The following is a 43344-nucleotide window of genomic DNA, read 5'->3' on the forward strand; positions in this document are numbered from 1 at the left end:
GCATATACTTTCCGGAAACCTACAGGTCAATCCGTGAAAATCCGCGATTCCGGACACACTTTTTGACCCTTAACCCGCCGTTTACCTCAATGATTGGTAATCCGTATGGCTGTAGCAACTTTGTCTGAACGGTGGAATACTGGGGGTATGGCACACAACGACTCCGTTATTCAGAAACTTTCCACCGAAGAATCCCTTGAGCTGCTGGCTACGCAGACTTTTGGGCGCCTGGTTGTTCGTCGTAAAGATGACATGGATCTTTTCCCGCTGAACTACGTCGTTCATGAGGGGAGCATTTACTTCCGCACTGCCGAGGGGTCGAAGCTCTTTACTGTTTCTCTGAACCACGATGTTCTTTTTGAGGCCGACTTTGTTGACAAGGATGCTCAGAAGGCCTGGTCGGTCGTCGTTAAGGGTGACGCAGAGGTTCTCACCTCCCGTGCGGATATTAACGCTGCAGATGAGCTACCGCTGAAGCCCTGGCTGCCGACGTTGAAGTACAACTACGTGCGCATTACCCCGAACGATGTTTCGGGTCGCCATTTCCACCTCGGGGAGGAGCCGAATCGCTACGAAGTGTAGCGGCGGCATATGGCGCTTTTGCTTGACGACGGTGGGGGCTCCGTCGTAAAGCAAAGCTTGTAGCGTTAAAAGGCAGCTTTTAGTTACTGAGCACCGCCGTTAGCTGTTTTTTTAAAAAATTGTTGGGTTAAATTACCCAAAAGCGCCCTAAGTGAGATTCAACGCGTTACAGTCGCAAATGTGACGTGCACCATAGAATCGACCGATGGGGTGCCAGCGCAGCCCGATGTGCGCAGGCAGTCCCCACGTATGCAGAAGATCGTAGATGAAGCGCGCGCGATGCTGCGCGAATCGGGCTGGAGTGCTATCAGCATGCGCCGCCTAGCGGCGCGGCTCGATGTGAAGGCGCCATCGCTGTACAAGCACATCAGCGGCAAAGAAGAGCTCCTTCAGCTGCTGCTGACCGAGAGCCTCGAGAATCTGGGCAAGCGTATTCACGCTGCCATTGATGAGGAATGCACTTCGGCGTCTCTGCTGCAGGCGTACCGCCAGGCAGTTCTCGACGATCCGCATGGTTACCGGCTGATGAGTCGCACTAATTTCGTGAATGTCGTCTCGCCTTCGTCGTTGGATGCCTGGATTCGTGATGCATTCATTAAGGTTGCCGGCGATGAGCCTAAGGGGTTGGCCATGTGGGCGTTCGCCCATGGTTTGGTAACCGCCGAGCTTGTCCAGGATGGTTCACCTGCGCTGGAATCCAGCGCTGAAGCCGGTGCGGCAGACAGCTTGGCTGCAGTTGGAGCTATTTGGGACGCTGGCGCGGAGGCCTTCTCTTAAGGGTTTGATCTTAAGAGGTTTCTCTTAAGGGGTTTGCTGCTCTGTCCGGGACGCTAGATCGGTGGCCCGGGGCAGTAGCCTAGCGCCACCAGGAATCGGCCGGTCCGGGCGGGACGGCTCGCTTGTGCCGGGAAATGGAGTAGAGGTGCTCGATTCGCGCGGCATCCTCATCTGAGACAGCCTTGCCTTCGAGGTAGTCGTCGATGGCGGTATAGGTCACCCCGAGCGCAACTTCGTCGGGAAGCGCAGGTCGATCTTCTTCCAGGTCGGCCGTCGGCACCTTCTCCCACGTACTGGCTGGTGCGCCGAGGTGGCGGAGTAAGGCCGCGCCCTGGCGCTTGCTCAGCCCCTGCAGCGGGACGAGGTCGCAGGCGCCGTCGCCGTGCTTGGTGTAGAAGCCGGTGACCGCCTCCGCGGCGTGATCTGTGCCGATGACCAAAGCGCCGTCAACACCCGCCACTGCGTACTGGGCAATCATTCGCATGCGGGCCTTAATATTTCCCTTGTTGAAGTCGCTGATAGCGCTGCCGGCCAGGGCATCGGTGACCTGGGTGGTTATCGCGGCAGTGGCCGGTGCGATATCGATAGTTAGCCTTTGGTCAGGCTGAATGAATTGCAGTGCCACCTGTGCGTCGTCCTCATCGGCCTGGACGCCGTGGGGGAGGCGAATGGCAATGAAAGTGGCATCCTCACCGCCGTCGCGAAGCTTTTCGACGGCCAACTGCGCTAGACGCCCGGCCAGCGTGGAGTCTTGGCCGCCAGAAATTCCGAGCACGAATCCCTTGGCGTGCGCGGTGCGGAAATAATCGCAGAGAAAATCGACTCGGCGGCTGATTTCCTCGGCGGCATTGATGGTGGGCTGGACGTGGAGGTCGTTAATAATCTCCGACTGGAGGGGATGCGGGAAATCCTGTGTGCCTACTGGTGTCATGAGCCTCACTCTACCGCTAGTTCCGGACGGGAAAAGGGATGATTTTCCTGCCAGAAGAGTGCCAAAACTCTCATCTTTATCGAGTAAGTGCTGTTCGAATAGGGGGTCTTTGCCTGGACGGTGGCAAGATTTCCAGCGTGAGTACAACCGAACAGAATAAGACTGGACCGAACCGGGAAACCACCACAACTCGGTCGATAGCCGTGGCTATCATCGCCGCTCTGGGCGGCCTCCTCTTTGGTTACGACACCGGTGTCATCTCGGGCGCGCTGCTGTATATCCAGCGCTCTTTTGAGCTGACTCCAGGACAGGAGTCCACTGTCACCGCCATGCTCTTGGTCGGTGCGGCTATCGGCGCGTTCCTGGGCGGTCGCGTAGCGGACTCCCTGGGGCGCCGTGGCACCATCCTGCTCGGAGCGGTCGGCTTCATCATCGGCAGTATCTGGTGCGCTTTCGCTACCAGTGCGTTTTCGCTGGGTGCTGCGCGTACTTTGCTCGGCGTCTGTATCGGTGGTGTTTCCATCGTCGTACCGATGTACATCTCCGAAATGGCACCACCGCATGTGCGTGGACGCCTGGTCAGCCTGAACTCGCTGATGATCGTGATTGGTCAGCTGGTGGCGTTCCTCACCAACTCGGCCCTAGCCTCCTCCGGTAACTGGCGACTCATGCTTGGATTCGGTGCCGTCCCCGGCATCGTGCTGCTCATCGGCATGCTGGTTCTGCCGGACACACCGGCTTACCTCGTCCGTCGAGGACAGGAGGGCAAGGCGCTGGCCGTGCTGCGTCAGATGCAGGGAGATGAGGCGACGTTGGCTGAGGTTGCCGTTGGTGAGGCGTCGTCAAGCGCCGATCAGCGTGCAGCAGAGCGTCTGGCCGTGAAAACCCCGTGGGTGCGACGCACCGTCATCATTGCGATGCTGATTGGCGTGACGCAGCAGGTCACGGGTGCGAACGCGATTATGTATTTCGCGCCGACGATGATGAACAAGGTTGGCTTGTCGACGGAAAGCTCTGTCTATACCTCCATCATCATCGGTATCGCCTCGGTGATCTCGTGTGCAATCGGTATGAGCATTATTGACCGCGTTGGTCGCCGGCGAATGCTGATTATCGGTTTGGTGGGCTGTGCAAGCTCGCTGCTCGTGCTGGCGCCCGTCTATGGTCTGTCGAGTAACTCTTCGACGGGTGCCATGATGTCGCTTCTTCTGATGACTGTATTTATCGTGTTTCAGCAGGCGGCTGTGTCGGTGGCGACCTGGCTCCTGATTTCCGAGATTGTCCCGACAGAAGCCCGCGGCCTGGGCATGGGGTTGGCAGGGCTCGCGCTCTGGGGTGCGAACTGGTTTGTGGCGCAGGCATTTCTCCCGATGGTGGATGCTGTCGGTGGTGCGTGGTCGTTCTTCTTCTTTGCCATCACGGGCGCGATTGCGCTGGTATTCACCATCAAGGCGGTGCCGGAGACTTCGGGCAAGACACTTGCCGAGGTCCGCGAGTACATGATTGCCGCTGTCAAATAGAGAAGCGGAGGCAGTTGCAACGTGGGGAGTCGCAATCTTGGGGTTGACCGTCAAAGGACATGTTTCCCCCGGATTTTTGGAGTTATTCCGCTTATTAGGTAGTATGGCAACTCGTGTCGTAACGCATACTCTTTGATATTTCTTCGGATTATCAGGAAGGGTGCGTTGCCAGGCAGTCACTGGGGTGATTGTCCGGGGAGAGTGCAGTGTGCACATTCCCGTTTCGGAGCCGAGTAGAAAGGAGCGCCCGAATGAAGGTCCGCAAGTCCCTTCGGTCGCTGAAGAACAAGCCGGGCGCTCAGGTCGTGCGCCGTCGTGGCAAGGTCTACGTGATCAACAAGAAGGAGCCGCGCTTCAAGGCCCGCCAGGGCTAAGCCTTATTTAGGCTAGCGCGAAGCAAATAGCTTCCTCATTTATTGCCAAAACCGCAATCTGAAGTCGCAGTTTTACTGTGGCTAAAGGTTGCGGTTTTTGGTTTTTAGGGAGGGGAGGTTCAGGCGGTTACTGCGTTTATGGCTGGCGGCGGTGGGGCGATGGAAGTTACTGACTACGTTTATGACAGAAATGGCTCGAAAAATGGCTTGAAAGTGTCATAAACTTACACAGTTTCACATGTGCAGCCCGTGTTCACATGTGCAGCCCGTGATTTTTTGAGATCGCTGCTGAGTCCGAAGTTGGGCAGGGGAGGGACAGGGAAGGGGAGGGGCGGTGCGGCGCCTGGTATTGGTGTGATTGGCCTCGAGCCGTCTTGCAGTAATTGGTTTAACCAAAATGCGCCGATAGTTGTTTTTCTACGATTTTCTAGAATTTTTAGCGTGAAATTACAAGGTTGTGGTGCGTCTGTGTACAACATCTTGTGCGCCAGAGATCTCCGAACAGGGAATACCATGGTTGTGAGTACTACATCTAGTATGACTAGAGTTTTCTAGGCACCAAGTGTAGTGTTTTCGATGTCGAGCCAAGGATAGCTAAAAGGATCTGTCGGCCACCCGTACTCGGTTTCTCATGGACCTCCGGGAGCTTTCAGTCATTCAATCAATCCGCTGATTCCTCGGCCGCTTCCGTTGTTTGTACGAAGTCGATCCGATTCATTGGTCTTACCCAAAGCCAGAAAGTTTGTGAGAGTCATGGTTACCGTTTACAGCAAGCCTGCATGTGTCCAGTGCCGCGCTACCACTCGCGCCCTCGATAAGGCTGGAATTGCCTACGATATCGTCGACATCACCATGGATGATGAGGCTCGGGATTACGTCATGGCTCTCGGTCATCTCCAGGCGCCGGTCGTTGACACTGGCACTGAGACCTGGTCGGGTTTCCGCCCGGACCGCATCAAGGCTCTCCAGGCAGCTTAAGAATCACACACCTCCCCGCAGATTTCGTTGACCACCCGGGAAACGAAGATTGCGGGGGTTTTGCGATGTAAAGGGTGAAGCTCTCATGCTGGTGGTGTATTTCTCCTCGGCGACGGGGAATACACACAAGTTTGTTGAAAAGCTAGATATCAAAAATGCCCGCATTCCCATCCGTCGTAATGAGCCGGAGCTTATCGTCGATGAGCCCTACGTCCTCATTTGCCCGACTTATGGTGGCGGCGCTTCCATCAGCGGCGGTAACTCAAGGCCAGTTCCTCCGCAGGTCATCAAATTTCTTAATAATGAGCACAACCGCTCTTTCATCCGAGGTGTGATTGCTGCCGGCAATCTCAACTTCGGTGAGGACTTCTGTAAAGCAGGGGATGTCATCTCCTACAAGTGCAAGGTTCCATATCTATATCGCTTCGAGCTGATGGGAACCGACCATGATGTGCAGCGAGTCCGAGAAGGGCTAGAGGAGTTCTTCCACGGTAAAGCCAGCGCTTAAGTTGGCTAGCCTCAGTGTCGAGGGAAGGGGCACTGGGACAACCGAATGGGTGCGCTCGCGGAAGCCGTCGTAAAGCGGTGCGCGAGGAAAATAGCTAGATTGGATTGCTCTGGGCAGTGATTGAACAGACCCTGCGCAGGCAAATGAATATTAAAGGAGTCAACGTGTCGGAAATGGGCAAGCAGGTCGCGGAGCCGGTGGGCGAGGACAAGCTGGATTACCACGCGCTCAATGCGCTGCTGAATCTGTACGGTGAAGACGGCAAGATTCAGTTCGATAAGGACCGCATGGCTGCGCGACAGTTCTTCTTGCAGCATGTCAATCAGAACACTGTGTTCTTCCATAACTTGCGGGAGAAGCTCGATTACCTGGTAGAGAACCATTACTACGAGGCTGAGGTTCTGGAGAAGTACGAATTTGAGGACGTCAAGGCACTGTTCAAGCAGGCCTACGCCCACAAGTTCCGTTTTCAGACTTTCCTGGGTGCTTACAAGTACTACACCTCGTACACGCTGAAGACTTTCGACGGCAAGCGTTACTTGGAGCGCTACGAAGACCGTGTGTGCATGGTTGCACTCACGCTTGCCGACGGCGACTTGGGGCTCGCGCAGCACCTGGTTGATGAGATCATCGCCGGACGTTTCCAGCCCGCTACTCCTACATTCCTCAACTCCGGTAAGGCCCAGCGCGGCGAGCCGGTGAGCTGCTTCCTGCTGCGTATCGAGGACAACATGGAGTCCATTGGCCGCGCCATCAACTCCTCGCTGCAGCTGTCCAAGCGCGGCGGTGGTGTTGCGCTGCTGCTGAGCAATCTGCGTGAACAGGGCGCTCCGATTAAGCACATCGAGAATCAGTCTTCCGGTGTCATCCCGGTTATGAAGCTGCTGGAGGACTCTTTCTCCTACGCTAACCAGCTGGGTGCTCGCCAGGGTGCAGGCGCTGTCTACCTGCACGCGCACCACCCGGACATCATGCGCTTCCTGGATACCAAGCGTGAGAACGCGGACGAGAAGATTCGCATCAAGTCGCTGTCGCTCGGCGTTGTCATTCCGGACATCACGTTCGAGCTGGCCAAGCGTAACGACGACATGTACCTCTTCAGCCCGTACGATGTCGAGCGTGTCTACGGTAAGCCGTTCGCGGACATTAGCATCACCGAGAATTACGCGGATATGGTCGAGGACCCGCGTATTCGTAAGCAGAAGATCAACGCGCGTCAGTTCTTCCAGACCATCGCTGAGATTCAGTTTGAGTCCGGCTACCCGTACATCATGTTCGAGGACACGGTTAACCGCGCGAACCCGATTGAGGGCCGCATTAACATGTCGAACCTCTGCTCGGAGATTCTGCAGGTCAACACCCCGTCGACCTACAATGCGGACCTGTCCTACGAGCACGTGGGTGAGGACATTTCCTGTAACCTCGGTTCGCTGAATATTGCGATGACCATGGACTCGCCGGACTTTGGTCGCACTGTCGAGACTGCCATCCGTGGCCTGACTGCGGTCAGTGAGCAGACTTCTATTGACTCGGTGCCATCGATTCGCAAGGGTAACGACGGATCCCATGCGATCGGCCTGGGGCAGATGAACCTGCACGGCTACCTTGGCCGCGAGAAGATTATGTACGGCTCGGAAGAGGGGCTGGACTTCACCAACGCCTACTTTGCAGCAGTGCTCTACGCAGTCCTGCGCGCATCCAACAAGATTGCTCGCGAGCGCGGTCAGAAGTTCGTCAACTTTGAGAACTCTGACTACGCCAGCGGCAAGTACTTCGATAACTTCGATCCGGCAGAGTTCCAGCCGAAGACTCAGCACGTCAAGGAGATTTTCGCGAACTCCACCGCGCACATTCCGGACGCTGAGGACTGGGCGCAACTGAAGGCCGACGTCATGGAGTACGGCCTGTTCAACCGCAACCTGCAGGCAGTGCCGCCGACCGGTTCGATTTCCTACATCAACAACTCGACTTCGTCGATTCACCCGATTGCATCTCAGATTGAGATCCGCAAGGAGGGCAAGATTGGTCGCGTTTACTACCCGGCTCCGCACTTGGACAATGACAACCGTGAGTACTTCCAGGATGCCTACGAAATCGGCTACGAGAAGATCATTGACACTTACGCGGTCGCTACCAAGTATGTTGACCAGGGACTGTCGCTGACCTTGTTCTTCAAGGACACGGTGAGCACTCGTGACCTCAACCGTGCGCAGATTTACGCATGGCGCAAGGGTATTAAGACTCTGTACTACATCCGCCTGCGTCAGGTTGCGCTGGAGGGTACTGAGGTCGAGGGTTGCGTATCCTGCATGCTTTAAGCAAGCGTGCTTGAGGGCTAGGCATCTAATGCTTCCGCTGTAGCGCATTGAAGGCGCGAGAATTTCCCCGAATTTTGTCGGGAGATTCTCGCGCTTTTTCGTCACTCCACCCAATTGGGAACAAATGTAAATATCACTATTGACGGTTGTAATGCAGGTAATTAACCTGGGCAGTGGTACACCAATGTTCGCATAATTTTCACCCACGGCTAGTGGGGGAAGGGGCTGGAAGCCATGTCCGATACCACTGGTAAGAGCACTCCACACATCAACCCAAAGGGTGCGCCGATTGCAGAAACCATTTTGTTGCCCGGTGACCCGCTGCGTGCCAAGTTCATTGCGGAGACCTATTTGGATGATGTCGTTCAGTTCAACGAAGTTCGCAACATGTTGGGCTTTACCGGCACCTACCAGGGGCAGGAAGTTTCCGTCATGGGATCCGGTATGGGCATTCCGTCTATCTCGCTGTACTCCTGGGAACTTATCCATGTTTTCGGCTGCAAGAAGCTGATTCGCGTCGGTTCCTGCGGCGCGTTGCAGCCGGAGCTGGACCTGTATGACGTGGTTATCGGCCAGACGGCGTCGACGGACTCCAATTTTCTATCGCAGTACAACTTGCCGGGGACATTCGCCCCGTCCGCATCTTTCCGTCTGATCGAAGATGTTCGCGATCGCGCCCGTGAGCAGGGCATCACTACGCACGTCGGCAACATCTTGTCCAGCGATATTTTCTACAACTTCCAGGATGATGTGAACGACCGTTGGGCACGCATGGGTGTGCTGGCGGTGGAGATGGAATCAGCTGGCCTTTATGCCACTGCCGCCGAGGCCGGTGTGGAGGCCATGGGAATCTTCACTGTGTCGGACAACATCGTCACCGGTGGAAAGACCACTCCGGAAGAGCGTGAGAAGGCCTTCACGACGATGATGGAGCTGGCATTGCCGCTGGCTCGACTCTAATGTCCTGGTCCGCAATCAATTGGCTTGAAGTGTGAAATAGGTACAGTGCGATGAGCAATCCCGCCAGCAATACCAGCTTGAACCTGAATACCCGTGAAAGCGCAGCATCCAAGGCTGCCGCGCCAAACCCTAAGGCCGCAGTCCCGGTCTTGCTGTTTTCCTTTGTATTCTGTTTGGTCTTGGACAATGGCTTTAAGTTCATGACCAAGCCGATTGCGGAATCTCTGGACCTCAGTGTCTCCACGGCCAGTCTGCAGGCGACACTCGCCGGTATCTTGATTGGCATTGGAGCGGTGGTGTACGCCGCATTGGCGGACAGCATCAGTATCCGCAAATTGATGATTGTCGGTATCGGCTTTGTCGCCGTGGGCTCTCTACTGGGTTATTTCTTCCAGGGAGTATGGCCAATCGTGCTTACTGCCCGCATTATTCAAACTGCCGGCCTGGCGGCGGCTGAGACACTCTACGTCATCTATGTCACCAAGTACCTAAGCCCAGAAGATCAGAAAACCTACCTCGGCTTTTCCACCGCGGCCTTCCAAGCTGCGCTGCTGATTGGAACGTTGACCTCGGGAATCGTGGCTACCTACATTTCCTGGCCAGCTATGTTCCTGATTTCGCTCATTCTGATAGTTGCCATTCCGTTCCTGATCAAGACAGTTCCGGAAGAGCAGCAGCAGAAGAGTCACCTGGATATCTTTGGCCTGTTCCTCATCGCGGCCATCGCCACTGCGGTGATGCTGTTCATGCAGCAGTTCCAATGGTGGTGGCTGGTGGCCGCTGCGCTGGGTGTCGCGCTCTTTGTCTGGCATATCCGGGCGCACGACAACGCCGTGGTCAGCCCGTCGTTCTTTACCAATGCTCGCTACGTTTGCGCGCTGATTGTTGTGCTCGTGGTTTACATGGTCCAGTTGGGGTATTCGGCCATTCTGTTGCCGTATATGGTCGACGAGCTCTATGGCATCAACCTCGACGGTGCTGCCTATATCCTCGCGCCGGGCTACCTCTGCGCTGTCATCGTCGGTGTAATGTCTGGCAAGGTTGCCAAGTTCCTGCCCTCGAAGCAGGCCATTGTCGCGGCTATCAGCATCATCATCGTGGCGTTGCTCATCCCCGCAGTGCTGCCGGGGGCCGGTGTTGCCACGGTTATCGTCTCCATGATTCTGTTCCCATCAGGGTTCGCGCTCATGTATGCGCCGTTGGTCGCGACCGCACTGCAGAACATTCCTGCCGCCAAGTCCGGTGTTGCAATCGGTTTCTACAATCTGACGATCAACATTGCCGTACCGGTTGGCATCGCGTTAACGGCCATGCTTGTTGATTCTCGACCGGCCTTCTTCAGCACCCTCTCCATCGCGCAGTCTGAAGCAGAAGGGGTCTCCGCTACCATCGCTTGGTTGCTCGCGCTCATGGCTGTCGTAGGTTTGCTGGTGTACGTCATCTCCGACCGCATCATCAACGACACGGCGGAAAACCGAGAGAAGGTTCACGCCTAGGTTCGCGCAACATCTTGCGCTTGGTGCTTGACGACGGACATTGCGTCGTCAAGCACCTTGTTCTTTGTGTGACGTGGGGTTAGGGGAGGGGCACCGGGAACAAGACTCGGCAAGTGGGGCGATTTCTTCTAGGCCGCGTGCTTAATAATGCGGGTGTGGGTAAGCTGCTAAGGGTAGTGGCTCCTTTCATCGGGAGCCTGACGTTTTGTAGTGGGACAAGGCTGGAATAGCCACCGCTGCAGTCGCTGTTTGAACTCGTAAAGAGTGAAGGACGTTCCTTATATATAAGGTGTGTTCGAAAAACGGCAATATCAATGAAAAAGGGAGAGGTTTCCACGTGAGTTTCGATGATTGCCCACCCTCGACTCCGGCCCACCGTGAGAAGAATCCAGAGTCGCGTGCATGCCCAGTTGCGGCTATTGACTGGAACACGATTCCTGATGATAAGGATCTCGAGGTTTGGGATCGTCTGACCGGTAACTTCTGGTTGCCGGAAAAGGTGCCGCTGTCGAATGACATCAAGAGCTGGAATACGCTCAACGCACTGGAGCAGCGCACCACGATGCGCGTGTTCACTGGTCTGACCATGCTGGACACCATCCAGGGCACGGTAGGTGCAGTATCACTCATTCCAGATGCGCTGACTCCGCACGAGGAAGCTGTGTACACCAATATCGCCTTCATGGAATCGGTGCACGCAAAGAGCTACTCGTCGATTTTCCAGACGCTGGCGTCGACTCCTGAGATTCAGGATGCGTTCCGTTGGGGCGAGGAGAATGAGTACCTGCAGAAGAAGGCCAAGATTATCCTCGACTACTACGAGGGCGATAATCCGCAGAAGAAGAAGGTTGCTTCCACTTTGCTGGAGTCCTTCCTGTTCTACTCGGGCTTCTACCTGCCGATGTACTGGTCCAGCCACGCCAAGCTGACCAACACCGCGGACATTATTCGCCTAATCATTCGTGATGAGGCAGTTCACGGTTACTACATCGGTTACAAGTACCAGCGCAACCTGGAGCGTCTGACCCAGGCCGAACGTGACGAGCTGAAGGATTACACCTTCGACCTCATGTTTGATCTCTACGACAACGAGATTCAGTACACCGAAGAGATGTACGACGAACTCGGTTGGACCGAGGATGTCAAGCGTTTCTTGCGTTACAACGGCAACAAGGCTCTGAACAACTTGGGCTATGAGGGTATGTTCCCGGCCGACGAGACTCGCGTTTCGCCGTCGATCCTGTCGGCCCTGTCGCCGAATGCTGACGAAAACCACGACTTCTTCTCGGGTTCCGGCTCTTCCTACGTCATGGGTAAGGCTGAAGTAACCGAGGATGAGGACTGGGACTTCTAAAAGCACAGGTGTAGGGAACATTCCGCATCGAGCCTCACTCTGGTGACAGCACACACACGGGGGTAGTAGTCCTAGCCTCGACGGTTCCTGCTAAATAGGCGTTAGCCCAGGTTAAGACAATTCTCAGGAAACTAATAGTGTGCTTAGCTGAGTGGGGAAGTGAGCCGGAAAATCCCTTAGCCTTAACTTTTTCCAAGGTTCAGACTAGAATCTGGCACATAGCGGTAGGTGGGTTCGCCGTCGCGTACTCGCCTGCACTATTCTCACAAGGACAAAACTTAAAATCCCTGTAGTGAGTTACAGGAAATCTTCGCGTAGTAAGGAGGAAGAATGACTGCAGTAGCGCCTCGTCCAGATCATGGCGTTGTAGCGCCGGAACGGCCGCAGCCGTTCGGACATGAGCGTAAGGGCAGCTGGGCGTGGGAAATGCTGACCACGACCGACCACAAGAAGCTGGGCATCATGTACATCATTATGTCCTTCTCGTTCTTCTTTGTCGGCGGTCTGATGGCTCTGCTTATCCGTGCTGAGCTCTTCGCCCCAGGACTTCAGTTCCTTTCTAACGAGCAGTTCAACCAGATGTTCACCATGCACGGCACGGTGATGCTGCTTCTGTTCGGTACCCCGATTGTTTGGGGTTTTGCTAACTACATTCTGCCACTTCAGATTGGTGCTCCGGACGTGGCTTTCCCGCGTCTGAACGCTTTCGGCTTCTGGCTGACCACCATTGGTGGCATTCTGATGCTGTCGGGCTTCCTGACCCCGGGTGGTGCTGCTGACTTCGGTTGGACCATGTACTCCCCGCTGTCTGACCCGATTCACTCTCCGGGTGTCGGTTCTGACCTGTGGATTGTCGGTGTCGGTGTTGGTGGTGTCGGTACCATCGCTTCCGCCATTAACATGACCACCACTGTCCTGTGCCTCCGTGCACCAGGCATGACCATGTTCCGTATGCCAATCTTCACCTGGAACATCCTGGTTACCTCGATCCTGGCTCTGCTGATCTTCCCGATTCTGACTGCAGCTGCTCTTGGTGTTTTGTACGACCGTAAGCTGGGCGGTCACATTTACGACCCGGCAAACGGTGGCGCAATGCTGTGGCAGCACCTGTTCTGGTTCTTCGGTCACCCAGAGGTCTACGTCCTGCTGTTGCCGTTCGTGGGCATCATCACCGAGGTCGTTCCGGTCTTTTCCCGTAAGCCGCTGTTCGGCTACGCAGGTATGGTCTTCGCAACCCTGTCTATTGCAGGTCTGTCCATGGCTGTGTGGGCACACCACATGTTCGTGACCGGTGGCGTTCTGCTTCCGTTCTTCTCGTTCATGACCTTCCTGATTTCGGTCCCGACCGGTGTTAAGTTCATCAACTGGATGGGCACCATGTGGCGTGGCCACATGACCTTCGAGGCTCCGATGACTTTCGCTCTCGGCTTCATCGTGACCTTCCTGTTCGGTGGTTTGACCGGTATTATGCTGGCTTCCCCACCGCTGGACTTCCACGTCTCTGATACTTACTTCGTCGTGGCGCACTTCCACTACACCCTGTTCGGTACCCTGGTCTTCGCTTCCTACTCGGGCGTTTACTTCTGGTTCCCGAAGATGACTGGTCGTATGCTCGACGAGAAGCTGGCAAAGGTTCACTTCTGGCTGACCTTCATCGGCTTCAACCTGACCTTCCTGGTCCAGCACTGGCTGGGTAACGAGGGTATGCCGCGTCGTTACGCCGACTACCTCGAGACTGACGGTTTCACCACCCTGAACATGATCTCCACCGTTGGTGCGTTCATCCTGGGTCTGTCTGTTATCCCGTTTGTCTGGAACGTCTTCAAGTCCTGGCGCTACGGTGAGGTCGTCACTGTTGATGACCCGTGGGGTTACGGTAACTCCCTCGAGTGGGCTACTTCTTGCCCGCCGCCGCGCCACAACTTCACCTCGATGCCGCGCATCCGCTCGGAGCGCCCGGCGTTCGAGCTGCACTACCCGCACATGGTTGAGCGTCAGCGCGCAGAGGCCCACGTTGGTCGTCAGCTCTAAGAGCTAGTGGCTACATGGCTGATGCAACTCTGAGTTAATAACTACGCGAAGCTAAGGCCCCATCACGGTTCTCCGTGATGGGGCCTTAGTCTTGTCTTTGAGAGTCTTTCCTAGGGAAGAGGCAGTAAGAGAGCGCAGGGAGAGCAGGGGGGCAGGGAGCGCCAGAAGGGCAAGAGAGCAGGGTGATGGCTAGCGCCTGTCACTGGCCACCCACTGAAGTGCGGAATCCCACTATGCGATGAGCACTCTGCCGGGGCTTCATGCGATACTGGATTGGTGAATGAACAGGTAATTATCTCTCCCAGTCAGTCTGTAGATACCGATGCTCTATCGGTTTCGTTGGCACCGGGACTAGCTCCGGTGCTTATTACCGCTGTTGGCCGAGACCGCCCGGGTGTCTCCGCAGCTTTCTTCCGCGTGCTCGCGGCCCACGGAGTTCAAATTTTGGATGTGGAACAGTCGGTGTTCCGCTCTAATCTGAGCCTCGGTGCGCTTGTTGGTGTCACAGAAGAAAAGGTCGGTGTTCTCCGTGAGGGACTCATTGAAACACTGAAGCCTCACGGCATGACTGTCAGTTTCCAGCTGGATGCCCCGATTGAGCGCAGCGATGGCTCCACCCACGCACTTGTCGTGTTGGGCAATCCGGTCAATGCTGAGGATATTTCCCGTATCGGCCGCACTCTTGCTGATTACGGTGCAAACATCGATTCCATTCGCGGTATTGCTGACTACCCAGTCACTGGCCTGGAATTGCTGGTCTCTATTCCGGACCCGAAGCCGGGTGCGGGCATTCCGCTGCGTAAGGCACTGGCCGAGCTTGCACAGGACCAGGACATTGATATCGCAATTGAACGCGCTGGTTTGCAGCGCCGCTCAAAGCGCTTGATTTGTTTCGATGTGGACTCGACCTTGATTACCGGTGAGGTCATTGAGATGCTGGCCGCCCATGCTGGTCGCGAGGCGGAGGTTGCAGCGGTTACAGAGCGCGCTATGCGCGGTGAGCTGGACTTCGCCGAGTCACTGCATGAGCGAGTTAAGGCTCTGGCTGGCCTGCCGGTCAGCGTCCTAGAGGAAGTCACTAACTCCATCGAGCTGACTCCAGGCGCCCGCACCACGATCCGCACGCTGAAGCGCCTCGGTTACAAGTGTGGTGCTGTCTCCGGTGGCTTTATCCAGATCTTGGAGCCGCTGGCAAAGGATCTCGGTCTGGACTTTTACAAGGCGAATACCCTCGAGGTCGAAGACGGAAAGCTGACTGGACGCGTGGTCGGCGATGTCGTCGATAGGCAGGAGAAGGCCCGCAGCCTCAAGACGTTCGCCGCAGAGTCGGGGCTTCAGATGCATCAGACCGTTGCGGTCGGCGATGGGGCCAATGACATCGATATGTTGTCGGTCGCAGGCCTTGGTATTGCTTTCAATGCCAAGCCGGCGCTGAAGGAAATCGCTGACACGTCCGTCAACGTTCCATTCATGGACTCGATTCTGTTCATGCTGGGCATTTCCCGCGATGAAATCGACGATGCCGACCGCGAAGATGGCACCTTCCGCCGCGTGCCGTTGGAGCAGTAGTGCAACGCGAGGATCACAAGAATCCAGCTGTCACGGACGCATCATCGGTACCGGAGTGGTTCCGTATCGCCCATAACCTCCTGCCGCAACCCGATAGGGAAGACCACGGTGAGGATGTGCCGTGGGCAATGGCTATTGTGCTTGAGGTTCCGAAGAAGGAACGCCCCTCGCGCACTGCGCTGCTCCGCGCTGCCGCGATGGCTGTTGTTGCTTGTTGCCTGGACGAACGCGCAGGCGATGACACTTCTGCCTATCAACAAGGTCTGGCGTCTTGGTACGGTGCGCGCATCCGCAAGCTCACACGTCGCGCTCGCAATATCGGCTGGCAACGCGCTCAGCTTGCACCGGGTGTCACCGTGGAGGTCGACGGCGCGCAAGCTCGCGCACTAGTGCCGACACCTGTCGACGAAACCTATCCAGAGGTTGCCAAACTGCAGATTTCCGGCACCGATTTGCCTTATGACGACCCGGAGAACACATCTCCCGGTGTCCCGGACGACCATGAGAGCGCTGACACCTTTGCTCTGCCAGTGATTTGGGTGGACAAAAACCTGAATATGTCCGTAGGAAAGGTGGCCGCGCAAGTTGGACACGGCTCAATGCTCTATGCGGCCAGCCTGTCGGTTGAGGATGCCTGGGCGTGGGCGCAAAGTGGCTACGCGCTGGATGTGAAAGAAGTACCGCGGGAGCAGTGGCCAGCGCCAGAGCTCCGCGCGGTTGAGGTTCAGGATGCCGGGTTTACCGAGATTGCTCCCGGTTCAGTCACCGTGGCGGTGACCCCTGGGGCAGTAACTCACGACTGAGAGCGTGCTGCCTCCATGGCCTTGAGATCCTTGCGCAGAATCTTGCCCGTCGCCGACTTCGGGATTTCATCCATGAACTCGACTGCTCGCACCTTCTTGTACGGTGCGACGCGGTCGGCGACGTAGTCCATAATCTCGTCTTCAGTCACCTGCTTGCCCGCCTTGAGGACGACGTAAGCCTTAGGAATCTCCTCGCCGTCGGAGCGAACGACACCACTGCAGGCGGCATCGGCAATATCCGGGTGGCTGAGCAGCACGGACTCGAGCTCGGCCGGTGGAACTTGGTAGCCCTTGTACTTAATCAGTTCCTTGAAGCGGTCGACGATGTACACATTCCCGTGTTCGTCGAGTTCCGCAACGTCGCCGGTACGCAGCCAACCGTCGACAAGCGTCTCTGCCGTCGCCTTCGGGTTGTTGAGGTAGCCCTTCATCACCTGTGGACCATGAATCCATAGCTCACCTGCCTCCGAGCGCCCCTCGGCGGGAACCGGGATTTCCTCAAAGCTGTCGGAGTCGAGGTTGACAATCTTGTACTGAGTGTTGGGGACTGCGCGACCGATCGAGTCCAGCGGACTATCGTGGCCGATGCGGATGTGGGCTGCTGGCGAGGACTCGGTCATGCCGAAGCCCTGTGCGACCACGCAGTCAAGGCGCTTTTCCACCTGTTCCGCGAGGTCAAGTTGGAGAGAAGCGGCACCCGAGAAGATTGTCTCCAGGCTGGACAGGTCAAAGGAATCGACAGCTGGGTGCTTGGCCAGGCCCACAGCTACAGGCGGTGCGATGAACGCGAACTTCACCTTGTGCTCGGCGATGATGGACAGGAAATCGACGAGGTCGAACTTGCCCATGGTGTACTGCGTCGTGCGGCGCCACAGGCACAGATTCAGCAGCGCAGTCAGGCCGTAGATGTGGAAAAACGGCAGGATAGTGACAGCCGGGGTGTCCTCGGTCAGCGCGTTGACTGTAGCTCCACCCGCCTGAGCGACGTTGGCCACCAAGTTGCGGTGAGTGAGCTGGACGCCCTTCGGTACACCGGTGGTTCCCGAGGAAAACGGAATCACGGCAACGTCATCGGGTGATACGTCGACGTCCGGGGCTGCGTGCCCCTCGGCAAGCAGCTCGCCCATGCCGTGGAGACCCGTCAGGCCGATAATCATCTCTTCCGGCAGACCAGCAGCCTCAGCGCCGTGGGCGCCAGCCCAACCGATTGAGGAGGTCGTCAGCATCATCTTCGCGTCAGACATCCGGAGTTGGTTTTCAATGTCCTCCGCAGTTGCCAGCGATGCGACCGTCGTGCAGACAGCCCCCGCGCGTAGGACACCGTGAAGAGCGACCGCGAAGGTTGTCGAGTTGGGGCAGTGGAGAGCCACAACGTCGCCCTTCTTAATCCCACGTGCTGCCAGCGCACCCGCAAACTTCTCAATGCTGGCCTTCAGATCACCGAAGGTGACCTCGGAGCCTGAGTCAACGATTGCAAGCTTGTCCTGGTGACGTGGCTCAATTTCTCCGAAGAGGAACTCAAAGAGTGAGGTCTCCGGGATGTCGATGTCGGGGAGGTTGCTGGAAAGGGGCATGCAGGAAATCGCCTTTCTAATCTCGTGCACGGCTGCCAAGTGTCCTGCTTCATTAGCTCGGGCACTGTAGCAGTGCTGTGTTTCACATCACAATAATGTATTGGATAGAAAAGCGTGGGATTTTTTCCAGAAACTATGCCTAATCCAGCGTCACCTCGTGAGCCCAGACAGCCCCCTCTGAATCAGCTTTGGGTCAGCCGCTGCAACGCTCCAGCCGCAATATCCAGGTTGGTCGTCCGCCAGAAGTCAGGCATCGACGCGGCGATCCAGGAACCATAGCGTGCAGTAGCCAACCGTGAATCCAGTACCGCAACAACCCCGCGGTCATCGACTTGGCGTAGCAGACGACCAGAACCCTGCGCCATCAGCAGCGCTGCATGTGTCGCTGAGACCTCCATAAAACCGTTTCGGCCAGCGGCATTAGCCGCATCGGAGCGCGCGGACAAAAGCGGGTCGTCGGGGCGGGGGAACGGGATGCGATCGATGATGACACACGATAGCGATGGGCCAGGAACATCGACGCCTTGCCACAGCGTCAGCGTGCCAAACAAGCATGTCTGCGGATTAGCTGCGAAGCGATCAACCAGAGCACCGATAGAGTCATCGCCTTGGCACAGCACGTCGTAAGGCAGGCGCTTGCGCATTTCCTCCGCCGCTGCCTCGGCGCCTCGGCGAGAAGAAAACAGCCCGAGCGTTCGCCCACCAGCGGCGCGGATGAGGCGCTCCATGATCGCGAACTGCTCTGGTGTGGCGCCGTCGCGTCCAGGTCGTGGCAGGTCGCGTGCGACGTAGAGGATGCCAGATTTCTGCGGGTCAAAGGGCGTGCCGACGTCCAAGCCATCCCACCCGCCGGAGGGAAGCCCCCAGGCGGCGGCCATGGCATCGAACTTGCCGCCAAGAGCAAGTGTTGCTGAGGTCAAAACGACGGTGGATTCGCCGAAGAGGCGTTCGCGAAGCAGTGCTGCGATGGACAGGGGAGCGACATAAACTGTCTTGTTCTCGCCAAGCCATACGACATCGTCGCTACTGAACTCTAGAATTCGCACGACTGTGTCGTGCATATTCTCCACGGCAGCGCGGACGGTCTGGCGCTCAGTGTTGTCAGAGTCAGAACCCGAACCACCGGAGCCCGACCCGCCAGAGCTGCCTGAACTAGAGGTACCTAGCGTGGTCTGTAGTTGCCACAGGCTATCGCGGAGCGAAGCTAGCGCCGCTCCAAGCTCACCGGGAATTTCTTCGAGTGCGCCGCTGTAGGCGTCGGCAAGCAATGCGACGGTCTCGCCGAGTAAATCCGTGGCATCGGTGACATCATCCACCTGCTCTGCGGCGCCGAATTTACGGGCGCGCCGGGCCATCATGGTGATACCGGCAGGGGAGAGCTCGTCGGTGGCAACAGAGGTGATTCGACCGTCGAGCTCGTGAGCCTCGTCAATGACAACGCAGTCGTGCTGCGGCAAAATCATGGCGTCGGAGAGCGCATCGATGGCCAACAGTGCGTGATTGGTGACAACGATGTCGACGTTGGAGGCCTCGCGGCGGGCTTGTTCGGCGAAACACTCCTCGCCGAAAGGGCAGGAAATGGCACCGACGCATTCGCGAGCCGTGACGGAGACCTGCCGCCAGGCTTCGTTGGAAACGCCCTTGTCCAGGCTGTCGCGGTCGCCGGTGTCGGTGTCATTGGCCCACTCGCGTAGCCGCATGACCTCGGCAGCGGTTCGGCTGAGCTGCGCTTCGCTGAGTAGAGCAGTGGGGCCGCCCATAGCGGTCGGCTCGGATTCATCACCGTCCATGACGGGATCTTTGATGACATTTCCGACCTTGGACTTGCACAGGTAGTTCGAGCGGCCCTTGAGGATTGCGAAGGTTGGCGTACGGGACAAGTGTGGCTCTAGCGAACTGACTAGCCGCGGCAAGTCGCGTTCGACCAGCTGGCGTTGCAGCGCAATGGTCGCCGTGGAAACGATTACAGACTCGTCGGACTCCATTGCTTGCACAATGGCAGGCACCAGGTAGGCCAGCGACTTACCCGTACCGGTACCTGCCTGTACCGCTAGGTGCCGCTCGCGCGCAAAGGCGGAGGCCACCGACCGGGACATTTTGACCTGATTCGGTCGAGTCGTTCCGCCGAGTCCCTTCACTGCCGCATCGAGAAGAGCTTCGATGCTATCCGCGTTATGGACGCTGGCTCTCGGTGAAGCTAGCTCGTCAACATCGTCAACATCGTCAAAGTCCTCAAAGTCGTCCGATAGCTCAGCAAAATCTGCGTGCTCGGGAGTGTCCGACACAGTTCCCCCGCCGCCTAAACGCCGTGAAAACGGACGGACAGTACCGGCTCGTCACGGGAAAGTGCAAGTCCCTCCCACGGGAGGCTGACCAGCGCTTTAACCAAGTGATCGCGGGACTCCTCCAAGGTCGGTAGACCATCGACGACCTCGCCATCGCGCATCATCGGAATGGTCAGATCGCGGTAGTGCAGGTTGCCCACATCCGGGATTTCCGAGCCGAGCGGGAAAGCGATTTCCTCCACGGCGGTACCGGAACGACGGCAGGTACGAATCGCCGCCTTCACGCCACCGTGGCTTCGCTTGTCCAACGAGCGCTTGGCGACGGGCACCCCATCAACTTCCACCATCTTGTAGACCAGGCCCGCAGTCGGCGCGCCGGAGCCTGTGACTACAGAGGTGCCCACACCGTAGACATCGACCGGCTCTGCCCTCAGCGCCGCAATCGCGAACTCGTCGAGGTCAGAGGACACTACGATGTTGGTGTTGTGCGCCCCCAGCGAGTCGAGCTGCTGACGCACCTGGCGAGCGAGAACTCCGAGGTCACCGGAGTCAATACGTACACCGCCGAGTTCCGGGCCCGCGACCTCAATGGCAGTATTCACGCCCTCGGTGATGTCGTAGGTATCCACCAACAAAGTGGTGTCGGTTCCCAGTGTGTCAATCTGAGCCTTGAAGGCCGCAGCCTCGTTCGTCGTGCCATCTGGGTTGGTGTGCAACAGAGTCCACGCGTGCGCAGCGGTACCGGAGGCTGGGATGTTGTACCGTGCCGCTGCCTCCAAGTTGGAGGTGGCGCTGAAGCCCGCCAAGTAGGCGGCGCGGGCAGCAGTCACAGCTGCTTCTTCATGAGTGCGACGCGAACCCATTTCAATAATCGGGCGCCCACCGGCAGCCGTGACCATTCGGGTTGCTGCCGAGGCGATGGCGGAGTCCGCATTGAGAATGGAGAGAATAACAGTCTCCAAAATGACGCACTCGGCGAAGGTGCCTCGCACCGTCAAAATGGGCGAGGCGGGGAAGTAGAGCTCTCCCTCGCGGTAGCCGTCGACTTGGCCGCTGAAGGAATAGTTACGCAGGTAATCCAGCGTCCTGTCATCGAGGAAGTCCAGCGAAGCCAGCTGTTCCTCGGTGAAGCGGAAGTTGCGGATAGCATCCAACACACGCGCTGTACCAGCGACAACGCCATAGCGACGCTCATTCGGCAGGCGACGGCCAAACACCTCGAAGGCGACCTGGCGCTCGCCGGATCCGTCGGCAAGCGATGCCTGCAGCATCGTCAGCTCGTACTTATCGGTGAGAAGGGCGGTGGAGGAATGCTTATCAATCACGGTCAATAGTCTAGTCGGCTGAAGCGGGCCGGGGCAGTCGGTTCCGGCGAGCGCGCGCCACTCCGTACTATCCTGGTGCCTATGAGCATGCCAGCAGCAACACCGATGCCCACTATGGATGCCGATGTCGTGACGGAATCGAACCGACCCTGGCAGTGCATTGTGTGGGATGACCAGGTTAATTCGATGAGTTATGTCACCTACGTGTTTCAGATGCTCTTCGGCATGGACCGAAAGAAGGCGCACGCGCTGATGATGACGGTTCACACGGAGGGCAAGGCAATCGTGTCTTCCGGTGAGCGTGACAAGGTGGAGGCCGATGTGAAGAAGCTCCACAAGGCAGGCTTGTGGGCAACAATGGAGCAGGCTGACTAAGCCGATATTCGACAGCGGGAGAGAATTTACATGCGTCCTTGGAAGCGCAAGCGATCCCTTCTCGGCGGTGGCGTCAAGTACGTCACGGCTTTTGAAGGCACGGAGCGGGATTTGCTGCTGAATCTGGCTGCTACTGTGGCGGACTCGCTGATGGAGCGAGCCCGGTCGGCGCCGAAGGATGAGCTCGCGGAAATGACGGGAATGCCTGTCGGACACTCCGAAGCCCCATCCGATCCGAAGCTTGCGCGACTGTTGCCGGACTTCACCAAGCCGGGTGAGGAGAGCGTGGAGGGGGAAAACGCTTTCATGCGCCAGCTGCATGAATCGGAGATTGTAGAGAGCAAGCTCCATTCCCTGCGTGCGATTATCGATGCCCTGGAGCCCGCCGAGTCGGGGCAGGTATCCATTTCGGAAAGTGATGCCCATGCCTGGGTAGCGGGTATCAATGACTTACGTATTTACCTGCATGTTTCCATGGAGAACCTCAATGGCTCCATCGAACAGATTGAGCAGACCGACGCGATGTACCAGTGGCTGTCCTACAACCAAGAGTCACTGTTGGACCAGCTCATGGGTGAGTAGCGAATCCGAGCAAAACCCCGAAAAGATGCAGTAATCAACTGAGGTTAGCTGCCATGAACTGTGGTGAAAGGTGCCGTGGTCGACAATGAATTCTGAGATCTTCGCAATCAGCCCCACCGACATTCGACACCAAGCCAGCAGTGCTGCGCTGGGCACGAGCATCGACATCGGCGCAGGCTGTCTCGACTCCATCGACGGCATCTCCATCGGCCATGCTGCTGAGGGGGATACCGGAGTCACCGTCATCGCCGCTCCAGGCGGTGCGATCGGCGCTGTCGATGTCCGCGGCGGCGGTCCGGGCACCCGCGAGACCGACCTGCTCGCACCGGAGAATACCGTCGAACGCGCCCACGCTGTCGTTTTGGCTGGCGGCTCCGCGTACGGCCTCGCAGCTGCCGACGGAGCTATGCGCGAACTGCGCGACCGCGGCATTGGCTTTGAGGTCACCCCAACTCGTCCGGATATCCTCGTGCCCATCGTTCCCGGTGCTGTCATCTTCGACTTGCTGTTGGGGGAGCCGACGCTGCCCACCGCTGCACTAGGGCGCGAGGCGTTGTCTCACGCGCTTGACGACGTCCCGGAGGACACTCCCTCCGGGACAGTAGGTGCCGGTGTCGGCGCTATGGCCGGGGCAATCAAGGGTGGTTTTGGACAAGCCCGTGTGACCTCCGCCGATGGTAAGTACTTTGTGGCTGCCGCAATGGTGGTCAACTCCTTTGGTGCGGTCATTGACCCGGAGGGACACCTTTACGGAATGCCCGCGGCTGCCGGTGCCAGCAAGGAGGCATTGGCCCAGCTGGACCAGGTTTTCGTCGGTAGGACCAAGATTCTCGCCGATGCGGCTGGACACGGGGAATCGTCGGCAAGCACGCGAAACACAACGATTGGCACGTTGATAACCAATGCGCCGGTGACAACTGCGCAGTTGAAGCGGTTGGCGATGTGCGGTCATGACGGGTTGGCGCGAGCGATTCGGCCGGCTCATGCGCCGATGGACGGTGACACGCTGTTTGCCCTCAGCTCGGCCGAGGCGGCGGATAGCGGAAACGCTGAACCCGTGGGCTCGGATGTGGTGGCCCTGTTGGCTGCGATGGCGGCCGATGCGGTGCAGATGGCTATTGTCGATGCCGTGATGAGTGCAACGGGACGCGCGGGAGTAGCCGCGCTGTCAGAGATGCTGGACAAGTAGTGAAGGAAGTTCGCCAATGAATCCGCAATGGAGCTCGGGACAACAGCAGAATTACCAGAACTATGCGCAGTACCCGATGGGCGGTCCCGTGCAGACGCGGCGGAATAATCAGATTGTTCCACAGGATCGCGACGGCGGGCTCGGGGCGGCCATCAGTACGGCTATTGGGTACCTGGCACTTATCTGGACGGTCTTTCTTGTCAACGAATTCATCTTTGGTGGGGCGCTGAACAACTTCGGTGTGCGCCCACGCGAAACCTCGACGCTGTGGGGAATTTTGACCGCACCGCTGCTGCACGCAGATTACGGGCACATTGTGGCGAACTCTCTGCCCGGGGCGTTGTTCGCCGGTTTGATTGCAATGTCGTCGAAGCGGCTATTTTGGCAGGTCACACTCTTGATTACGGTCGTTGGTGGCGGTCTGACCTGGCTGGTCGGCGGTGTAAATACCGTCCACATCGGTGCGTCCGGCCTGATTTACGGCTGGCTGGCGTTTTTGGTCGTACGCGGTTTCGTGAATCGTCGGGTGATGCAGATTATTTTGGGCGTGATTCTGGCATCGATGTATTCGGGTCTTATCTGGGGAGTGCTGCCAACACAGATGGCTGTTAGTTGGCAGATGCACCTCTTCGGTGGGCTTGCGGGCATCTGGGCTGCGGTGATGTTTAAGCGCGGTCGTGCACGTGGCTAAGAGTGCACGTCGCTAAGAGCCCGAGGTACGTGGCATCAGCTCCTGACGAAATCGGCCTAGAATAGGAGCTTCGGTGTTTGACCAACGATATGAGGAGTCCAGATAGCGGTGGGAGCAGGAGCAGAAACTCAGGCAGTCAATCAGCTGACAGCGCAGGATAGCGGCTTCCCCGACCGAACAGCGCCGATTGGCATCTTTGACTCCGGCGTCGGTGGGCTGACAGTGGCACGTGCCATCATGGATCAGCTGCCGCACGAGTCGATTATGTACATCGGCGATACTGCCAACGGCCCTTACGGCCCGTTGCGCATCGCCGAGGTTCGTCAGCACGCGGAAGCGATTGCCGATGAACTGGTTGCACGCGGCTGCAAGATGATTGTCATTGCCTGCAACACGGCTTCGGCCGCATTTTTGCGTGATGCCCGCGAGCGCTACCCAGTCCCAGTAGTCGAGGTCATTCTGCCCGCTGTGCGCCGTGCGGTCTCGACCACCAGGAATGGAAAAGTCGGCGTAATCGGTACCGCCGCCACAATTCGCTCTCGTGCCTACCAAGATCTCTTTGATGCAGTGCCTGGCGTGGATGTCTCTGCGGTCGACTGCCCGCGATTCGTGGACTTTGTCGAGCGAGGAATCACCTCTGGTCGCCAGATTCTGGGACTTGCGGAGGGCTACCTCGCGCCATTGCAGGCCGATGGTGTAGACACCCTCGTTCTGGGCTGCACCCATTATCCGCTGCTGTCTGGTGTGATTCAGCTGGCTATGGGGGAGGACGTCGCCCTAGTGTCGTCGGCGGAGGAGACGTCGAAGGATGTTCTGCGCATCCTCACAAAGACCGACATGCTCGCTGACCCGGAGAGTAATCCGAACCCTGTGCGCACATTCGAATCCACTGGAGATCCGCAAGTTTTTGCATCCCTGGCAAAGCGCTTCCTTGGGCCGGGTATTAGCCAGGTCACTATGCATTCCCAAATGTGACCTTTCTTATTAAATCCAGACACTCCATTGGTTTTTTGCTCGTTTTTGATCAATTACATGGCAAGCTTGAAGTATGCGATTGAAGGTTCTGGGATGTACAGGCAGCATGGGTGGCCCATCGGCGCCAGCATCTGGCTACCTCATTGAGCTGGATAACGGTCGAACCTTTGTCATTGATTTGGGTCCCGGTGTCCTCGCCGAATTGCAGAAGATCTCTGATCCTGCAGCTTGTGATTTGTTACTAACTCATGTGCACCCAGACCACACTGCAGACATTCCAGGGCTGCTCGTCTGGCGTCGCTTCCACCCGACAGCCCCGGCGAGTTCCCGGAATCTCCTGGTTGGCCCCGGAGACATTCACGACCGGATAGGCACCATGTGCAAAGCACTGGGAAGTGAAGAAGATGCCAACCTGGAAGACACTTTTGATCAGGTTGTGAGTAACCCCGGTGAGCCACTGTTAGTCGGTGGGGGCGAAGCGGACGGAGGCGCCGTCGTCACGCCGTATAACATGGTCCACCCGGTGCCAGCTGTTGGATATCGCATTGAAGCAGATGGTCTGACCATTGCGTACACCGGAGATACTGCGTGGACCGATGAATTGGTGGAGCTGGCGCGGGATGCGGATATCTTCATCTGTGAAGCCACATGGTGCAGCAACGAAGAGGGCACCCCACCGGATATGCACCTGACGGGCTACGAGGCCGGAAAGGCAGCGACGCTGGCGGGGGTTAAGAAGTTGGTGCTGACTCACATTCCGCCATACGCCGACGGTGAAGAAGCACTACGTGCTGCGAAGAGTACCTTTGCCGGTGACGTTGAATTGGCCTACCTGGGCATGGATCTAGGCGGCTAGTCTCAGCGACTACCGGGTTTCCGTACAGCTGTCGCACCGCTTTCGCGCCGGGCGGTAGGGTAGTTGGCATGACTACAGCTAATTCCGATTTTCGCCGTGCCGATGGACGCGCGGTTGATGAAATGCGCAAGGTGACCATCACTCGCGGCTTCACCGACAATCCGGCCGGTTCTGTGCTGGTTACTTTCGGTAATACGCGTGTAATGTGCACCGCTTCCGTCGAACAGTCGGTGCCACGATTCAAGCGTGACTCCGGCGAGGGCTGGTTGACCGCTGAGTACTCCATGCTGCCGGCCTCTACCCACGAGCGCATGCCCCGCGAGTCAATGCGCGGCAAGGTCAAGGGTCGCACTCACGAGATTTCCCGTCTGATCGGTCGCTCCTTGCGAGCTGCTATCGACTTGAAGGAACTCGGTGAGAACACCATCAACATCGACTGTGATGTTCTGCAGGCGGATGGTGGTACCCGAACCGCTTCCATCACCGGTGCGTACGTCGCGCTGGCTGATGCCCTGACCTACCTGCATGCAGCGGGTGCAGTTCCGGGCACCCCGCTGAAGGCACCAGTCGCAGCTGTTTCGGTTGGCATTATTGATGGCCGTGTCTGCCTGGATCTGCCTTACGAGGAGGACTCTCGCGCTGAGGTCGACCTCAACGTGGTGATGACCGCAGAGGGTAAGTTCGTCGAAATCCAGGGCACTGGCGAGGAAGGCACCTTTGACCGAGGTCAGCTGAATGACATGCTCGACTCGGCGGAAAAGGGTCTGCGTGAGCTCGTTGCCCTGCAGCAGGAAGTTCTGCGTGCGCCGTACCCGGGTGAGCTGCCGTGAAGCTCCTCGTCGCTACCCGAAATTCTAAAAAACTAGTCGAGCTCGACCGCATCCTGCGTGCGGCGGGTATTGATTCGGTGGAACTTCTTTCGCTTAGCGACGTCCCGGAGTACCCAGAGCGCCCCGAAACCGGTCGCACTTTTGCGGACAACGCCTACATCAAGGCTTTCGATGGTGCGACACACACCGGCTACGCGTGCTTGGCAGACGATTCGGGGCTCAGCGTCGATGAGCTAAACGGCATGCCGGGTGTGCTCTCGGCGCGCTGGTCCGGCACTCACGGTGACGATGTCGCTAACTACGAGCTGCTGCTCGCCCAGATGGGGGACTGCCCAGATGAGCGTCGTACGGCGTCCTTCCGTACCGCCTGCGCGTTGGTCGTCCCCGGTGTCAAGGAGGTGCCGTCCGCGCTTGCCGACGGCGGTTTCCCAGCCGTCCTCGATGAAGCCGGTAATCTGCTGCTGGTTGTGGAGGGGCGCTGGCCTGGCTCCATTCTGCGCGAACCTGTTGGGGACAATGGGTTCGGCTACGATCCGGTGTTCGCGCCCGCAGTTGGTGAGGGCAACGAAGCTGAGGGGGCCTTGTCTGCGGCACAAATGAGCGCCGAAGACAAGGACGCTTTTAGCCACAGGGGGCGTGCACTGCGTGCCTTGACTCCGGCGCTGAAAATTCTGGCTGAGGTTGAGGCTAAGGGGTAGCCCTCGGGCTGCCGAGAGCCCGCTACTTCAGCTGGAAAGCGGTCTCGACTTCCTCACGACGCTTCTTCTCGACGAAGAAGGAGAGGAACGGGACCACGCCACCGAGCGCGGTGATAATCCACTTTGCTGGTTCCCAGCGGGCCTTGGTACCCAGGTTTACGGTGGCAATGAGGAATGCCATGTAGCCGAAGCCGTGAATCTGGGCGGTGTAGAAGAACCACCGCGGCGCGTCGGCGGAGTTGTCGAGGATGAGGTACTTGTAAATCATCTCGGCACACAGCAAGAGCAGCATCACACCCGTGAAGTAGGCGGTGACGGAGAAGTACGTCAGTGCCTTCCTTACGCGCTCTTGACGATCTGGATTGATGTTGGTCACTAAAAGTCCTTTTCTCGAATAAGCAGTTATCGCCTAGGCGTTGGTGCCAGAATCCGTCGATTGTGTCTCATCCACACGCTGCACCTTTCGCGAGCCATCTGGGTTGGTCGGCAGGAATTCGTCTGGAATTTCCGTCATGACATCGTCTTTAGCCTCAAATGCGGCCTCGCTATTGCCGCTCAGGCGTTCGCGTTCGTACTCCATGTATTTGCGGTAGGCCCAAATAAAGAACAGGCCGAAAGCTGGCCACTGCAGTGCGTAGCCCAGGTTTTGGAATGAGCTGGTTGTGTTCCACCTGCTGAGCTGCCAGTAGGCGAGTGCAAGAGTGGCGCCGACTGCAAGAGCCAAGAAGATTAGTTGCACCACGCGGGTACGAGTGGGAATCTTCGCTGGCTTGTCAGTGGTATTGGAATGCTGTGAAGTGGACACATAACCACCATAGCTAGTCCGTGACCTGCCAAGCTAGCGCGCTCGCTGGATAGGCAGGGGATGGGACATTAGGAAATCTGCGGCAAACCCGTTAAAGTGTGTACAGTCCAAATGAGCTGTGAAAGTTCGTTGTGCCTGTAGGTGGCTAATAGGTAGTCCATGCTTACGGGGACTGTACGTAACTGTCACGGATTCGCGACGGGCGCCTGTGGCGGAATTGGCAGACGCGCTGGATTTAGGTTCCAGTGCCTTAGGGCGTGGGAGTTCAAGTCTCCCCAGGCGCACACATAAATACCCCGTGACTATGCAGGTCACGGGGTGTTTTCGTTCTCCAGCCCGCCAGATTTTTCGCCCTCATTACGCTGCGTGCCCAAAATCTGCCCCATTTCCCGCCCGAAGCTATTCCAAGGTCGCTAATCTCCCGTGCACGGTGTAGAACCATGACTATGAAAATTGTTGTCTGCGTCGTTTATCCCCGCTATCCGGATAACACTGAACCTCTCGGCGGGTTCGTCGAGTCCGAGGAGACCGCCCGCAAGATAGACGACTGGTGGCGTGCACAACCTGGCGACATGATTGGTACCTGGGAAGATTTCGAGGTCGAGGTCAATAGTCGCGACCAGATTCTCTACGGGGTATTTAGTGGTACGCCCGCCCACAAGATTGACGAGCCAGACTACTACGACCCTATATGTCACGGGGTGTACACCGACCGTAAGGTGGCTGAACACGCAGCTAAGCCGGAGACAATGTGGGAGGCCAACAACTGCCCGCCAAAGTTCGTGCTCCCGTTCCGTCTGGGCTGGAAATTTGACCGGTATTTCCCCGATGGAAAGCCGTGGCCGCCAGACCAGCTGTAGACCTGCGACAGTTTTCGCATCGGGAAGGGGAACGCAAGTCGGGGCAGTCGCACAGCGCGCGTGAGTGCCATTCTGGGAAACCTTTGTTCGCTCATTCCACTGCGTAGGGCAATCGAATCTGTCGATACAATGACGCTAATCGAATCGTATCTTGAATCGTAAGGTGGAAGCAGGGAGGCAACATGAGCATCTCGATGCATCTGGATGAGTACATGGCGCGTCGTGGCATAGTTCCCGACGACACTGTGGTCAACGATGATCCCTGCGCAATCTTCGACGGCAAGGTCGAGCGCGATGGTAAGTCGCAGCAGGACCTTGAAGAGTCAGAGCGGCGCTTAGAAGAAGCGGAGTCCACAATTCTGGATATGCTAGGCGATTAATCGAGGAAAGATTGAGCGTTCTCGGCGCCCATTGACACGCATTCCGGGTGTGATGTTCATCACCGATTGGGCATAAATTGGCTCGGTCTCCCGGGTTTTATTTTCCACCGCCGGCGCTGCCAGAGTGGTGAAGCGCAAGCAACTTCTCGACAGGGGAACACTGTTTCCTACCTGCGAAGTTCTTGCGCTTTCGACGCGTTGTACTCGCTGATTTCGCAGCCGTGTTCAGCCTCTCGTTTTGGGGCTACAAATTATCTTCGCGTTGATGGCGCCGCGAAACCGTGCGAGAAAAACATGATGGATTCCTCATGATTTATGGCATAGTGTCCTGGCAAGGATTTGGAAACAAAAGATGTTTTCATTTCGTACTCCACAAGACAAGGACCTCAGCCACGTGAAATACGAAAAACTCGCCACTTTGCAGACCAATGTCGTAACTGCTCCAGACCTGGGTACTTTTGCAGTCACTTTCGCCGGTCAATCGCAACCATGGCTGGACACTCTCTCCAGCGTCATGGCCAGTGGCAACTCAAAGAAACTACGGGAAGTTTTCACTCGCGCTGAGGAACTGCTCGCACCGCTTGACGACGATCTCATCGGCCAGCTTCCCGCAGGTTTCGACCCCTTCGGCTGGGCAATCTCACTCGTTACAGACGAGCCATTTACCGGAGATACAACCAACCCTGCGGTCAGCGTCCCGGGCATCGTCTTGGCACAGTTGGGCATTGTCGAGTTGCTGGAAAAGCAGGGAATTAATATCACCGAAGCGGTAGCGGTAACCGGTCATTCGCAAGGTGTTCTTGCCGCTGAGATTGTCGCTCGCCCAGAGAAGGCAGCAGAGCTTCTGGCGCTAGCTCGCCTCATCGGTGTGGCGTGTGCGCGCGGAAGCCGAGTAGCCAGATTTGGGCGCGCGCCGATGATGAGTATCTCTGGCCTGACGGTCGAGGAGTTGGAGCCTTTCCTCCCCCAGGGCTGTGTCATCGGTCTGAAGAATACGCAGACTACCAGCGTAGTTATCGGCAAGCAGGATGAACTAGACCAGCTGGCAGAGCAGCTCACAACGCAGCAGCCGAAGGGTCGGAAAGTCGAATGTACAGTTCTGCCAGTTAGTGGCGCATTCCATCACCCAGCGCTGGTACCTGCTGTGGCATGGGTAGTGGAGCGAGCTGAGCGCATTGGGCTAGATGCGGAAACGGCGGACCGGCTTGCGCGTGCAATCTTGGTTGACCCCAGTGACTGGAGCGCCGAGGTACGGGGGCTCATCGACCAAGGAGCAACCACCATTTTGGATTTGGGGCCGAACACAGGCGTCGTCAAGCTGACAGAACGTAACGCTGAAGGCTATGGCGTGGCGGTGATTCCTGCGGCGACAGCTGCGGGTAGGGGCGTCCTGTCTGAGAGCGACATTGAGCATCCGACATCGTGGCTGGAGTTTGCGCCGCGTCTGGTCACTGGAGACAAGCCCCGTGTCGAGACGAAGTTCACCAAGTTGACCGGGCGCTCGCCAATTCTGCTCGGCGGTATGACCCCGACAACCGTTGACCCTGAGATCGTGGCGGCTGCTGCGAATGCGGGGTTCTGGGCGGAGCTGGCCGGTGGCGGCCAAGTCACGCCGGAAATCTTCGAGGCTAATGTGGCGCGACTCTCCGATCTGCTCGAGGAGGGGCGCAGTGCACAGTTCAACACCATGTTTTTGGATCCGTACCTGTGGGGTTTGCACATTGGAAGCCGCCGTTTGCTCCCGCGCGCAGTGGCAGCGGGGCGACCGATTGATGGAGTCACCATCTCCGCGGGAATCCCCGAGGTGGACGAGGCAGTTGAGCTAGTAAAGCAGCTGCGTGAGGGCGGGATTCCGCATATCTCCTTCAAACCGGGCACAATCGCACAAATCGAGTCGGTGCTCGAAATTGCAGACACCTTGGCGCAGCAGGGCACACCGTATCCAATCATCATGCAGGTTGAAGGTGGGCGTGCCGGCGGCCACCATTCCTGGGAAGACCTCGATGACCTGCTAATTAACACCTACGCAAAGATCCGCAAGCGAGATGTGGTGCTTGCTGTTGGCGGCGGTATCGGCAAGCCAGAACAGGCCCGTGATTATCTGATGGGCACGTGGTCGACACGGTACGGATTGGCGCCGATGCCGGTCGATGCTGTCATCATCGGCACAGCTGCGATGGCAGCCAAGGAGTCGACCGCCTCTGAGTCCGTGAAACAGATGCTGGTCGACACCGTCGGCACTGACAACTGGATTCCCGCTGGTAGCGCCATGGATGGCATGGCGTCGGGGCGCAGCCAGTTGGGTGCTGATATCCACGAAATTGATAACGCCGCAGCACGCGCAGGCAGATTGCTTGACGAAGTCGCAGGTGACCTCACTAAGGTGACTGAACGACGCGCAGAGATCATCGAGGCGATTAACGCCACCGCGAAGCCGTACTTCGGAGATGTCAGCACCATGACGTATGCCGAGGTGCTGAACCGCTATCTCGAACTGTGTGCGCCCGAAGGGACGTTCCTCGATCCAACGTGGTCGACGCGCTTCGTCGCACTCGTCGACCGCGTAGAGGCACGACTGAATGCAGTCGACGCGGGCACGTTTGACGCGCTTGCCGACGGCGACAGCTTGCGCACCCAGCCGCAGAACGAAATCTCGCGACTGTCCGGCCTGCTGGATCTGGATACCCAGCTCCACCCAGCAGATGTCACCTTCTTTATCTCTGAGCTCTGCCGCACACCTGGCAAACCTGTGCCATTCGTTCCGGTTATCGATGATGAGGTTCGTCGCTGGTGGCGATCGGACTCCCTATGGCAGGCGCATGACTCTCGCTACGATGCGGACCAAGTCTGCATCATCCCAGGGCCGCAGGCTGTTTCGGGCATTACCCGCGCGAATGAGCCAGTAGCGGAAATTCTGGGTCGGTTTGAAAAAGCTACTGCACAGGCATTGACGGATACCGGCTACCTGCCGGAGGCACCTGTTGACGCCCTCAGCCGGATGCTCGCAGCACCTGTGATTTGGTGGGCTGGCCGACAGCAGCCGAATCCGGCGCTGGCACTTGGCGCGGAACATGAGTGGGTATGTGTATCTGATGCAAGTGATGTCTCTCGTTCGCAACGCCTGGAACACTCAGGAACCGGTGCCATTTTGGAGACCATTGGAGCTGATGGCAGCAATGATGAGAGTGGGGAGGAGCTCGTCTGGGCACAGCTGACCGTTCCGCTGCCCGATGCTGCGGGTGAGAATACGAAACTGCGAATTCGCCTGTGCCAGAGTGCAGCGGTGGGCGCAGTGCCCGTCGTCAAGCACGAGGATGCGGCAGCCGCGATGCGGGAGCTGACGCGAATCGCGGCTGGCGGTGAGCTTGCAAACATCGTCGATGGGGTCGCGGAGTGGGAATCCGAGTGGGATCCGATGGCGATGGCTGACTACGATGCGGTCACTATTGCAGCTGCCGGCGATGAGTCGCAGGCGACGGTGCCGGACGCGTTGGTCGGGCATGCTTGGCCAGCGATTTTTGCGGCAGTCGCGCAGGCGCGTACTGAGACCGGCATTGATGTTGTTGAGGGCATGCTCGCGCTTGTTCACCTTGAGCATCACATTCGTATGATTGGGGCTCTGCCTCAGGAAACCACAACGTTGCGGATTAGTGCGCGTGTCGACGAGGTCGTTGATACGGACTTAGGGCGACTAGTTGTGGTGCGCGCGGAGGTTCGTGATGGCGATACGCTGCTCGCCACCTTGAGTGAACGCTTTGCCATTCGTGGCCGAAACGGCGGCGAGACAGCGCGGACCAATACTGTGCCATTTCCAACGGTCACGGATACGCCACGGAGTTTCCGCGGTGCCTTGACCGTGGAAGCGCCTAAGGCGATGGAGCCATTTAGCTGTGTCACAGGCGATCGCAATCCTATCCACGTCGATTCCCGGGCAGCAGCGCTAGCTGGTCTACCAGGGGTTATTGTCCATGGAATGTGGCTGTCGGCGATGGCCGAGCATGCGGCTGTTGCCACGTCGGATGCCGGCATTGGCAATCGGGTGATTGAGTTCACTGCGACTATGCTGAGTCCGGTTCTACCTGGCCAGGAAGTGAAGTTCTCTGTCGAACGCCGTGGTTTTGATGACCGTCCAGGCGCCGGTGAAGTCCGTGAAGTCACGGCCACAGTAGAGGGCGAGCTGGTACTGACTGCCACTGCTGTAATTGCCGCACCGACGACCGCATATGTCTTCCCTGGCCAGGGGATTCAATCACAGGGGATGGGGCTGTCTGCTCGGACTCGCAGCGTAGCGGCCCGCCGCGTGTGGGACCAGGCTGATGCGATGACCCGAGAGAAGCTTGGCTTTTCCGTACTGGCTATTGTCCGGGACAACCCGGTAGAGGTGGTCGTGGATGGTGTGCGCTATTTCCACCCAGAAGGTGTCCTGAATCTGACTCAGTTCACCCAGGTTGCGATGGCGACGTTGGGGCTGGCGCAGGTTGCGGAGCTCCGTGAAGCAGGGCTGCTGGATGAAACAGCTCACTTTGCGGGACACTCTGTCGGTGAGTACAACGCGCTGGCGGCTTTCGCTGGTGCGCTTGACGCAGATGCCGTGTTGGAGGTTGTCTACCGCCGCGGTTTGACCATGCATGAACTGGTCGAACGTGATGAGCAGGGGAGGTCCAACTATGGTTTGTGCGCCCTGCGTCCGGACAAGATTGGCGTAGGCGAGGACGAGGTCACCGAGTTTGTTAATCGGTTGTCGCAGGAAACCGGTGAGTTCCTCGAAGTCGTAAATCTCAACCTGGCAGGCAAGCAGTACGCCGTCGCCGGCACCGTCGCGGGCCTTGCGGCACTGGCTGAACAGTGCGAGCGACGCAGCTCGGACGGCAAGGGATACGTGCGTATCCCAGGTATTGATGTGCCATTCCACTCCAGTGTCCTACGCGACGGTGTGGATTCCTTCCGTAAACACCTGGAGCGGCTGCTGCCAGCGGAAATCGCTCCAGAACGCCTGGTGGGACGCTATATCCCGAATCTCACCGCGACCTCTTTTGAACTGACCGAGAAGTTCGTCCGCCAGATGGCTGCAGTCGTCGACTCAGACATTCTGGAAAACATCCTTGCCGATTTCGATTCTGCCGCTGAAAACCCGGCACGTCTGGCTCGCATGTTGCTGGTCGAGCTGCTGGCCTGGCAATTCTGCTCACCGGTGAGGTGGATCGAAACGCAGGATCTGCTGCTTGAGGATCTCGGTGTCAGCCGCATTATTGAAGTCGGTGTAGGTACAGCGCCCACACTGGCAAACCTGGCTGCCCGTACCTGCCAGCTGCCCCGTCACCGTAGCCGTGACATTCGAGTGCTCAATCTCGAACGTGATGCTGATGCAGTGTTTATGCGCGACCAAATTCAGCCGGAAAAGACTGAGCCCGCGTCGGAGGTGGCACCGGAGCAGGACGCGGCGCAGGCTCTATCTGGAGCAGCAGGAGCAGCGGGAGCAGCAGGAGCAGCGGAGCCGGCAGTATCTGTCGACCAACTCGCGGCGACCGAACAGGCAACCACGATCACGAGTGCTGCCACTCCGGCTGCCGAAGTTGCTGATATCGCAGTCAGCCCGGCAGAAGCGTTGGAAGTTCTTATTTGCCAATGGACGAAGGTACGTCCCGACCAGCTCGGTGCCGCCGACTCCATTGAGACTCTGGTCGATGGAGTCTCATCTCGACGCAATCAACTGCTGCTCGATCTCGGAGTCGAATTCGACCTCGGTTCAATCGAAGGGGCCGCAGATGCGGAACTGGCTGATCTAAAGGACAAGATTGATAGCTTGGCCAGTGGATATTCCGCATTCGGCCCGATTCTCTCCGAAGCCATTGCCGACGGTATTCGCCGGATTACCGGTCCTGCCGGTGCAGGCGCGAATTACATCGATGACTATGTGGCCGATGAATGGCAGCTCGGCAAGGGGTGGGCAACCGCAGTTAGCGCCGAGATCATGCTCGGTACTCGCGAGGGCGCATCCCTGCGCGGTGGTGATCTTGCGCATCTGGCGCCGGCCGCCCCAACCAGTACTGCTGAACTCAACCAGCTGATCGATGAAGCAATCCTTGCGGTCGCCGCGCAGCGAGGTGTATCTGTCGCTAAGCCGTCGGCAAGCGACAGTAGCGCTGGAATGGTCGACTCGGCTGCACTCACTGAGTTTGCAGATAAACTGACAGGCCAGCAAGGTATTCTTGCCACCGCTGCACGCACGATTCTGGAGCAACTCGGCCACGAGATTACCGGTGCCATTGACTTCGATGCCGAAGACGCCGACAGCAACCTGGTAAATCTCGTCACTGCTGAACTCGGTGCGGACTGGCCGAAGCTGGTCACCCCGACGTTTACGCCCACCAAGGCAGTGCTTCTCGACGACCGCTGGGCCACCTCCCGCGATGACCTAGCACGCCTCTGGGCAGCCACTGATGAAGACGTGGCTGACACCGCGCCGGGCAGTATCCACGAAACCGCAGTCGAGCAGGCACAGTGGTGGGCTGCCAAGGCAGACGAGGCAGGGCGGGCACAGTTGGCGAGTATCTACCGACAGCTGTCGGATGAGGCCATCACGAATGTGGATGAACTGCCGATGAATGCCGACATCGCTGTTGTTACCGGTGCATCGCCAAATTCGATTGGCTCCGCCGTAACTGCACAGTTGTTGTCTCAGGGCGCAACCGTTGTTGTCACTACCTCACGCCTGGGACATGAGCGCCTGAGCTTCTACAAGCAGCTCTACCGTATGCATGCGCAGGGCGAGGCGAAGCTGTGGGTGGTACCGGCGAACCTGTCCAGCTTCCAGGACCTGGATTCCCTTATCGACTGGATCGGAACCGAGCAGACTACGACGATTGGTGCGGAAGTGGTCGTGACCAAGCCCGCGCTGTCACCGACGCTGCTATTCCCGTTCGCGGCGCCTACGGTCTCAGGTTCGCTTGCCGACGCCGGTCCTGCGTCCGAGACCCAAATGCGTCTGCTTCTGTGGTCGGTGGAACGACTCATCGCAGGGATATCAGCACTCGGCGGGGACAATAATCTGCAGCATCGTTTGCATGTGGTGCTGCCGGGTTCACCGAACCGTGGTCGCTTCGGCGGTGATGGTGCCTATGGTGAAGCCAAGGCCGCACTCGACGCCGTGGTGGCGCGCTGGAATGTGGAGGACGCTTGGCGCACCCGCACCACTCTGGCTCATGCACAGATTGGTTGGGTTCGAGGCACCAACCTGATGGGTGGAAACGACCCATTGGTTGCTGCAGTGGAAGCAAAGGGAGTACGCACCTTCTCCACCGAAGAAATGGCAGCTGAACTCATTGAGCTCGCGAGCTCGGAGGCTCGGAAGAAGGCACAAACCCGCCCGATTCAGGCCGATCTCACCGGCGGATTGGGTGACGTCGACCTCAACATTGCGCAATTGGCGCAGGAGGCTGCACAGGCGGCTGCCCCAGCAGCTCAAAACTCTGAGATCTCTAGCGGGGCGCGTTCGCAGGAGCCGTCGTCAAGCCGTGTTCTGAGCGGTCTGCCAAGCCCACGCCGACCAATTGCGCAGACAACACCGACCTTTGGTGACATCGCAGCGGCTCCGGAGGACATGGTGGTCATTGTGGGCGCCGGTGAGCTTGGGCCGTACGGTTCTTCCCGGACGCGCTTTGAGGCTGAAGTCGATGATATTTCTGCAGCAGGAATTGTGGAATTAGCCTGGTCAATGGGGCTGATTTCCTATGAGGGTGGCTGGCGCGATGCCGACGGGCAACCGTTGGCAGAAAGCGACATTGCTACGCGCTACCGCGATGAAGTACTGGCGCGAGTTGGTGTGCGTCGTTACGCCGATGATGGCGATTTGGTTGACAATACGATGACTGAGCTGACCACGGTCTACCTGGATCGTGCGTTGAGCTTTGCTGTGCGTGACCGCGCGGCAGCGGAGACTTTTGTCAGTTCCAACCCGGACAACACCACTGCGAGCTTCGATGCCGAGACAGGGCAGTGGCTTGTGACACGGGCCGCTGGCACGCCAGTTCAGGTTCCACGCCGAATGGCGATGAGCCGCTATGTTGGCGGTCAAATTCCGCAGGGCTTTGACCCGGCACGCTACGGTATTCCGGCAGACATGATGGACAATCTGGACCGCGTGAGCTTGTGGAACATCGTCTGTACTGTTGATGCGTTCCTGTCATCGGGCTTTAGCCCAGCGCAACTGCTGGAAGCGGTCAACCCGGCGCGAGTGTCGTCGACACAGGGCACAGGTATTGGTGCGATGGAGTCGCTGCGCAGTCTTTACATCGACGGTCTGCTGGGGCAACCGCGAGCCAATGACGTCCTGCAAGAGGCATTGCCAAATGTTATTGCCGCCCATGTTATGCAGTCGTATGTCGGTGGCTACGGGCAGATGATTCACCCTGTGGCAGCCTGTGCGACGGCAGCGGTGTCGGTGGAGGAGGGCGTCGACAAGATTGCCCTGGGTAAGGCAGATTTTGTTGTCGCGGGTGGCTTTGATGACCTATCCACAGAGGGAATCACAGGTTTCGGCGACATGGCCGCCACAGCTGACTCCGCCACCATGGAAAACAAAGGCATCGAGCATGAGTACTTCTCCAGGCCGAACGATCGTCGACGCGGAGGTTTTGTGGAATCGCAAGGCGGTGGCACGGTGCTGTTGGCTCGCGGAGACATCGCCCGTGACATGGGGCTCCCCGTGCTCGGTGTCGTCGCATACGCCCAGTCCTTCGCCGACGGCGCGCACACATCCATTCCGGCGCCGGGTTTGGGCGCGCTAGCGGCCGCTCAGGGCGGCGAGAAGTCTCGGTTGGCTCGCGCCCTTGCAGCACTCGATGTCACTGCGGATCAGGTCGCGGTGTTGTCCAAGCACGACACCTCGACCAATGCCAACGACCCAAATGAGTCCGAACTGCATGAACGCATTGCAGATGAACTCGGTCGCGAGCGCTCTAACCCGCTGTTGGTGGTCTCTCAGAAATCGCTGACGGGACACGCTAAGGGTGGTGCTGCAGCGTTCCAGATCATTGGTCTGACCCAGGTGTTGCGCAGCGGCATTGTGCCAGGTAATCGATCGCTGGACTGCGTCGATCCCGCATTGGCTGAGCATTCGCGTCTGGTATGGCCAACGAAGGCAGTCAATTTCGGCAATACGTTGCCGCTGAAGGCTGGCTTTGTTACCTCGCTCGGGTTCGGACATGTCTCGGCACTGGTGGCAGTCGTCCACCCGGAAGCTTTCTACCAAGCGATAGTGCAGCACGATGGCGATGAGGCTGCGGAGCGTTGGCGGTCCGCGGCGCACAACCGCGAAGCGGCTGGTCTGCGTCGCATTGATGAGGCTATTTACGGTGGGGAAGCTCTCTACGAGCGTCCACACGAGCGAAACCTCGCGGACGGTGGTCGGTTCGGTTCACCTGCTGCATTGGAAAAGGCAGTTCTGCTTTCCGACGGCGCCCGTCTAATCGATGGTGTCCTCCAGCCATGATTGGCGTAGACCTCGTCTATATTCCGGGCTTCGAAGAGCAGCTGAATATGCCAGGAAGTCAGTTCGCGCAGGCTGTTTTCACACCTGCGGAGCTACTGGTAGCTAGGCGCCGCGGAGCAGTCGGCGGCGCGCTGGCGCGTCACTTAGCGGGCCGCTGGGCTGCGAAGGAAGCCTTCATCAAGGCCTGGTCGCAGACTCTCTTCGGCAGCCAACCGCCGATTGCGCGAGATCAGCTGGACTGGCGGGAAATAGAGCTGCAGCCGGATGCCTACGGTCGCGTGAGCATCAGTCTCCACGGGGCTGTGAGCCGCCATTTCCACAATCAGGAGTGGCAGCTGGGGCCGTCGTTAAGCATCTCGCACGACGGCGACTACGCAATCGCCGTCGTACGCCTGGACTAGTCCGGCACCGCGCTAATCGACGGACTTCTGACGGCGACCGACCAGGATGCCGGCACCGAAGATTAGCGCGCCCAGGATTGCGCCGGTTCCGGCGACTGCGGCGGTTTGGAGCGGGGAGTTGGTCGCGGCCTGCTGAGTCTGCACATCAACTTCGTCGAGGCCATTGCCGGAAGCGTTGGACTTTGCGGAAGCCTTGCCAGATGCCTTGGAGGAGCCGCTGGCCTTGGACTCTCCGGTCTTGGAGGCACCGGTCTTCACAGCTTCTTCGCGTTCCTTGGCGGAGCCGCCGACGCTGAGGTCCGTGGCCGTGTCCTGGCTGCGGTCGGAGGAACCGTGAGCAGCAAAGGTGTAGAGCGCGCAGTCATTTTCGACGCAGTTGGCGGCCGAGGTGACGGCCTCGACATTGAGCGTTGTAGAGAAGCTGCCGTCGGAGGACATCTGGGAGGTGCGCACAAACTCAGCGGCGGAGAAAGCATCAGCGTTGGTGGTGGAGAACTTGTTCTTCTCAGCCACTGCGACGTAGATGCCGTTGCCGCTGGTCTTGAATCCGCTGCCGGAGACAGTAATTGCGGTGCTGCCCGATGGGTTCAGTTCCGTGGTGGAGAGGCTTACCGACGGGGTGCCGGTCGAGGAGCTGCTGCCGTTGGAGCTGCTGGAGCCACTGGAAGCGCTGGTGCTACTCGTTCCACTAGACCCTGTGCTGCCACTGGTGCCGGAGCTTGCGCTGCCTGCGGACTGTGAGGAGCCACCGCCGGAGGGCAGGGTAGCGTCCTGCTTGGCAGCTCCGCCGGCAAACGATACCGCGGTCGCCGTGTCCTGGCTGCGGTCGGAAGAACCGTGAGCAGCAATGGTGTAGACCGAGCAAGCGTTCTGCATGCAGTCTGCCGTGCCGAACTTCGCGCTGACCGGAAGATCCACGCTGAAGCTGCCGTCGGACTTCAAGTTGCCGCGAGAGGTAGACACAAACTGGGTATCCGGGCCGAAGGAATCGGCGTTGGTCACATCCATCTGGTCATTTTGCGCGATACCGACGTAGATGCCCGGTCCAGAGGTCTTGAATCCCTTGCCTTCGACTCGAATGGTGTCGCCGCTCGGGTTCAAGTCTGAGGTCTTGGACAGGCTCACCGATGCGTTACCCCGTGACTGCGACGGTGACTGCGAGCCCGACTGTGACTGGGAGCCCGAACCGGTGCTCTGGCCACCGCTCGGTGCCGCGCTGGTGGAACCCTGTGATTGAGCAGCCTGGGAAGTAGCACCCGCCTTGAAGGTGATGGGGACCCACTGGTCATTGCTGCGGTCAGAAAGATTAGGGAACGCAGTAAAGGAGGCTACGTAGCACTGGGTGGAGGTGCAGTCGACATCGCCAAAGCTGGTCGCGACCTTCATCTCCTGCGTAAAACTTCCGTCAGCGCCGACTGTCACCTTGGCCGCTTCGCCGTAGGTCGAAGGGTAGCCCGACTTTGGCTTCTCGATTGTCTGGGCCAGGTAAATATTTGCGTTAGCGGGGTAGCCGACTCCCTTGATGGTCACGGTGGCGCCGTCGGACAGATCGGTGGCAGGGGTCACAGAGAGCTGGCGCTCAGACTGATCGGTGCTACCGCCGAGAAGGTCGCCGATGCCGGGGAGCGAACCGCCGAGCTGTCCAATCGATGGCAGTGACTGTGCCGATGCGGGGACTGCGGGTAGGAACCCCGTACTCACTACGATTGCCGAAGCTAGAACAATAGAGCGGGGAAGCAGGCTCCGTCGGAAAGCGCCCTGCGTCGTGGACATGTGAACCTCTGATTCTGTTTGGGAGTTCCGGCGCAGGCGCGGCGAAAAACAGGGAACCCCACCGCGCTGACCAGAGTAAAGCTATAACTAAGGCAAGCCTACCCTCCGTGTATTGGTAAGGGCAATAAATGCCCCTGCCGAGGTGGGCGAGGGGCGCTCTCTAGTCTGTTGCCTCCGCGACGCTCATGAGATAAGAGATTGTCATGCGTTTGATTTCCTGCACCGTCAGCTCGTAATGAGCTTCCCGCTCAGCATCGCTTCCCGGATGGTCCACCGCATAATTCAGCAGGGCGTACGTGGCGTTAATCATGAGGTCGGAGATGAAGTTCAGTTCCGCATCGCTTGACGACGGCACCAGCGGGCGCAGCACCTTTGAAATCTCGGTGACCAGGCGTGACTTCGTATCTTCTGCGGTTGCGCGTGTGGCGGGCGTTGATTGAACAGCCAGCCATACGGCTCTTCTGGAAACGTCCTCGCGCCAGAGTTTTGCCAGGTGATCGATGAACTCCGAGAGAAACTCCGGCCATTTCAAGGTGGGGACTGTTTCGCCGAAGCGTGAGACTTCCTCGATGACGGCCTCGGTGTCCTGACGGTCGAGCTCGCAGATCATCACATACTTGTTTGCGAAGAATTGGTAGAGCGTGCCAATGGGGATATCTGCGATGCGAGCGACTTCGTCGAAAGTGAAAGACTCAAACCCGTGCTCGATGAGCACTGTGCGTGCCGAGCTGAGCATGCGTGCGTACCGCTCTCGGCTGCGTTGCTGAGCCGGAGTGCGACGGGGACGAAGAATATTCGGTGCGTCCTGGGATTGAGTCACTACTACGAAACCGTCTAATCGGGATGATGTGGGAGGAGAGTTTGGGGCCAGGGTCAAAGTAGGCCTTGCGGCTAGTTAGCTTTCGGAAGCCTGTGATTCCACGCCCAAGTCACGCAGTACGCGCTGGACGTGCCCCTTGGCGCGAACGTTGTACCAGGCCTTTTCAATTTCTCCTTCGGCATTAACCAGGAAAGTCGAGCGGATGACGCCCTGGACAATCTTGCCGTAGTTCTTCTTCTCGCCGAAAGCGCCGAATGCGGTCATGGTTTCCTTGTCCGGATCGGACAGAAGGGTGAAGTTTAAGCCGTGGTCCTCGCGGAACTTTGCGAGTTTCGCCGGCTTGTCCGGAGAAATACCTACGACAGGAATGCCGGCATCGTTCAGGGCAGCGGATTCATCGCGGAAGTCGCATGCCTCAGTGGTGCAACCTGGGGTGTTGGCCCGCGGGTAGAAGTAAATCAGCACGGGCTTGCCCGCGTAGTCCGACAGAGAAACCTGCTCTTCGGCGTCGTTGAGAAGAGTAAACGCTGGGGCAGGGTCGCCAGCTTCCAGACGGATGTTGTTCTGGCCGTATTCTTTGTCGCTGGAGGAAGAAGTAGTCATGGCTTCATCGTATCGACTCTGGAGCGGTGCGTGTCGACTCTGAAGCAATGCGTTGAGTTTTTCCCCGTGCTCGCCCACGTTGCTGTAGTGGAAGTGTTAGTCTTTTAGGCGAACAATCACTTTAGATATTCAACTTTTTAGGGAGTTTACGTGGCTCGCAGCATTGAAGATATCCAGCGCGATATTGAGCGTAACCGTAACCAGCTCGCCCGTACTCTGGATGAGCTAACCGTGCGAACGAATCCGAAGAACGTTGCGGATGACGCAAAGACCCGTGTTTTCGATGCTCTGAATGAGCCGAAGGTGCAGGCAGCACTGGGCGTCGTTGCCGCACTTGTTGTTGGTGGCATCGCAATGGGCATTCGTCGCAACCGCAATCGCAGCAAGGAAATTGACCGCATTCGCGAGATGATTGAGACTGCTGCTAAATAGTTTTTCGGTAATTAGCGCACGCGCTTCGGGTGGTTGCCTGGGGTCGTGCGCTTTTGCGTATCTAACCCTTGTTTGAGTCAGGCGTGGGGTGCGAGCGAGGGTTGCAAGTTGGCGCCTACGCTGGGTTAAGTAGCAAAAAGTGTGTCTGACTTTCAGCATTACTGCTGATTAGGCTGGGTAAATCGGGCGGATATAAGCA

Annotated in this window: 35 protein-coding genes and 1 tRNA gene; 27 read left to right on the top strand and 9 right to left on the bottom strand. The window is 58.1% G+C overall.

Annotation, left to right across the window (positions count from 1 at the left end; all coding sequences use genetic code 11):
* Window positions 1-147: 147 nt before the first annotated feature.
* Window positions 148-582 (top strand): pyridoxamine 5'-phosphate oxidase family protein, encoded by a 435-nt coding sequence (locus QP981_RS09400; RefSeq protein WP_284857914.1) that lies wholly within the window; start codon window positions 148-150, stop codon window positions 580-582.
* Window positions 583-762: 180 nt separating this feature from the next.
* The gene (locus QP981_RS09405) at window positions 763-1359 is read left to right on the top strand and encodes a TetR/AcrR family transcriptional regulator (RefSeq protein WP_284857913.1); all 597 of its coding nucleotides are present in this window, start codon (window positions 763-765) and stop codon (window positions 1357-1359) included.
* 79 nt (window positions 1360-1438) lie between these two features.
* Here the strand turns inward: QP981_RS09405 and nadE are convergent, their stop codons facing one another.
* Window positions 1439-2290, bottom strand: coding sequence for an NAD(+) synthase (gene nadE / locus QP981_RS09410; RefSeq protein ID WP_016422247.1), 852 nt, complete (start codon window positions 2288-2290; stop codon window positions 1439-1441).
* Window positions 2291-2328: 38 nt separating this feature from the next.
* On the opposite strand from nadE, the gene QP981_RS09415 reads away from it, so the two are divergent.
* The 11 genes from QP981_RS09415 to QP981_RS09465 all read left to right on the top strand — a co-directional run bounded on the left by QP981_RS09415 (window position 2329) and on the right by QP981_RS09465 (window position 16201).
* The gene (locus QP981_RS09415; protein WP_284857912.1) at window positions 2329-3810 is read left to right on the top strand and encodes a sugar porter family MFS transporter; all 1482 of its coding nucleotides are present in this window, start codon (window positions 2329-2331) and stop codon (window positions 3808-3810) included.
* A 251-nt stretch (window positions 3811-4061) separates the two neighbouring features.
* On the top strand, window positions 4062-4184 hold the full coding sequence (gene ykgO / locus QP981_RS09420; protein ID WP_005511141.1) for a type B 50S ribosomal protein L36: 123 nt from the start codon (window positions 4062-4064) through the stop codon (window positions 4182-4184).
* A 753-nt stretch (window positions 4185-4937) separates the two neighbouring features.
* Window positions 4938-5162 (top strand): glutaredoxin-like protein NrdH, encoded by a 225-nt coding sequence (nrdH, locus tag QP981_RS09425; protein ID WP_005511161.1) that lies wholly within the window; start codon window positions 4938-4940, stop codon window positions 5160-5162.
* An 85-nt stretch (window positions 5163-5247) separates the two neighbouring features.
* Window positions 5248-5670, top strand: a complete 423-nt coding sequence (nrdI, locus tag QP981_RS09430) for a class Ib ribonucleoside-diphosphate reductase assembly flavoprotein NrdI (protein WP_070643297.1) — start codon at window positions 5248-5250, stop codon at window positions 5668-5670.
* A 173-nt stretch (window positions 5671-5843) separates the two neighbouring features.
* A complete protein-coding gene (gene nrdE, locus QP981_RS09435; protein ID WP_284857916.1) occupies window positions 5844-7988 on the top strand; it encodes a class 1b ribonucleoside-diphosphate reductase subunit alpha in 2145 nt (714 codons plus the stop codon).
* A gap of 234 nt (window positions 7989-8222) precedes the next feature.
* Complete coding sequence (gene deoD / locus QP981_RS09440) at window positions 8223-8948, top strand: purine-nucleoside phosphorylase (protein ID WP_038627983.1); 726 nt, start codon at window positions 8223-8225, stop codon at window positions 8946-8948.
* 50 nt (window positions 8949-8998) lie between these two features.
* Window positions 8999-10444: an MFS transporter gene (locus QP981_RS09445; RefSeq protein WP_284870007.1), complete on the top strand. Its 1446-nt coding sequence runs from the start codon at window positions 8999-9001 to the stop codon at window positions 10442-10444.
* 337 nt (window positions 10445-10781) lie between these two features.
* Complete coding sequence (nrdF, locus tag QP981_RS09450) at window positions 10782-11798, top strand: class 1b ribonucleoside-diphosphate reductase subunit beta (protein ID WP_016422253.1); 1017 nt, start codon at window positions 10782-10784, stop codon at window positions 11796-11798.
* Between the two features lie 330 nt (window positions 11799-12128).
* Window positions 12129-13829 (top strand): aa3-type cytochrome oxidase subunit I, encoded by a 1701-nt coding sequence (gene ctaD / locus QP981_RS09455; RefSeq protein ID WP_005511131.1) that lies wholly within the window; start codon window positions 12129-12131, stop codon window positions 13827-13829.
* 276 nt (window positions 13830-14105) lie between these two features.
* Window positions 14106-15398 (top strand): phosphoserine phosphatase SerB, encoded by a 1293-nt coding sequence (gene serB / locus QP981_RS09460; RefSeq protein WP_049193346.1) that lies wholly within the window; start codon window positions 14106-14108, stop codon window positions 15396-15398.
* A complete protein-coding gene (locus QP981_RS09465) occupies window positions 15398-16201 on the top strand; it encodes an aminoacyl-tRNA hydrolase (protein ID WP_284857910.1) in 804 nt (267 codons plus the stop codon). The genes serB and QP981_RS09465 overlap by 1 nt, the downstream gene beginning before the upstream one ends.
* On the opposite strand, the gene QP981_RS09470 is transcribed toward QP981_RS09465, so the two are convergent.
* The 3 genes from QP981_RS09470 to QP981_RS09480 all read right to left on the bottom strand — a co-directional run bounded on the left by QP981_RS09470 (window position 16192) and on the right by QP981_RS09480 (window position 21385).
* Window positions 16192-17775, bottom strand: a complete 1584-nt coding sequence (locus QP981_RS09470) for an AMP-binding protein (protein WP_284857909.1) — start codon at window positions 17773-17775, stop codon at window positions 16192-16194. The two genes, QP981_RS09465 and QP981_RS09470, sit on opposite strands and share 10 nt — an antisense overlap.
* A gap of 182 nt (window positions 17776-17957) precedes the next feature.
* Window positions 17958-19937: an ATP-dependent DNA helicase gene (locus QP981_RS09475; RefSeq protein WP_172620254.1), complete on the bottom strand. Its 1980-nt coding sequence runs from the start codon at window positions 19935-19937 to the stop codon at window positions 17958-17960.
* 137 nt (window positions 19938-20074) lie between these two features.
* A complete protein-coding gene (locus tag QP981_RS09480) occupies window positions 20075-21385 on the bottom strand; it encodes a nicotinate phosphoribosyltransferase (protein ID WP_016422259.1) in 1311 nt (436 codons plus the stop codon).
* An 81-nt stretch (window positions 21386-21466) separates the two neighbouring features.
* Between QP981_RS09480 and clpS the strand changes: the two genes are divergently transcribed.
* The 8 genes from clpS (at window position 21467) to QP981_RS09520 (ending at window position 27581) form a co-directional block, all read left to right on the top strand.
* Window positions 21467-21760: an ATP-dependent Clp protease adapter ClpS gene (gene clpS / locus QP981_RS09485; RefSeq protein ID WP_005511165.1), complete on the top strand. Its 294-nt coding sequence runs from the start codon at window positions 21467-21469 to the stop codon at window positions 21758-21760.
* A gap of 30 nt (window positions 21761-21790) precedes the next feature.
* Complete coding sequence (locus QP981_RS09490) at window positions 21791-22342, top strand: DUF2017 domain-containing protein (protein ID WP_070546264.1); 552 nt, start codon at window positions 21791-21793, stop codon at window positions 22340-22342.
* Between the two features lie 85 nt (window positions 22343-22427).
* Complete coding sequence (locus QP981_RS09495) at window positions 22428-23531, top strand: P1 family peptidase (RefSeq protein ID WP_187400559.1); 1104 nt, start codon at window positions 22428-22430, stop codon at window positions 23529-23531.
* A gap of 16 nt (window positions 23532-23547) precedes the next feature.
* Window positions 23548-24222, top strand: coding sequence for a rhomboid family intramembrane serine protease (locus QP981_RS09500; RefSeq protein ID WP_016422263.1), 675 nt, complete (start codon window positions 23548-23550; stop codon window positions 24220-24222).
* 108 nt (window positions 24223-24330) lie between these two features.
* On the top strand, window positions 24331-25197 hold the full coding sequence (gene murI, locus QP981_RS09505; RefSeq protein WP_016422264.1) for a glutamate racemase: 867 nt from the start codon (window positions 24331-24333) through the stop codon (window positions 25195-25197).
* A 73-nt stretch (window positions 25198-25270) separates the two neighbouring features.
* Entirely contained in the window at window positions 25271-26053 is a 783-nt protein-coding gene (locus QP981_RS09510) for an MBL fold metallo-hydrolase (protein ID WP_048733014.1), read from the top strand.
* A 68-nt stretch (window positions 26054-26121) separates the two neighbouring features.
* Entirely contained in the window at window positions 26122-26883 is a 762-nt protein-coding gene (gene rph, locus QP981_RS09515) for a ribonuclease PH (protein ID WP_049193334.1), read from the top strand.
* Entirely contained in the window at window positions 26880-27581 is a 702-nt protein-coding gene (locus QP981_RS09520; protein ID WP_070603398.1) for a non-canonical purine NTP pyrophosphatase, read from the top strand. Before rph ends, QP981_RS09520 begins: the two co-directional genes overlap by 4 nt.
* A 22-nt stretch (window positions 27582-27603) precedes the next feature.
* Here QP981_RS09520 and QP981_RS09525 read toward each other — a convergent pair whose 3' ends face one another.
* Entirely contained in the window at window positions 27604-27957 is a 354-nt protein-coding gene (locus tag QP981_RS09525; RefSeq protein WP_005511118.1) for a DUF3817 domain-containing protein, read from the bottom strand.
* A gap of 33 nt (window positions 27958-27990) precedes the next feature.
* Window positions 27991-28386: a hypothetical protein gene (locus tag QP981_RS09530; RefSeq protein ID WP_016422268.1), complete on the bottom strand. Its 396-nt coding sequence runs from the start codon at window positions 28384-28386 to the stop codon at window positions 27991-27993.
* Between the two features lie 202 nt (window positions 28387-28588).
* Between QP981_RS09530 and QP981_RS09535 the strand changes: the two genes are divergently transcribed.
* From QP981_RS09535 to acpS, 5 genes are all read left to right on the top strand, one after another.
* Window positions 28589-28670, top strand: a tRNA-Leu gene (locus QP981_RS09535).
* 156 nt (window positions 28671-28826) lie between these two features.
* Complete coding sequence (locus QP981_RS09540; RefSeq protein WP_284857908.1) at window positions 28827-29246, top strand: hypothetical protein; 420 nt, start codon at window positions 28827-28829, stop codon at window positions 29244-29246.
* Between the two features lie 182 nt (window positions 29247-29428).
* Window positions 29429-29626 (top strand): hypothetical protein, encoded by a 198-nt coding sequence (locus QP981_RS09545; protein ID WP_016422270.1) that lies wholly within the window; start codon window positions 29429-29431, stop codon window positions 29624-29626.
* A 352-nt stretch (window positions 29627-29978) separates the two neighbouring features.
* Window positions 29979-39116: a type I polyketide synthase gene (locus tag QP981_RS09550; RefSeq protein ID WP_284857907.1), complete on the top strand. Its 9138-nt coding sequence runs from the start codon at window positions 29979-29981 to the stop codon at window positions 39114-39116.
* The gene (gene acpS, locus QP981_RS09555; RefSeq protein ID WP_284857906.1) at window positions 39113-39517 is read left to right on the top strand and encodes a holo-ACP synthase AcpS; all 405 of its coding nucleotides are present in this window, start codon (window positions 39113-39115) and stop codon (window positions 39515-39517) included. Before QP981_RS09550 ends, acpS begins: the two co-directional genes overlap by 4 nt.
* 12 nt (window positions 39518-39529) lie before the next feature.
* On the opposite strand, the gene QP981_RS09560 is transcribed toward acpS, so the two are convergent.
* From QP981_RS09560 to bcp, 3 genes are all read right to left on the bottom strand, one after another.
* Window positions 39530-41290, bottom strand: coding sequence for a neocarzinostatin apoprotein domain-containing protein (locus QP981_RS09560; protein WP_187405214.1), 1761 nt, complete (start codon window positions 41288-41290; stop codon window positions 39530-39532).
* A gap of 160 nt (window positions 41291-41450) precedes the next feature.
* Window positions 41451-42110 (bottom strand): TetR/AcrR family transcriptional regulator, encoded by a 660-nt coding sequence (locus QP981_RS09565; protein ID WP_502869568.1) that lies wholly within the window; start codon window positions 42108-42110, stop codon window positions 41451-41453.
* A gap of 75 nt (window positions 42111-42185) precedes the next feature.
* Complete coding sequence (gene bcp, locus QP981_RS09570; RefSeq protein WP_049172881.1) at window positions 42186-42713, bottom strand: thioredoxin-dependent thiol peroxidase; 528 nt, start codon at window positions 42711-42713, stop codon at window positions 42186-42188.
* Window positions 42714-42863: 150 nt separating this feature from the next.
* Between bcp and QP981_RS09575 the strand changes: the two genes are divergently transcribed.
* The gene (locus tag QP981_RS09575; protein ID WP_038628049.1) at window positions 42864-43145 is read left to right on the top strand and encodes a DUF3618 domain-containing protein; all 282 of its coding nucleotides are present in this window, start codon (window positions 42864-42866) and stop codon (window positions 43143-43145) included.
* Window positions 43146-43344: the final 199 nt, after the last annotated feature.

Origin of the sequence: Corynebacterium sp. MSK047 (genome assembly GCF_030232285.1) — a bacterium.
Lineage (GTDB): Bacteria > Actinomycetota > Actinomycetes > Mycobacteriales > Mycobacteriaceae > Corynebacterium > Corynebacterium jeikeium_D.

Excerpts from the sequence above, each read along its gene's own strand:
- QP981_RS09445 (WP_284870007.1), top strand. The coding sequence starts at position 8,999 with ATGAGCAATCCCGCCAGCAATACCAGCTTGAACCTGAATACCCGTGAA.
- nadE (WP_016422247.1), bottom strand. The coding sequence starts at position 2,290 with ATGACACCAGTAGGCACACAGGATTTCCCGCATCCCCTCCAGTCGGAG.
- QP981_RS09545 (WP_016422270.1), top strand. The coding sequence starts at position 29,429 with ATGAGCATCTCGATGCATCTGGATGAGTACATGGCGCGTCGTGGCATA.
- bcp (WP_049172881.1), bottom strand. The coding sequence starts at position 42,713 with ATGACTACTTCTTCCTCCAGCGACAAAGAATACGGCCAGAACAACATC.
- nrdI (WP_070643297.1), top strand. The coding sequence starts at position 5,248 with ATGCTGGTGGTGTATTTCTCCTCGGCGACGGGGAATACACACAAGTTT.
- QP981_RS09540 (WP_284857908.1), top strand. The coding sequence starts at position 28,827 with ATGACTATGAAAATTGTTGTCTGCGTCGTTTATCCCCGCTATCCGGAT.
- ctaD (WP_005511131.1), top strand. The coding sequence starts at position 12,129 with ATGACTGCAGTAGCGCCTCGTCCAGATCATGGCGTTGTAGCGCCGGAA.
- QP981_RS09550 (WP_284857907.1), top strand. The coding sequence starts at position 29,979 with ATGTTTTCATTTCGTACTCCACAAGACAAGGACCTCAGCCACGTGAAA.
- QP981_RS09400 (WP_284857914.1), top strand. The coding sequence starts at position 148 with ATGGCACACAACGACTCCGTTATTCAGAAACTTTCCACCGAAGAATCC.
- rph (WP_049193334.1), top strand. The coding sequence starts at position 26,122 with ATGACTACAGCTAATTCCGATTTTCGCCGTGCCGATGGACGCGCGGTT.
- deoD (WP_038627983.1), top strand. The coding sequence starts at position 8,223 with ATGTCCGATACCACTGGTAAGAGCACTCCACACATCAACCCAAAGGGT.
- nrdE (WP_284857916.1), top strand. The coding sequence starts at position 5,844 with ATGGGCAAGCAGGTCGCGGAGCCGGTGGGCGAGGACAAGCTGGATTAC.
- QP981_RS09500 (WP_016422263.1), top strand. The coding sequence starts at position 23,548 with ATGAATCCGCAATGGAGCTCGGGACAACAGCAGAATTACCAGAACTAT.
- QP981_RS09415 (WP_284857912.1), top strand. The coding sequence starts at position 2,329 with ATGATTTTCCTGCCAGAAGAGTGCCAAAACTCTCATCTTTATCGAGTA.
- QP981_RS09470 (WP_284857909.1), bottom strand. The coding sequence starts at position 17,775 with ATGCCCCTTTCCAGCAACCTCCCCGACATCGACATCCCGGAGACCTCA.
- clpS (WP_005511165.1), top strand. The coding sequence starts at position 21,467 with ATGAGCATGCCAGCAGCAACACCGATGCCCACTATGGATGCCGATGTC.
- acpS (WP_284857906.1), top strand. The coding sequence starts at position 39,113 with ATGATTGGCGTAGACCTCGTCTATATTCCGGGCTTCGAAGAGCAGCTG.
- QP981_RS09490 (WP_070546264.1), top strand. The coding sequence starts at position 21,791 with ATGCGTCCTTGGAAGCGCAAGCGATCCCTTCTCGGCGGTGGCGTCAAG.
- nrdH (WP_005511161.1), top strand. The coding sequence starts at position 4,938 with ATGGTTACCGTTTACAGCAAGCCTGCATGTGTCCAGTGCCGCGCTACC.
- QP981_RS09495 (WP_187400559.1), top strand. The coding sequence starts at position 22,428 with ATGAATTCTGAGATCTTCGCAATCAGCCCCACCGACATTCGACACCAA.
- QP981_RS09510 (WP_048733014.1), top strand. The coding sequence starts at position 25,271 with ATGCGATTGAAGGTTCTGGGATGTACAGGCAGCATGGGTGGCCCATCG.
- ykgO (WP_005511141.1), top strand. The coding sequence starts at position 4,062 with ATGAAGGTCCGCAAGTCCCTTCGGTCGCTGAAGAACAAGCCGGGCGCT.
- QP981_RS09560 (WP_187405214.1), bottom strand. The coding sequence starts at position 41,290 with ATGTCCACGACGCAGGGCGCTTTCCGACGGAGCCTGCTTCCCCGCTCT.